This window comes from Streptomyces sp. CB01580 (assembly GCF_001905795.1).
Taxonomy (GTDB): domain Bacteria; phylum Actinomycetota; class Actinomycetes; order Streptomycetales; family Streptomycetaceae; genus Streptomyces.
The window spans coordinates 57672-115342 of sequence record NZ_LIXJ01000033.1 but is presented as its reverse complement, the minus strand read 5'-3'; the positions used below and the strand labels follow the sequence as shown (position 1 = coordinate 115342).

Here is a 57671-nt window from a genome sequence, read left to right as displayed (position 1 = left end):
TCCACTACGAACCGGCCTACCCGCCGCTCCACCTGGACCCGGGCGCCACCGTCGCCGTCGCCGAGAAGCTGCTTCGCGAGGAGGCACCGGGCGCCGGTGCCCCCGTGCTGAAGCTCCTCGCCCATCACGCGGAACTGGCCCCGGACGAGTTTCTCGCTCTCGCCCGCGCCGCGGCCGGGGACCGGGCCGTCTTCACCCGGTCCAGCCCCACGGCCCTGCTGGAGGCCAGCGGGCCGGGGGTGTCGAAGGCGAGCACCCTGGCCCTGTGCTGTACCGAGCGCGGCATCTCGCCGGCCGAGGTCGTCGCCTTCGGCGACATGCCCAACGACGTGGAGATGCTCCGCTGGGCGGGCAGGTCGTACGCGATGGGCAACGCCCACCCCGCCGCGCTCGCCGCCGCCACCGGCCGCACCGCCACCAACGGCGAAGACGGCGTCGCGATCGTCATCGAGCGGATCCTCGCCGGGCTGTGACCCTCCGGCACGGCGCACTGACCGCACGCGACAGTGCGCTGCCGGAACCCGGCCCCGGCCGTTCCGTTCCCACGCCCGCGACCACCCATGGCCCCGGCGATCCGGCCCGGGTCCCGTGATCGCCACGGGCCCCGGTGGTCCGGCCCGTGCCACCGTTCTCCACGACCACGGCGGTCCGGCCCCAGGGTCGGTGACCACCCACGGTCTCGCTCAGATCGGAGCCTCCCACACCACCGTCGTCCCGCCCCCGTCCTCCCCGATGCCGGGGCCGAACCAGCTCGCGCCGCCGAGCGACTCCGCCCGGCGGGCCAGGTTCCGCAGCCCGCTGCGCCGTCCGCCCTCGGGGATGCCCACCCCGTCGTCGGCGACCGACAGGCGCACCGCGTCCCTCCCGTCGGGCAGCGTGGCGGTCGCGTCGACGACCACGTCAATCGCCGAGGCCCCGGCGTGCCGGAAGGCATTGGACAGCGCCTCGCGCAACGCGGCGATCAGGTTCTTCCCGGTCAGTTCGCCGACCAGCGAGTCGACCGGACCGACGAAGCGGTGCGCGGGCTTGAAGCCCAGCGGCACCGCCGCCATGTTGATCTCGCGCAGGACGCGGGTGCGCAGCCCGGACGGCGCCTCCGCCGGTTCCTGCTGCAACGCGAAGATCGCGGTGCGGATCTCCTGGATGGTCACGTCCAGTTCGTCGACTGCCCGGCCGACGCCGGTCCGCACCTCGGGCACGGCCGACGAGCGCTGGGCGTTCTCCAGGGTCATCCCAGTGGCGAACAGCCGCTGGATGACCAGGTCGTGCAGATCACGGGCGATCCGGTCACGGTCCTCGTACACCGCGAGCCGTTCCCGGTCCCGCTGGGCCTCCGCCATCATCAGCGCGAGCGCGGCCTGCGAGGCGAACTGCGTGGCGAGGGTCCGTTCGGTCCGTGTGAACGGTCGTGCGCCGCGGGCGCGGGGGGTGGCGAGCGCCCCCAGCACCCGGCCGCCGCTGTGCAGGGGCAGCAGCATGCTGGGGCCGAAGAGGCCGGCGAGCCCGGTGGTCGCTCGGGGATCGGTGGCCGAGTCGTCCACGAACACCGCCTCGCCGGCCAGCAGCTTCGCCGCCACCGGGCTCTCCGGCCCGATGATCACCCCCAGGGGCACGGCGGGATCGTCCGCGGAGACGGCGACGATCTCCAGCCCGCCCTCCGCGGCCGGCAGCAGCACGATCCCGGCCGCGGACGCGGCGAGGTGCCTGGCCTGTTCGGCGACGACGGAGAGCGCCTCGTCGGCGTCACCGCCGGAGAGCAGGGCGGTGGTCACGGCCACCGAACCGTCGATCCACCGCTCGCGCTGGCGGGCGGCCTCGTACAGCCGGGCGTTGCCGATGGCGATTCCGGCCTCCGCGGCGAGCACCCGCACCAGGTGCAGGTCGTCGTCGCCGAACTCGCCCTCGTTCTCCTTCTCGGCCAGGTAGAGGTTCCCGAAGACCTCCCCCCGCACTCGGATCGGGACTCCGAGAAAGGTCCGTATCGGAGGGTGGCAGGGCGGGAACCCGGCGAACCTCGAATCGGCCGTCAGATCGGCGAGCCGCAGCGGAGCCGGGTCGTGGATCAGCGCTCCCAGCAGCCCCCGGTGCCCGTCGGGACGGCGTCCGATCGCACGGGCCACCTCGTCGGGGACACCGTGGGTGACGAAATCGGCGAGCCCCGTGCCCTCCTCGTCGACGACGCCGATGGCCGCGTAGCGGCAGCGGGCGAGTTCGGCCGCCGTCTCGCAGATCCGGTCGAGGGTGGAATGCAGCTCCAGGCCCGTGCCGACGAAGCGCATGGCTTCCAGCAGTTCCGGTACGCGGGCGGCGAGTTCGGCGGACAGGCCCCGCAGGCCGCGGGGCGCCTCGGTCGCGGCTTCGAGTGGGTCCTTCGGGTCCTGCTCTGACATACCCCGAGACTAGTTAGTACCGGTTGGGGAGGAAACTCGGCGATTTTCCCGCCTGGTCGGCACCCGCCCGCGCCCGTCCCCCCGTACCGCACCCGCTTCCGCGCACCACGCGGCCCGTGCCGACGCACCGCACTCGCCCGCCTCCACACACCACGCGGCCCGTCTCCCCGTACCGCACATGCCCACCCGACTCCCCGCCCCGCGGTCCCCGCCCCGCCCGCATCCGGCCGCTCCCCCACTCGCGCACGGACCCGCGCGGTCGTGCTCACCCGGAAACGCCATTGCCGTACCCGGCGAGCTGCGTCCGGGCGGGCGGCGCCTGCGCGCTCACCCGGGAACGCCCGCGACGGCCCGCACCGGCCCCGTGCCCTCGTCCTCGTTCTCGCGCTCCAGCATCCGCCGCAACGGCCCCTCCTCGGCGGCGAGATCGGCGTACGGACCGGCCTGCACGATCCGGCCCGCGTCCAGCACCAGCACCTCGTCGACGGCATCCAGTCCCCGCAGCCGGTGGGTGATCAGCACCGTCGTACGTCCCCGGGTCGCGTCCAGCAGGTCCTCGGTCAGGGCGTCCGCGGTCGCCAGGTCGAGGTGTTCGGCGGGCTCGTCCAGGACGAGTACGGGGAAGTCGGCGAGAACGGCACGGGCGAGCGCGAGCCGCTGCCGCTGACCGCCCGAGAGGCGTGCGCCGAGCTCGCCCACGAGGGTGTCGAGTCCTTCCGGCAGCGCCTCGGCCCAGTCGAGCAGCCGTGCCTGTTCGAGCGCGGCCCGCAGCTCCCCGTCCGTTGCCCCGGGACGGGCCAGCCGCAGATTCTCCCGGATGGAACTGTCGAAGACATGTGCGTCCTGGGCGCACAGGCCGACGAACGTCCGGACCGTGTCCCCCTCCAGCGCGGAGGCGTCGACACCACCGATCCGGTACGTGCCCGCGCGGGCGTCCAGGAAGCGGAGCAGGACCTGCGCCAGGGTCGTCTTCCCCGAGCCGGACGGTCCGACGACGGCGATGCGCCGGCCCGCCGTCAGCGTCAGGTCCACGATGTCCAGGGCGTCCCGTTCCGCCCCCGGGTAACGGGCCGACAGCCCCCGTACCTCCAGCGGGAAGGGCGAGTCGGGGGCCTGTGCCGGACTGTCCGGTTCGTGTACGGGCAACGGGGCGTCCAGCACCTCGTACACCCGCTCCGCGCTCCGCTCGACCCGCTGCCGGAACTGCACGGCCAGCGGCAGTCCGGTCACCGCCTCGAAGGCGGCCAGCGGCGTGAGCACGACGACCGCGAGTTCCACGCCCGCGAGCCGCCCGTCCCGCACGGCGGGCAGAGCGACCAGCGCGGTGGCGACGACGGTCAGACCGCCGATCAGGGCGGTGAGGCCGCCGCCGAGTGCCGTGGCGGCCGCCGCACGGGCCGAGATCCGGGTCAGCACCCCGTCGGCCTCCCGGGCCCGCTCCGCCCGGGCGGGCAGTGCGCCCGCGACGGTCAGCTCGGCGGTCCCGCCAAGGAGATCGGTGACCCGGGTCGCCAGGTCGGCGCGGGCGGGGGCCAGTCGGCGTTCCGCCTGACGGGAGCAGGCGCCGCTGATCCACGGCACCCCCGCCCCCGCCAGCAGCAGCCCGACGGCCAGCACGGCACCCGCCGCGGGGAGCAGCAGGCCGACGAATCCCACAGTGGCCGCTCCCACGAGCACCGCCGTCCCCGCGGGCAGCAGCCAGCGCAGCCAGTAGTCCTGGAGGGCGTCGACATCGGCGACCAGTCGGGAGAGCAGGTCTCCACGGCGGGTCCGGCGCAGCCCCGCCGGTGCGATCCGCTCCAGGCACCGGTAGACCGCCACACGCAGTTCGGCCAGCATCCTGAGCACCGCGTCGTGCGACACCAGGCGCTCGGCGTAGCGGAAGACCGCCCTGCCGAGACCGAAGGCACGGGTCGCGGTCACGGCGACCATCAGATAGAGCACCGGGGGCTGTTCGGAGGCACGGGAGATCAGCCAGCCGGAGACGGCCAAGAGCCCGACGGACGAGCCCAGGGCGAGGCTGCCCAGCAGCAGCGCGAGTGCCAGTTGTCCGCGTCGCGCCCCCGCCGCCTTCCGGACCCGGGCGAGGACGTGTCCGGTGCGGCCTTCGGGGTGCCGCGACTCCTCGGGCTCCGGCGCCTCGTCGGGTCCCTCGTCGCGCGCCGCCGACTGCCGGGGCGCCGGGGCCGCCTCTCCGGACCCCGTCTTCCGGGCCTCCGTCAGGCCAAGGTCCGCGGCCGGTTCGAGGGCCACCACCCGGTCGGCCACCGCGAGCAGCGCGGGCCGGTGCACGACCAGCAGCACGGTCCGCCCCACCGCGAGCCTGCGTACCGCCTCGACGATGCCCGCCTCGGTCTCGCCGTCCAGGCTCGCGGTCGGCTCGTCGAGCAGCAGCAGCGGGCGGTCGGCGAGGAAGGCACGGGCGAGCGCGAGCCGCTGGCGCTGACCGGCGGACAGCCCCGCGCCGTCCTCGCCGAGAACCGTCAGCTCTCCGTCCGGGAGTCGGGCGACGAAGTCGTACGCCCCCGCGTCCCGCAGTGCCGCCATGACCGCCGTGTCGTCCGCGTCCGGCCGGGCCAGCCGCACATTCTCCGCGATCGTGCCCGCGAACAGATACGGGCGCTGTGGAACCCAGGCGATCTGTTCGCGCCAGCGCTCCAGGTCCAGCGTCGCCAGGTCGATGTCGCCGACCCGTACCCGCCCCTCGTCGGGCGCGGTGAAGCCCAGCACCACATCGAGGAGAGTGGACTTCCCGACGCCGCTCGGGCCGGTCAGGGCGACGGTCTCCCCCTCCTCCACCGCCAGGGAGGCCCGGTCCAGGGACGGCGCGGCGCGGCCCTCATGCCGTACGGTCACGCCCTCCAGCTCCAGCCTCAGCGGCTCCGGGACGTCCGCCGTGCCGCCCTTGCGGGGTTCGGTCTCCAGGACCGCGAAGATCTCCTCCGCGGCCGAGAGCCCCTCGGCGGCGGCGTGGTACTGCGCTCCGACCTGGCGAATCGGCAGATACGCCTCCGGGGCCAGGATCAGCACCACCAAGCCGGTGTAGAGGTCGAGTTCGCCGTGCACGAGCCGCATGCCGATGGTGACGGCGACCAGGGCCACCGACAGGGTCGCCAGCAGTTCCAGGGCGAAGGACGACAGGAACGCGATCCGCAGGGTCCGCAGCGTGGCCTGCCGGTACTGCGAGGTGATGGCCCGGATGGACTCGGCCTGCGCCTTGGCCCGGCCGAAGACCTTCAGCGTCGGCAGCCCGGCGACCACGTCGAGGAAGTGCCCGGAGAGCCGGGACAGCAGCCGCCACTGACGGTCCATCCGCGCCTGGGTGGCCCAGCCGATCAGGATCATGAAGAGCGGGATGAGCGGAAGCGTCACCACGATGATCGCCGCCGACACCCAGTCCTCGGTGACGATCCTCGCCAGGACGGCCACCGGAACGACCACCGCGAGTCCGAGCTGAGGCAGATAGCGCGCGAAGTAGTCGTCGAGCGCGTCGACACCACGGGTGGCGAGCGTCACCAGGGAGCCGGAGCGCTGACCGCTCAGCCAGCCGGGCCCGAGCTCCGTGGCACGCGCCAGGAGCCGGCCGCGCAGTTCGGACTTGACCGCGGCGCTGGCACGGTACGCGGCCAGTTCGGTCAGCCAGGAGACCAGGGCCCGGCCGAGCGCGACCGCTGCGAGCAGGATCAGCGGGGTCCGCAGCCCGGAGGCGGTCAGCCCGTCCTCGAACCCGCCCACCACGACGTCGGCGATGAGCATGGCCTGGGCGACGACCAGCACCGCCCCGACCGTTCCGAGTGCCACCACGGCCGCCAGGAAGAAGCGGGTAGCTCGGGCGTGGCGGAGGAGACGCGGGTCGATCGGTTTCACGTGAAACAGCCCCCATAAAGCTCGGTCGGTGGACCAGGACGGGGCCTGCCCGGCGGTTCAGGGCCGGTTGCCGGACAGGCCCCCGTGCACTCAGTGCACTTCGGCGATGTGCTGCGTACCGATGCGCTTGCGGAACACCCAGTAGGTCCAGCCCTGGTAGAGCAGGACGAGCGGGGTGGCGATCCCCGCGCACCAGGTCATGATCTTCAGCGTGTACGGGCTGGACGAGGCGTTGGAGACCGTGAGGTTCCAGGCGTCGTTCAGCGAGGACGGCATGACGTTCGGGAAGAGCGTCAGGAAGAGCATCGCGACGGCGGCCGCGATCGTCACACCGGAGAACGCGAACGACCATCCCTCGCGCCCCGCCGCGACCGCGCCGATCGCGGCGACCAGCGACACCGCCGCGACGATCATCGCCAGCAGGCTCCAGCCGTCACCGTTGTCGATCTGGGTCCAGATCAGGAAGCCGAGCGCGAGCACCGCGGTGACCGCACCGAGCTTCAGCGCCAGTGTGCGCGCCCGGTGCCGTATGTCACCGACCGTCTTGAGTCCGGCGAACACGGTGCCATGGAAGGTGAAGAGGGTGAGCGTGACCAGTCCGCCGAGGATGGCGTACGGGTTGAGCAGGTCCCAGAAGTTGCCCACGTACTCCTTGCCGGCGTCGATCTTCACGCCGCGCACGATGTTCCCGAAGGCCACGCCCCAGAGCAGGGCCGGGATCAGCGAGGTCCAGAAGATCGCGTGTTCCCAGTTGGTCTGCCACCGGTCCTCGGGGCGCTTCGACCGGTACTCGAAGGCGACGCCCCGCACGATCAGGCAGACCAGGATGATCAGCAGCGGCAGGTAGAAGCCGGAGAACAGGGTGGCGTACCACTCGGGGAACGCGGCGAAGGTCGCGCCGCCCGCGGTGAGCAGCCACACCTCGTTGCCGTCCCAGACCGGCCCGATCGTGTTGATCAGGACCCGCCGTTCCTTGCGGTCACGGGCGAGCAGTTTGGTGAGGATCCCGATCCCGAAGTCGAAGCCCTCCAGGAAGAAGTAGCCGGTCCAGAGGACGGCGATGAGCACGAACCAGACGTCGTGGAGTTCCATCTCTCAGCTCCTCGGCCTCAGTAGGAGAAGGCCATCGGCCGGTCGGCGTGCTCGTCGCCGCCGATCTTGGTGGGCGGGTTGAGGTCGGCCTCCGTGAGCTCCGGCGGTCCGGCCTTGATGTACTTCACGAGCAGCTTGACCTCGATCACCGCGAGGATGGCGTAGAGCAGGGTGAAGCCGATCATCGACGTGAGCACCTCGCCCTGCGAGACGCCGGGGGAGACCGCGTGCCGGGTCTGGAGCACTCCGTAGACCACCCAGGGCTGGCGGCCCATCTCGGTGAAGATCCAGCCCCAGGAGTTGGCGATCAGCGGGAAGGCCATGGTCCAGAGCGACAGGATCCAGTAGCACCTGGCGAACTTGGGGCTGAGTGCCTTGTTCTTGAAGAGGACCAGATGCGGTACCTCGTCCTCTCCGGTGCGCAGCGCGAGAGGCAGCATGAACTTCCTGCGCGTCATCCACAGCCCGAGGAGGCCGAGGGCGAAGGACGCCATCCCGAAGCCGATCATCCAGCGGAAGCTCCAGAAGGCGACCGGGATGTTGGGCCGGTAGTCGCCGGGGCCGAACTTCTCCTGCTCGGCCTTGTTGATGTCGTTGATGCCGGGGACGTGCGAGGTGAAGCTGTTGTCCGCGAGGAAGGACAGCATGCCGGGGATGGAGATCTCCACGGTGTTGTGGCCCTTGGCCACGTCACCGACCGCGAAGACCGAGAAGGGTGCGCCGTCCTCCCCCTCCCAGAGGGCCTCGGCGGCGGCCATCTTCATGGGCTGCTGCTTGAACATGACCTTGCCGAGCTGGTCACCGCTGACGGCGGTGAGGAGTCCGGCGATCACGACCGTGACCAGTCCGAGCCGCAGCGAGGTCCGCATCACCGGGATGTGCTTCCTGCGCGCCAGGTGGAACGCGGCGATGCCGACCATGAAGGCGCCTCCGACCAGGAAGGCGGCGGTGATGGTGTGGAAGAACTGGGCGAGTGCGGTGTTCTGGGTGAGCACGTGCCAGAAGTCGGTCAGCTCGGCCCGGCCACGCTCCTCGTTGATCCGGTAGCCCACCGGGTGCTGCATCCAGGAGTTGGCCGCCAGGATGAAGTAGGCGGACAGGATGGTCCCGATGGACACCATCCAGATGCAGGCGAGGTGGATCTTCTTCGGAAGCTTGTCCCAGCCGAAGATCCACAGCCCGATGAACGTGGACTCGAAGAAGAAGGCGATCAGTGCCTCGAACGCGAGCGGGGCACCGAAGATGTCGCCGACGAACCGCGAGTAGTCGGACCAGTTCATGCCGAACTGGAACTCCTGGACGATGCCGGTGACCACGCCCATGGCGATGTTGATCAGAAAGAGTTTGCCCCAGAACTTCGTCGCTCTGAGGTACTTCTCCTTGTTCGTACGCACCCAGGCGGTCTGCAGGCCCGCGGTGAGCGCGGCGAGAGAGATCGTCAGCGGAACGAACAGGAAGTGGTAGACGGTGGTGATCCCGAACTGCCAACGCGCCAGTGTTTCCGGCGCCAGCGCTAGCTCCACGTCGCCTTCTCCTTACATCGCCGTGATCACACGAGCATTCTGCCCGCTAAGTCTGATTAATCACGGGAAGAACAGGACATGCTTGTGAACGCGTTCACATTCACAATCAAAATTATGACGCACAGCCTTTCGGGACGTTCGGGCGGGGTACCCCTCTCTCGGGACGATCCGATCAATCCGCCTGAAGCAGACACATGGGCACACCGATGCCCCGGCACGTCCGAACCCGGACACCCACGCACGAAGAGGCCCCGTACCCGATCACCGGATCGAGGTACGGGGCCCGTACGCCCGGCGCGCGAGCCGCGGTCCGCGCGCCCTTCGACGGCTCCCCGCAGGATCACGCCGTTCCACGGCCTCCTGCGGTTCCGCGCCGCTCTACGGCTCTACAGCTCCCTGCGGTACGACTCCGCCACCTTCAGGAACAGGTCGTTCGCCTCGTCCTCACCGATCGTGACCCGTACGCCCTCACCCACGAACGGCCTGACCACCACGCCTGCCCGCTCGCACACCGCGGCGAAGTCGGCCGTGCGCTCCCCCAGCCGCAGCCACACGAAGTTCGCCTGCGACTCCGGCACCGTCCATCCCTGCTCCGCCAGTGCCCGCTGCACCCGGCCGCGCTCGACGACCAGGGAGCCCACACGCCCCAGGAGCTCGTCCTCCGCACGCAGCGAGGCCACCGCCGCGTCCTGCGCGAGCTGGCTGACCCCGAAGGGCACCGCCGTCTTGCGCAGCGCGGCCGCCACCGGCTCGTGCGCCACGGCGAAGCCGACCCGCAGTCCGGCCAGACCGTACGCCTTGGAGAACGTGCGCAGCACCGCCACATTGGGCCGGTCCCGGTAGACCTCGATGCCGTCCGGCACCTCGGCATCGCGGATGAACTCCCGGTACGCCTCGTCCAGCACCACCAGGACATCGCCGGGCACCCGGTCCAGGAAACGTTCCAGCTCGGCCCGGCGCACCACGGTGCCGGTCGGGTTGTTCGGATTGCAGACGAAGATCAGACGGGTGCGGTCGGTGATCGCCTCCGCCATCGCGTCGAGGTCGTGCACCTCACCGTCGGTCAGCGACACCTTCACCGAGGTCGCCCCGCTGACCTGGGTGATGATCGGGTACGCCTCGAAGGAGCGCCAGGCGTAGATCACCTCGTCGCCCGGACCCGAGGTCGCCTGGAGCAGCTGCTGCGCCACCCCGACCGACCCGGTCCCGGTGGCGAGATGCGAGACGGGCACACCGAAACGGTCGGCCAGCTCGTTCATCAGGCCGGTGCAGGCCATGTCCGGGTAGCGATTGAAGTTCGCGGCGGCCGCCAGGGCGGACTCCATCACTCCGGGCAGCGGGGGGTACGGATTCTCGTTGGAGGACAGTTTGAAGGCGACCGGTCCGCCGGCCGCCGCGGGCTTGCCCGGCACATAGGCGGGAACGCCGTCCAGCTCGGCGCGCAACTTGGGGCTCGTCTCGCTCACCGCAGATCCTCCTCGACCGTCTGTACACATCAATACTGCTCACCTTATGAGGATTGGGCGCCGCTGCGAATGGCCCGTGCGCCTTCGGACGCCCGGTGCGGCCGGGCTCACGGGAACGGCCTGTGCACCCAATCGCCCGGTGCGACCAGGAATGGGGGGAGCGCGTTCGACCTTGACGCGCGCCGGTGGCTCACGCCGTGGCGCGCGTCCCTCGAAGAGGTGAGATGAGACCTCTTCGAAACATCGACCATTTAGTAGGCCCACCGGGTTCAGCGCATCACACACCACGGCGCATCCGCCCAACGACCTGGACTTACAAGGCATTTAGCGCTGTCTGATCATGCAGAAACGTGCCTGTCAACGCGTGAATATGCGACCGGGCCAACCTCCCGCACGCCCCCTACTATCGGCTCGCCATGACAGCAGCAGGGAAGCACCAGGTGAGCCGGGCGGAGACACCCCGGCGCGGCAGCCGGCAAGGACGAGCGGGAATCCGGGACGTGGCCGCCGCCGCCGGGGTCTCCATCACGACCGTCTCCGACGCGCTCAACGGCAAGGGAAGGCTCCCGGACGCCACCCGCCGCCATGTCCGCGAGGTCGCAGAGCGCCTGGGCTACCGCCCGTCCGCCGCGGCCCGAACCCTCCGTACCGGCAAGTCCGGCCTCATCGGCCTGACCGTGACGACGTACGGCGACGAACCCTTCACCTTCACCGAATTCGCGTACTTCGCCGAGATGGCCAGAGCGGCCACCTCCGCGGCGCTCGCCCGCGGCTACGCCCTCGTCATCCTGCCCGCCACCTCGCGCCACGACGTCTGGTCGAACGTCGCCCTCGACGGCACCGTCGTCATCGACCCCTCCGACCAGGACCCGGTCGTCACGGAGCTCGTACGGCAAGGACTGCCCGTCGTGTCGGACGGACGCCCGGCCGGCGCCCTCCCGGTCACCGCCTGGGTCGACAACGACCACGGCGCCGCCGTGCTCGACCTCCTCGACCACCTCGCCTCCGCCGGGGCCCGACGCATCGGCCTGCTCACCGGCACCACGACCGACACGTACACCCGCCTCTCCACCTCCGCGTACCTGCGCTGGTGCGAGCGCGTGGGCCAGGACCCGGTGTACGAGTCCTATCCCGCCCACGACCCGTGCGCGGGGGCGGTCGCCGCGGACCGGCTGCTCGCCCGCCCGGACCGTCCCGACGCCGTCTACGGCCTCTTCGACCCCAACGGCACCGACCTCCTGGCGGCCGCCCGCAGGTACGGGCTGCGCGTCCCCGAGGACCTGCTGCTGGTCTGCTGCAGCGAGTCCACCGTGTACGCGACGACCGAGCCGCCCATCACCACCCTCTCGCTCAAACCGCGCAGAATCGGCACGGCGGTCGTCCAGCTCCTCATCGACGCCATCGAGGGCGTGGATCACGGCGGCCCGGTGGAGCAGGTCATACCGACGGAGCTCATCGTCCGGACGTCCTCGCAACGCCGTCCGCCCCGCACCACGGTCAGCGCGCCGCGCTCCCCCGCCAGGGATTGAACAGACGAATTCGGACCAAACGGCCGGTGAGTCTGACATGCTCCGGGATTCACCACCCCTGGTGCGTCACACAGCACGATTCGCATTCCTATGATGGGCGCACGACACCGCGGACCGCCCCGACCAGCAGGCCCGTCAGGTGTACGGCGGCGCGACGGTGGTGGAGGGGTCGATGACACAGGGGGCCGGTCAGGAACCCGTGGTGCGGACTGCGACGTTGCGCGACTTCCGCGTGCCGCCCTACGCGCAGACCCCGGTACCGCCCGCGTCCCCGCATCCGGGCAACGCCCTGCCCGGGGGCGCGCTGCCGGACGGGTACACGCCCACCGAACGCGACCTCCCGGTGATCAACCGCGGTGACACCGTCCAGGTACAGGCGGTACCGGAGCCCTGGCCGGCCCGCGAGCCGGGACTCGGACCCCTCTACGTCGTCGGCGACGTCCACGGCTACCTGGACGAGCTGGTCGCCGCTCTCGCCGAGCAGGGCCTCATCGACTCCGACGGCAGGTGGGCCGCGGGCAACACCCGGCTCTGGTTCCTCGGTGACTTCACCGACCGCGGTCCGGACGGCATCGGCGTCATCGACCTCGTGATGCGCCTCTCCGCCGAGGCCGCCGCCGCGGGCGGGTACTGCAAGGCGTTGATGGGAAATCACGAGTTGTTGCTCATCGGCGCCAAACGGTTCGGCGACACGCCGGTGAACTCGGGCGCGGGCACCGCCACCTTCCAGGCCGCCTGGCTGCTCAACGGCGGCCAGAAGAACGACATGGAGCGGCTCCAGGACGTCCACCTCCAGTGGATGTCCCGCCTCGACGCGATCGTCGAGGAGGACGGGCATCTGCTGATGCACTCCGACACCACGGCGTACCTCGACTACGGCAGCACCATCGAGGACGTCAACGACACGGTGCACGCCATTCTCACGCGCAACGACGCCGACGAGTGCTGGGACCTCTTCCGCAAGTTCACCAAGCGTTTCGCCTTCCGTGACGACTCGGGACCGCAGGCCGTACGGGAACTGATGGCCGCCTACGGCGGACAGCGCATCGTCCATGGCCACAGCCCCATTCCCTACCTCCTCGGCGAGGTCGGGTCGGAGGACGGAGAGGACAGCTCGGGTCCCGTGGTCGTAGGCCCGCACGTGTACGCCGACGGGCTCGCCATCGCCATGGACGGCGGAGTGACCATGGCCGGAAAGCTGCTGGTCGTCCAACTCCCCCTGCATGACTGACGGTTTTACGGGAAGACGCTTCCACGACCTGACCACGCCGAGCACCGGGCCGAGCGCCGGGCCCATTTCCGGAAACCCCCTGTCACCGCGTGCCGTGGGCGCTCTACCATCGGCGTATCCGTAGCAGGCTCTCCTCCGTTTCCGCCCAACCGCCCGGCAATGACGGGCTGTCGGGCCCGACGGAGCATCGGGGGATGCACATGAGAAGCGCTCCGCACCTGCTGGCCGAGGACCGCCCCGAGTACGAGCGGATCCTCGACGACGCACTGCGCCACGCCCATCGACGGCCGGATCTGGCCGCGGTCGGCGAACGGCTCAACGCCGTACAGCTGCGCACCATGGCGCTGGCCGCCACGGACATGATCACGGCGACGGCGGCCACCGAGTACGACCACTACGTGCGGGCCCGTGAGGAACTGCGCGGCACGGCCGACGGGGAGGACCCGCCCGCCGGATCGGACACGGACCGTCCGGGCCGGTCGGGCGCCGGCGCGGGAGCGGTCGTCACGGTCCTCGCGCCCGTGCTCGCCGGCACCGCAGCGTTCATATTCCTGCTGGTCGGCTATCTGCTGAAGCTGCTCAGTCCGCCGCCCGCCTTCGCCTCGACCCTGGTCACCGCGGGCTGGTTCTTCGCCGTGGTCATGGCCGCCGCCATCCTGGTCGCCGCCGTCGGACTGCTGATCACCGCGCTGCGCAACGGCTCCGCTTCGGAGAACGCCGTACGCGACGAGATCGAGCTGCCGGAGGACGTGGCGCGGGCCCGGGAAGCCTGGCGGCACGCGCTGCTGGAACGCGGCATCCTGCCATTCCTGCGCGACGCCCTCGACGACCCCGAGGCCGCATCCACCTCACGCACACCGCAGCGCTCGCCGAACCGCATCCCGAAAGTCGGCTACAGCCGCCCCGACTTCTCCGGTCCGGACGAGGGCCCGGCCGCGGGCCCCCGGCCGACCTTCACCAGCCCGGACTTCACCAGCCCCGACTTCGGCGGCCCCGAGCACGACGTGGAATGACGGCGCCGCCGCACACACCCCCCTCCACCCCGCCCGGGGCCCCTGGACCGGGCCGACCAAGGACGCGGACGAGCCGCGCCCGATCACAGGTCCCAGGACCTCGGGCGCGCCTGCGCCTCCCACTCGGGACGGGGCAGCGAGAACACCGCGACGTCGTACCGCCGCCCCCGGTGCAGGCACGCCGGCCGGCTCGCCCTCTCCCGGGTGAACCCCGGCCTGTCGAGGAGGCGAGCGCGGCCGTGTTGTCCGTGTGGGTGATGGCCCGGAGCCGGTACAGGGGAAGCTCCCCGAACGCCAGGTCCGTCAGCGCATCCAGAGCCCGCGCGCCGTATCCGCGACCGCGGTGCCACGGGGACAGCAGCAGCTCGACTCCGCCCTCTGTCCCGTCATGCCGCTCATGCGCGGATGCTACGGAGACCCGGCCGTCGCGTTCATCCGATTTCCGCCCCGGGAGGCTCGGCCCCGTGTGACCGGTGAGGAGCCCGGGAGGGCGGGCCGGGCACGGGCCCGGGGCGAGCGAGGCGACAGGGGGCGGAATCCTGCGGTCCGCCCTCTTGTCGCCCCGGTCGGCTCTCGCCTCAGTCCGCGACCGGCAGGTAGACACGATGGCCCGCCGCCGCGAACTCCTTCGACTTCTCCGACATCCCCGCCTCGCCCTCCGCCTGCGACACCCCGTGTTCACGCCGGATGTCCTGGTAGATCTTCATCGAGCAGCATCGTGGAAAGCACTGGCCCTCACTACGCGCGAGGCCGCAGCTCAGCAGGCGGGGGCCTCTCCGGTCCCGGGCGCCTTCGCCGGTGGAGCCGTACGAGCGCGGTGGCGTTGAGCGCGCAACATGACCGGCCTCTCGTGGTCCTGCGGCGCGGCCGGACTCTCGCTGAGGGCCAGGAACGAAAGCAACCGCACCGGGCCCCACCCGCCGTCTCCGCCTCCGCTGTGACGTCCTACGATGCGTCGGTCCTCCGGTGGATCCGGATCACCGTGCGGCAAAGGGAATCCATGCGCCTGCCCAGCTACGTCAGAAAGGCCGCCATGGGCGCGGCGTCGATCCCCCTCCTCGCCGGGTGCGCGGGGGAACAGGGCGCGGGCGAGGTCGTGGAGCGAGCCGCGGAGAGGCCTGCCTCCTGGACGGACCTGCCGGTGCGGACCGGCGCACGGGACATCGTCCACACGGACACCGACCACCGGTCGTACGAGGTCAGGATCACGGTCAAGAGCCTGGCCCGGGGTTCGGAGGAGGACATGCGGGGGGCGCGCGTGGACGGGGAGCTGAAGGGCATGGTCCCCCACTACCTCACCTTCGAGGTCACCAACACCGGCCGGAAGAAGATCCCCGCCGCCTACATGGTGAACAGCAACCTCGCCCTGAACGGCACCGACTGGACGCGCGGGGAGAAGGTCTACGTCAGCGGCGGCAGGCCGGGCGGGGTCGACCTGCCCTGCGCGGACACCGCGCCGAAGACGCTGGCGCCCGGCGACTCGTACGACACCTGCGTGACCTACGTGCTGCCCGAGGGCGTCGGCGTGCTGTCGCTGACGCACAACGCCGACGGCTACCTCGACGAGGGCGGCGCGGTCGCCACCTGGCCCGTCGAGGGCGGCCTCAAGGCGGCGTCCGCCGGGCTGGCGGAGCCGGGCGACAGCGTCCGCGTCCGGTGGGACGCCCGCGAGGACGGCGTCCTCGAACTGCCCGCCACGCTGGTTTCCGTGCGCCGGGGCAGCACGGCCGACCTGGCGGGCCTGGACCTCGACCTCAATGAGAACGAGCGGCGCGGCGACCCGTACTACGTGTCAGTCACCTACACCAACACCGGGCCGAAAGACCTCTACGCCGACCAGGCCGACCGCGTCCGCCTACTCACCGAGGGCGGTCGGCAGATACGGGGCAAGACCCCCTTCGTCCTCGACACGAAGATCCCCGGCTGCCCGTCCGACTGGGTCGCCCGGATGATCCCGCCCGGCGACAGCGTGACGGAGTGCAGCATCCACCTGGTGACGGACGACGGCGACAAGCCGTTCGCGGTGGGTTTCGCGGAGGCGGGCCGGCCGGGACTGGTGGCCTGGCGGGCCCCCCTCCACTGAGGCGGCCGGGTCAGCCGGCCGACCTGCCGCCCGTCTCCGCGAGCGGCAGGTAGACCCGGTTGCCCGAGGCCGCGAACTCCTTCGACTTCTCCAGCATTCCGGCCTCGATCTCCTCCGGGGTGGCGGCCGCGTCGCCGCCGAACTGCTCCGTGATGCTTCTGCTGATCTTCATCGAGCAGAACTTCGGTCCGCACATCGAACAGAAGTGTGCCGTCTTCGCCGGCTCCGCCGGCAGCGTCTCGTCGTGGAACTCCCGTGCCGTGACCGGGTCGAGCGCCAGATTGAACTGGTCCTCCCAACGGAACTCGAACCGGGCATCGGAGAGCGCGTCGTCCCAGTCCTGCGCCCCCGGATGCCCCTTGGCGAGATCCGCGGCGTGGGCCGCGATCTTGTACGTGATCACGCCGGTCTTCACGTCGTCCCGGTTCGGCAGCCCGAGGTGCTCCTTGGGCGTCACGTAGCAGAGCATCGCCGTGCCCCACCAGGCGATCATCGCCGCGCCGATGCCCGAGGTGATGTGGTCGTACGCCGGAGCGACATCGGTGGTCAGCGGGCCGAGCGTGTAGAAGGGCGCCTCCTGGCAGATCTCCTGCTGGAGGTCGATGTTCTCCTTGATCTTGTGCATCGGGACATGTCCCGGCCCCTCGATCATGGTCTGGACGCCGTACCGCTTGGCGATCGTGTTCAGCTCCCCGAGCGTGCGCAGTTCGGCGAACTGCGCCTCGTCGTTGGCGTCCGCGATCGAGCCGGGGCGCAGCCCGTCGCCGAGCGAGTACGTCACGTCGTAGGAGGCGAGGAGTTCGCAGAGCTCCTCGAAGTTCTCGTAGAGGAACGACTCCTTGTGGTGGGCGAGACACCACGCCGCCATGATCGAGCCGCCTCGCGAGACGATGCCGGTCTTGCGACGGGCGGTCAGCGGAACGTACGGCAGGCGTACGCCGGCGTGCACCGTCATGTAGTCGACGCCCTGCTCGGCCTGTTCGACGACGGTGTCGCGGTAGATCTCCCAGGTCAGCTCCTCGGCCTTGCCGTCGACCTTTTCGAGGGCCTGGTAGAGGGGCACGGTGCCGATCGGCACGGGCGAGTTGCGCAGAACCCACTCACGGGTGGTGTGAATGTTGCGGCCGGTGGAAAGGTCCATGACCGTGTCGGCGCCCCACCGCGTCGCCCACGTCATCTTCTCCACCTCCTCCTCGATGGAGGACGTCACCGCGGAGTTGCCGATGTTGGCATTGACCTTTACCAGGAACCGCTTCCCGATGATCATCGGCTCGGTCTCGGGGTGGTTGACGTTGGCCGGCAGCACGGCGCGGCCCGCGGCGATCTCCTCGCGCACCACCTCCGGCTCGACGTTCTCCCGGATAGCCACGTACTCCATCTCCGGGGTGATCTCGCCCCGCCGGGCGTACGCGAGCTGGGTCACGGGCCGACCGTCCCGGCTGCGGCGCGGCAGCCGGGGCCGACCGGGGAAGACGGCGTCGAGATTGCGCAGCCCTTCCCCGAACTCTCGGCTTCGCTCGAGCAGGGGAGACCCCATTCGCGGCGAGGTGTGCTTGAGTCCGTCGTCCTCGGGTCGGACGGGTCGGCCCGGGTACTCCTCGGTGTCGCCGCGCGCGGTGATCCAGTTCTCCCGCACCGGCGCGAGCCCGCGACGGACGTCGGTCTCGACGGTGGGGTCGGTGTACGGCCCCGACGTGTCGTACAGCGTCACGTCCTTGCCGTTGGTGAGGTGCACCTGACGGACCGGCACACGGATGTCGGGGTGTGAGCCCTGGACGTATCCCTTGTGCCAGCCGATGGACTTCCCGGCCTCGTCGCTCTGGTTGGAGGCAGGCGTGCGTGCGTCCGATGTGGTCATGAGACCTACTCCCTACGCCGGCATTACCCGGTAACAGGTTCGGCGGTCGGCGCAGCTCATCCCGTACGGACGTACGGATATCAGCGCCCTCTCAGCCCGGTGCTCCGAGCTCCCGCGTGTGCAAAGGTTCCTCCACGCTAGCGCCCCGTCCGGCGGAATGAACAGAGGGTCCCTTGCCTCCTTGCGATGATCGCCCGGTGATGTCCCTCCCCAGCGTTCCCGAATCGCCGAGTCCCCACCATGGCCACACACACGGCCATACGCACGCCCACGGCCCCGCCGCGCCCGTCTCCAGGCATCTGCGGAAGGTCATCGCGGCCGTACTGATCCCGTTCGCAGCCGCGGTCCTCACCGGACTGGTGGCGCTCTGGCCGGGCGGTGCGCCACCACACGAACGAACCGGTGTCGGCTTCGACCGGCAGACCCAGCAGGGCAAGGTGGTGAACGTCGACACAGTGGACTGCAAGGAGGTGAACGCCTCCCAGATGCCGGTCGGCGGCGAGACCGCTCCACAGTCGTCGGGCCGCACCGGGCTGTGCGCGAAGGCCACGGTCGAGGTGACGACCGGTCACGACAAGGGCCGACGGTTCGTGGAGGTTGTCCAGCCCGATGCACCCCGTCAGCTGCGCGAGGGGCAGGGCGTGGTGGTGGCGTACGCTCCGGACGCGCCCCACGACCTGCAGTACTCGGTGACCGATGTGAACCGGAAGTTCCCCATGGCGCTGCTGGCCGGGATCTTCGCCCTGGTCGTGGTCGCGGTGGGCAGGATGCGCGGGGTGATGGCGCTGGTCGCGCTCGCCGTGTCGTTCGCCGTGCTGACCCTGTTCATCCTCCCGGCCATCCTCCAGGGCTCGAATCCGCTGATCGTGGCGGTGGTCGGGGCCAGTGCCATCATGCTGATCGCGCTCTACATGTGCCACGGGCTCACCGCCCGCACCTCGGTCGCGGTGGTGGGCACACTGATCTCGCTCCTGCTGATCGGGCTGCTCGGCTCGCTGTTCATCGGCTGGGCGAGCCTGACGGGCAACACCGACGACAGCACCGGCCTCATCCACGGCCTGTATCCGCGCATCGACATGAGCGGCCTGCTGCTGGCCGGCGTCATCATCGGTTCGCTCGGGGTGCTCGACGACGTGACGGTCACCCAGACGTCGGCCGTCTGGGAACTGCACCAGGCGAACCCGACGATGGGCGTGCGTGGGCTCTACCGGGCGGGGATCAGGATCGGGCGCGATCACATCGCCTCGGTCGTCAATACGCTGGTGCTCGCCTACGCGGGCGCCGCGCTGCCGTTGCTGCTGCTGTTCTCGATCGCCAGGAGCAGCGTGGGCACGGTGGCCAACAGCGAGCTGGTGGCGGAGGAGATCGTACGGACGCTGGTCGGTTCGATCGGGCTGGTCGCATCGGTGCCGGTGACGACGGTGCTCGCCGCGCTGGTGGTCTCCGCGGACCGCACAGGGCTCGGCGCGGAAGCCGGAGCTCCAGCACCCGTACGGACCGGGAAGGGCCGCCGTCGCAGGACGAGGCAGTGAGCGCCCCTGAACGGACATCTGCCGACAGACGAGGAGCGGTCCTGAATACGGAGAGCGATTCACCCATTCGGCGGATGCCGTGTTCGACCGGCGGGCACCGGTCGACGACACCGTGTCCTTCAGCCGGCGTTCTGCTCCTCAGCGAGGATCCGGCCCAGGGCTTCCTCCAGGTTTCCCTCGAAGTCACCCAGCGTGCGCTCCTGTCCGAGCGGCACGAGCTTGTCGGTCCGGTCGAGAAAAGCCACGAGCGGCGCCGAACCAGCCCGGAAGAGGGCGCGGTCGGCGCCCACCTGAAGGCGGATGTGTACATCGGAAAGCCCCTCGGGATCCGTGGGCCCGATGTGCACATCGCCGTCGCCACTGGGGCTGTTTAGGCCGTCGAGCAGCAACTCGCGGCCGAATGCCCAGGTGACGGGGGCGTCACCGGGCAGATGGAAGGTCATCCGAATCGCATACGGATCACACACTTCGTACCGGAGCTCCACCGGGATCCGGAAAGAGAGCTCCTCGGAGACGAGAAAGCTCATCATGACCTCAGCTTGAACCGACTCGCGCATCGTTCAACCCCGCAGTAGATGAATCTGGCCAGGAATGATCCCCCATGGCCCTATTGACGCCATCGTGGTGCACGCGATAGCAGATCACAAGGAGTGATTTTTCAGATACTGATAGAGAACACGAACGAACGCAAGAGGTTGGCCACTTCAGCACGTAGTTGTTCGACTGCGGGGAGCAATCGGTGTTCCTGTTCCAGGGGTACTGAAATCGCCATAGCGGCGGCAGTGAAGCCGACGGTGATCGGGATGGCCGCGCAGACCGTTCCCAGGGCGTACTCCTGCCGTTCGACGACGGGTTCCATGCGCTCCAGCGACCGCAGCCGCTCCAGGAATGTCGCGCGATCCCTCACCGAATACGGGGTCAGCGGCCGTACCGGATGCCGGTTCAAGTGGTCCTCGCGCGCCTTCTCGTCCAGTCGGCTCAGCAGGCACTGGCCGATCGCGTGAGCGTGCCCGGTCTCCCGGAAAGACGCCCACTCGCGCACGGCGGGCATGGCGGGATCATCGGCGACCGCGACGAGTTCGATCTCGCCCTCGCGGTAGACGGCGCAGTACACGGGGACACCGATGGCCTCGCGCCAGCGGCTCAGCGACTCGGACATCCTGCTGCGACGATTCTGCGGCGCACCCTCGGCAGTCAGACGCTCGGCGGCGGCGCCGAAGCGGAACACTCCGTTGTCACGACGCAGATAGCCCTCGTGCGTCAGGGTGCGCAGCAGGTGATAGGCCGTGGGAAGGGGGAGCCCCGCCTCCCTGGCCAGCTGCTTCGCGGGCGCCCCGTCGCGATGCGCGCCCACTGCTTCCAGCAGCCTCAGCGCTCGCTGCACCGAGCCGATCAGGGTCGGGGAAGCGGTGCTCGATGCCGTGGTCAACGGTCACCCCCAGGCGTGGTGACGGGCAGTCAGCCCGCCTGTGGGGGCCTCCCCCACAGACCGCCGCATGGCTGGGTCCGAGGGCCGAACACCGTGCAAACCCCTGGTCATGGTGGTGACGGTCAGTTAATTCCCAGGTGGCGGCAGTGGAATGCCACCATATCGGCCGTATCCCCAAGGTGCGTTGTTTCGTCCCTGGCTTAGCTCAGCTGGGCTAACACCATGGCTGGTTTCCGATCCTTCTGATAACTACCAGCCACCACCCGAGGAGGACATGACCTTGCGCACGACGAAGACGAGACCGCCGACCAGGATCACGAAGAGCAGGATCTTGAAGAGCAGGCCGATCACGAAACCGAGCACGCTGGCGATCAGTCCGCCGAACACGACAATCGCGATCACCGGCACCGCGATCCACTTCACCCACCAGGGCATCCCGGCGAATATCTCCCGTACGGCCATCGTCCTCGCCTCGTCTCTGTGCGTCCCTGCTCCGACACTCCCGATGCTAGAGGCGCGAAGGCACCGGAGGGGCATTCCGCACCCCTTGCCGTCCCCTGATCGACCCCCTAGGGATCCCTGACACCGGAACCCGTTCCTCCGGATGAGCGCCGCCGGACGGGGCGCTCAGCTCTCCGGCGGGGAGAAGACGACCATGACCCGCAGGTCCTCGGTGATGTGGTGGAACTTGTGAGGGACTCCGGCCGGCACGTACACCACACTTCCCCGGCCGACCTGTGTGGTCTCCGTGCCGACCGTGATCGAGCCGCGCCCGCTGACGACGAAGTAGACCTCGTCCTCCCGGTGCGGCTGCTGCGGGTCGATCTCACCCGCGTTCAGCGCGTACAGGCCGACGGACATGTTCCGTTCCTTCAGGAACTGCAGATAGGCGCCATTGTTGGCGGCCCGTTCCGCTTCCAGTTCGTCCAGTCTGAAAGCCTTCATTACCGTCCGCCCTTTGCTTCCCGATCCTGCCGGTGTCCACCACCGACCGTGTCTGCCACGATCAGACACATGAAGAATTTCGTAGTCAAGACGATCGCCAACGCGGGTGCGCTGGCCGTGGCCATCTGGCTGCTGGACAACATCACGCTGGAGGGCGGCAGCACCGGGCGCAAGGCGCTCACGCTGGTCCTGGTCGCCCTGATCTTCGGCCTGGTGAACTCCGTGGTGAAGCCGGTCGTACAACTGGTGACCCTGCCGCTCTTCTTCCTCACGCTGGGTCTGTTCACCCTGGTGGTCAATGCGCTCATGCTGCTGCTGACCTCCTGGCTGGCCGGTGTGTTCGACCTGAGCTTCCACGTCAGCGGCTTCTGGACCGCCGTGCTCGGCGGCCTGATCATCTCGATCGTGTCGTGGGCGCTGAACGTGGTACTGCCGGACGAAGACTGATCCGGCAACCGCCGGAAACGGTCTGCAACGGTGGGGGTGGACCGGCGACCGGCCCAGGAAGAGCGACGAGGAGCGGCATGGACACCATGGGTGACGGAACCAGGGCGGTGCGGGCCGGGCTGCCCGAACCCGAACAGTACGAGCCCACCCTGCCCGGGCCGGTCCTCGCCGCGCACTTCCATCTCTCCGGGGACCCCACCGGCCCGTACACCTACGGACGGGACACCAATCCGACCTGGACCCACCTGGAGCGCGCCATCGGCGAGCTGGAGGCTCCGGGGGAACCGGTCGAGACCGTCGTCTTCGCTTCCGGCATGGCGGCGATCTCGGCCGTGCTGCTGTCCCGGGCCCGTACCGGCGACGTGGTCGTGCTGCCCGACGACGGATACCAGTTGCTGCCGCTGGTGCGTGAGCAGCTGGAGGCGTACGGCGTCGAGGTGCGGACCGCGCCGACCGGCGGCGACGCCCAGCTCGCGGCCCTTCGCGGCGCCGCGCTGCTGTGGATCGAGACACCGTCCAACCCGGGGCTCGATGTCTGCGACGTGCGCCGACTCGTCGAGGCCGCGCACGCGGCGGGCACGCTGGTGGCCGTCGACAACACCCTCGCCACACCGCTCGGCCAGCGCCCGCTGGAGCTGGGGGCGGACTTCTCAGTGGCCAGCGACACCAAGGGCATGACCGGCCACGGGGACGTCCTGCTCGGTCATGTGACCTGCCGCGACCCCGGGCTGGCGGCGGGGCTGCGGCGCTGGCGCAAAGTAGTCGGCGCGATCCCGGGCCCGATGGAGGCATGGCTCGCGCACCGTTCCCTCGCCACGCTGGAGCTGCGCATCGACCGCCAGTGCGCCAATGCCCTGGCCCTGGCCGAGGCGTTGGCCGGGCGCCGGGGGGTGACCGGGCTGCGCCATCCCGGCCTTCCGGGAGACCCCTCGTACCCGGTCGCCGTTCGGCAGATGCGGCGCTTCGGTTCCGTGGTGTCGTTCGTGCTGCCCGACCGGGAACGGGCCGAGCGCTTCCTGGCCGAGCTGCGCCTGGCCGACGACGCCACGAGTTTCGGCGGTGTGCGCTCCACCGCCGAGCGGCGGGCGCGCTGGGGCGGCGACGCCGTACCGGAAGGCTTCATCCGTTTCTCTGTCGGCGCCGAGAACGCGAAGGACCTGGTGGGCGACGTGGAGCGGGCGCTGGACGTGGCGCTGGGCGTGGACTGATCGTCACGGACGGCCCGAGCCTCCCCCCTCGTGGCTCGGACCGCCCCGGTTCCTCATGTGAAGAACCGCCTGCACAAGGCTAATTGACCCTCCGTCAGTGTCCAATCACCGAAGCGACACCGACCTATCGACATATTTATAGTTGTACGGGTCCGAAGTGTCGCGACGGTGAGAGGGGACAGGACATGGACCTGTCCCTGCTGCGTACGTTCATCACGGTGCACCGGGCCGGTTCCTTCACCAGGGCTGCCGCGCTGCTCGGCCTCTCCCAGCCTGCGGTGACCTCCCAGATACGCACCTTGGAACGCCAGCTGGGCCGACCGCTCTTCCTCCGGGGGGCCCGGGGTGTGACGCCGACCACCGTCGGCGACGAACTCGCGCACCGGGCGGCGCCCCATCTGGACGCGCTGGTCGAGATAGCCGAGACCGAGCTGGACGAGGAGTCGGCCGTACGGACCCTGCATCTGGCCGGCCCGCCCGAGTTCACGTCGGCGCGCGCCCTGCCCGCGCTCGCACCGCTCGTCGCCCAGGGACTGACCCTGCGCAGTTCGTTCTTCACCACCGCCGAGGAGACCCTGGAGGGACTGGCCGCCGGGCACCACGATCTCGTCGTCACGACGTCCCGCCCCCGCGGTGGGCTGCTCACGGCGACTCCGCTCTGCGACGAGGAACACGTGCTGGTCGCAGCACCACGTTGGGCCGCGCGCCTGGGGCCGGGGGCCTTGCGGCACGACGGCCCCGTGGTGCTGGAGCGGCTGCCGGTCGTGGAGGTGCACGAAAGCCTGCCGTTCGTCTCCCGCTACTGGTCCGCCGTGTTCGACGCCCTGCCCGCCACTGCGGGAACCGTCATCGCCCCGGATCTGCGGGCCGTCCTGGAGTGCGCGGCGGCGGGTGCCGGTCTCGCCGTGCTGCCGCGCTATCTGTGCGAAGGGGCGCTGGCACGCGGGGAGGTCGTCGCGCTCCTCGATCCTCCGGTGCCCCCACTGCGCACCTACTTCCTGGCCGTGCGGACCGGCACGCTCGCGCTGCCGCACATCGCGCGGGCGCACGAGTGGCTGCTGGGTGCCGCGGCCGACTGGTGAGCGCGGGACGGCCTGGCGCCGTCCAGGTGTTTCAGAACCGGTTCAGTGGGCCACGCTCTTGCCATGACCGAACGTCCCGTGGTCAAGCGCACCGCACGCGCCATTCTGCTCGACGGTAACGACCTCGTCCTCATCAAGCGGACCAAGCCCGGGATGGACCCGTACTGGCTCACACCCGGTGGCGGGGTCGAACCCGAGGACGCGACCGTCGTCGACGCCCTGCACCGTGAACTGGACGAGGAACTGGGCGCCAAGATCACCGATGTGGTCCCCTGCTTCGTCGACACCGTCGAGCACATCGAGGGCGGCGGGGTGAAGGGCGTCAAGGTCCAGCACTTCTTCGTCTGCCGACTGGAGTCGATGGACCCGTCCCGGCGCCACGGTCCCGAGATCGACGCTCCCTGCGGGGAGTACGAGATCGTCCGGGTGCCCTTCAGCCGGATGGGCATCGCGGCCGTTCATCTCGTACCGCTGTCACTGCGGCACTACCTGGACGGCAACATCGAGGGGGTGCGGGCGATGCACGCGCCCGACCTGGGCTGATACGCCGACCGGGAGCAGGCGGGGCCGGGGTGGCGGGCCGCGGCGCCGACCGGGCATCTCGCCCCGCGGCCCCGTGCCGCACCTCATGGATGCGCGCCATGGACCGGCGCCGTACACCGGCAGGGCATGCCGAGTCCGTCGGGGCACGCTGTGTACGCCGGGGGCGCGCCTTGCCCGTCGTCGGTCGTTCATCAGCTGGGGACGACGGCGGCCAGTTCCTCGACGGAGTCGTGCCGGATGCGTTCGGCCGGGATGCCGATGCCTCTGAGCGCGTCCACGCTGCTGCGGATCATGCCCGGCGGCCCCGAGAGATAGGCGTCGTACTCGTGCCACGGGCCGCATTCACGCACGGCCTCCGACAGCAGCCCGCGCAGACCGCCCTCCCGCTCCGGTCGGCCCATGGAGATCACCGGCCGCACCACGAGCCAGGGAAAGGTCTTCTGGAGGCGCGTCATCGTCTCGATGTCGTACAGGTCGCGATCGCTGCGGGCCCCGTAGAAGACCTCCACGGGGCGCCGGTCGCCGTGTTGCGCGACGTCCTCGACGAGTGCCTTGATCGGCGCGATGCCCGTGCCGCCGCCCAGGCAGAGCAGGCCGTTGTGGGTGGAGTGGTCGATCGTCATCGAGCCGCTGGGCGGGCCGAGCCGCACGATGTCGCCGGGGCGGGCCCGGTGCACCAGGGCGTTGGAGACCCACCCGGCCGGGACCGCCTTGATGTGGAAGGTGAGCAGACCGTCGCGGCGGGGCGCCGACGCGAAGGAGTAGTGCCGCCAGACCCGGGGCCACCAGGGCGTCTCCATGGCCGCGTACTGACCGGCGACGAAAGGGTAGACCTGATCGGGGCGGATGGTGAGAACCGCTATGTCGCGCGTTCTCGGCTCGTGCGAGACGACCTCCGCGTGCCACCAGGCCGGAGCCCACTGCTCGTCCTCGGCGGCGGCATCGATCATGATCTGCGATATCGCGGTGTAGGCACGGACCCAGGCCGCCTCGACCTCCGCGTCCCACACGGTGGTCGCATAGCGGCTCAGTGCTCCGAGAAGGGCCTCGCCCACTGCGGGATAGTGGCCGGCCAGTGTGCCGTACTTGCGGTGCCCCCGGCCCAGTTCGCCGAGGTACTCGGTCAGCGCTCGGGGGGAGTCGAACCGGTCGGCCGCGCCGAGGATCGCGCGGAACAGGCGATCGCGCTGCATGTCCATCGCGACCGGGAACATGGCGCGCAGGTCGGGGCGCCGGGTGAAGAGCAGGGCGTAAAAGTACGAGGTCGCCTGGTCGGCGACGGGCGAAATCTCGGTCAGCGTGCGGTGGATCAGAATCGCGTCGGGAGATCTGTCCGTCCCGCCTTCGGTCCATCTGGTGGCCGGAGCATCCATACTGTGCCTCGCCTTGAACGTCTTCTGGTCGCCTCGTACCCGGACGTCCGCGGTCGCTGCCCGTGGACGTGGTCGGGCCCCTGTTTGTGGTCGACGGCCGGTTCACTGCCGACGGTTTTCCGCCGGTTCGCCATGCCATGAACGCGGACCGCCGTGAGCGCGGACCGGACACGTGGTGGAGGGTCTACGTGTCCGGATCAGCTTTCCCGTTACGCTCCTTTGCCCCCTGTGCGGGCCGTGAACCCATCACGGCCGTTCGTATCCTCGGCCACGCCGGGCAGCGCTCCGTCCGGCCACGTCGAGATTCAGCACCAGCCTCACCCGTAGGCGACCGAGAGCGCGCACTGCCGCACCGAACCGGACCGGGAAGTGGCACGTGTCATACGCCGAGGCTAGTACGTGCGGTTACTCCCGCCGTCGGACGCCCGGCCTGCCTGTTCCCGGCACCGTGTTTCACGTGAAACCACTCAAGCGCACCGCCCGCCGCAGGCTCCTCGTCGCCCATGTCGCCGTGTCCGTGAGCTGGCTGGGGCTGACCGTCGGACTGCTGGCACTCGGAATCGCGGCCTTCCGCACCGACGACCCGGAAACCGCCCGGGCGGCAGCACGGGCCATGAAGATCTTCGGGGACTGGCTGATCATCCCGTTCGCGATGTTCTCCCTGCTCAGCGGCCTCGCCCTGTCGCTCGGTACGCCCTGGGGGCTGGCCCGGCACCGATGGGTCTGGACGAAGTTCTGGCTCACCCTGGTCGCCGCGGCACTGTCGGTCTTCGCATTGCGTCCCGCCATCGACGAAGCGGCAGCCCGCGGCTCCGTCGGCTTCGACCTGGTCGTCGCCCCTTCGTTGGCGACGGCCACCTATCTGTTCGTCACGGCGATATCGGTACTGAAGCCCTGGGGGACGACTCGGCGCGGCCAGCGGCTGCACCGCGCGGCCCGCACAGGTAAAGGAACGGTGGGTACAGGCAAAGGAGTGGCCGGTGCAGGTAAAGGAGTGGACGCGATGTCCTCCCGTCGGACAGCCTGACCCTCATGCCCAACCCGCTGCCCCGCCCGCTTGCCGAACTGCGCATCCGGCGTCTCACCCCGGGCGACCTGGTCGCCTGCGCCGATCTCTGCGAGGACCGCGGTTGGCCGCGCGACGAGCATCGATGGGGCCTGCTCCTGGCCGCGGGGACGGGCTACGGCATCGACGACCCCGAGGGGGGCGGAGGGCTGATCGCCACGTGCGTGGTGACCTCCTACGGCCCGCGACTGGCTGCCATCGGCATGCTCCTCGTCGCTGGAAGCCATGCGCGTCAGGGGCTCGGACAGCGCCTGATGCGCCATGTGATCGACGGGACGGACGGCGCCTCCCTCATCCTGTACGCGACATCCGAGGGACGGCCGCTCTACGAGCAACTCGGCTTCAAGGCAGTGGGCCGCACCGAACGGGTCACCGGCCCGTTCCGGCGGACGGACGACGGCGGGTGTGCCGTGGACATCCGTCCGGCCACGGCCGACGACCTGCGCGCCCTCGTCCGGCTCGACACGGACGTCTTCGGCAGCGACCGGACTCACGTCCTCGCCCGGCTGCCCGCTTACGCCGATCACCTGCGGGTCGCGGAGGACGATGGTGAACTCGTCGGCTACGCGGCGTCCTGGCCGAGCGCCGGCACCCAGGTCATCGGTCCACTGATCGCCCCCGACAGCCTCACGGCCCGGGCGCTGGTCGCCTCCCTCGCGGAGGTGACGGACCTGCCGTTGCGCGCGGACCTCGACGCGCGCCACACAGAACTGCTCTCCGGGCTCAAGGAGTGCGGTCTGCGAGCGGTCTCCGAGACCACGGTGATGACCTGCGGCATCCCGGACCTGCCGGGCGACTGGACCCGCCGCTATGCCCCGTTGACCGTGGCGATGGGCTGACTCCTCCGGTCCACCCGAGCCCCCTGTCCGGCCCCTGCCGCCTCCCCCGCGATCTCCTGCTGCCGCCTCGGGCCGGAGCGTCGGCTTCTCCGGCTTCCCACTGTGCCTCCGGGACGGAAAGGGTCGGGGCGCGCCATGCGAGCAGGCGTGATGCGGAGTGGGCCGGGGAACCGGACGGTCGGGCTCAACGCCGGACGACGGAGGCCATGACGGACTCGGGGCTGTGGCGGGCGACCAGTCGCCCCCGGCCGGCCCGACGGCGCTCCAGTGCGCCGGAGATCAGTGCCAGGACCGGAGCGGAGGCGGCCGGCGCGGCACCGACCCAGTCGGGAGCGGTGTAGCCGAGGCCGGCCGCGATGACGAGACCTCCGAGCCAGGCCGACAGCGCGTTGCCGAGGTTGAAGGCGCCGATGTTGACGGCGGAGGTGAGGGTCGGCGCGGCGGACGCCTGGTCGAGCACCCGTGTCTGCAGCGGAGGAACGGTGGCGAAACCCACGCCCCCCCGATCAGCACGATGGTGACGGCCGCCGCGAACTTGTCGTGCACGGCCACACCGAGAAGGCCGATGACACCGAGCGCAGCCGCGACGAAGAACGTGACCCGCCAACCGACGTTCTGTCTGATGAAAGTACCCATCGGCGCGCCCACCACATTGGCCGCGGTGAGGCCGGTGAACATCATGGAGATCGCCCCGGCCCTCTTCTGTGGGCGACCAGATCGGCCGCGACGACCGATCCGATGCCGAAGAAGGCACCGTGGGCGAGTGAGGCGATCACCCGGTCGGCGAGCATCACGCCGAAGGCCGGGGCGGTGGCGGATACGACGTTGCCCACGACGAAGAGCCCCATTAGCAGCATGAGCATGCGTTTGCGTGTGACCCGGGCACCGAGGACGGTCATCGGCGGAGCGCCCAGGACACCTGAAGATTGCACACGCCCTTATCGAGTGCATGCAATAATTGCCGCTATTAATTGCAAGCACGGGCTATTGTCGCTGCCGCCTATCCTGGACAGAGCGGCTCGAGACGGAGGAGAGACCCATGCCAGCGACCGACCCCGCACTGACCTCCCTTTCCCAGGGCTGGTGTGCGCTCTCCTTGCTCCACGGGAAGATCGAGGCCCGCATCGAACGGACGCTGCAGACCGAACACGGACTCAGCGTGCGGGAGTACTCCCTGCTCGACGTGCTGAGCCGACAGCACGACGGCCCCGGCGGCCATCTCCAGATGAAACAGGTCGCGGACGCCGTCGTGCTCAGCCAGAGCGCCACCACCCGCCTGGTCACCCGCCTTGAGGACCGCGGACTGCTGACGCGCTATCTCTGCGACACCGACCGGCGCGGCATCTACACCGATGTCACCGAGGCCGGTCTCGCTCTGCTGGCCGCGGCCCGGCCGACCAACGACTCCGCACTGCGCACTGCCTTGGACCAGGCCGCGAAGAACCCCGAACTGGCGCCGTTCGTCAACGTGGTCGAGCGGCTGAAGGCTCCGGCGCGAGTCTCCTGACTCACCGCACCGCCCGGACGGCCCCGACCGAGCCGGGCGGTGCGGTGTGGCCGTACGCGCATCGGCCGGGCGTACACGCACGGCCCAGGCGATTCTCCGCAGCAGCCAGGTGGTTCCTCTCACCGTCCGGGCACGTTCACGTCTCGGCCGAGTGATCTGCGTAGCCTGTCGGCCATGAGCGATCTGGACATACGCCCCGCCACCCCTGCCGACCTTCCCGCCATCGTGGCCATGCTCGCCGACGACCCGTTGGGCGCCCGACGCGAGTCGCCTGACGACATCGCCCCCTACCACGCGGCGTACCGGCGGCTGGCGGACGACCCGAACCAGCATCTGATGGTCGCCGTTCGCGAAAACCGCGTCGTCGGGACTCTGCAACTGACGGTGATCCCGGGACTCTCTCGGCGCGGCGCGACCCGCTCGGTCATCGAGGGCGTTCGCATCCACGTCGACGAGCGCGGAAGCGGACTGGGAAGCCGGATGATCGAGTGGGCCGTGGACGAATCCAGGCGCCTGGACTGCCAATTGGTCCAGTTGACGTCCGACGTGTCCCGGACCGACGCCCACCGCTTCTACGAGCGTCTCGGCTTCACCGCCAGCCATGTGGGCTTCAAGCTCGCACTCTGATCCACTGCCCGGTTCCCGGCCAAGAGCCTCTGCCCCGAAGCCCGGGCCGGGAACCTCTGCCCGGAACCGGCTCCCGAAGCGTCTGTCACGAACCAGCCCGAGAACTTCTCTGCACCGCGTCCGTGGCGAACGATGCCGGGGCGGGGCCTGCGGTCCGCGCATTTCGCCGTGCAGGGAACCCTCGCCCCTGGGCAGACCCCGATCCGTTTCACGTGAAACATGGTGACCGGACCGCACGAGTCGCACGGCAGTCGCACGAAGCCCGGCGATCGGATCGCTCGAAGCCTTGTTGTCAGGCGTCGAGGCCCCGCCAACCGCTCTCGTCCACACCGCCGGGAACCGCCGTCCCGGGATCGTACGGCTCCCGCGTGAAGACGAACGAACCCAGGTCGAGGTGGTTCACGCCGCCGTCGCCGTTCCGGACGACGCGCAGGATCTCTCCCGCGTAGTAGCTGTCACGGCCGATCCAAGTGCCGTCCGGTAGAGCGGTGAACCGGGCCCCGCGGCCGGCGCCTCGCAGCGGCTGGAGATCCAGCCCGCCGTCCGGCTCCAGGCGCAGGATGTGCGCCCGTACGCCCCAGTACCAGGGGCCGGTCAGCGCGAGAAGCTCCGGGTCCGCCTCCGGCAGGGGGCGCCAGGGCTCCGGGATGCGGGGTTCGGCCTCGGCGACGATCTCGACGAGGTCGGCGGCGACACCGCCGACCACCGGCCCCGACGTGACATTGGTCAGCACGACGGCGGTCACGTCGTCGTCCACGCTGAACCACAGGGCGGCGAGGAAGCCCGGCAGGGAGCCCGTGTGCCCGAAAAGCGTACGGCCGTTCCTTCGCTCGATCTGGAGACCCAGGCCGTATGCACCGTCCCAGTCGCCGGGCTGGGACGGTGCGGAGGGCTCACGCATCTGCTCCACGGAGGCGGCGCAGAGCACCCGGTCATCACCCTCGGCCAGGAAGGCCGCGAACCGGAGAAGATCCTCGGTCGTGGACCAGAGCTGGCCCGCCGGGGCCATCAGCCCGAGGTCCTCGGCCGGTTCGGGCAGCATGACGTCCGCCCAGGGGTGCACGGCCCATCCGCCCGCATGCGGCGCCCGGGGGTGGGCGCTGGTGCGGTGCATGCCCAGCGGCTCCAGGATCTCGCGCCGGAGCACCTCCTCCCAGCTCGCCCCGCGCATCTGCTCGACCAGCGAACCCAGCAGCGTGTAGCCGGGGTTCGAGTAGTGGTAGCGGTGGCCCGGGGGGTGCAGTTCCGTGCGCTCGCCGAGCACGTCGGCCAGTTCGGGACGCAGTGTGCCGGGAGTCCTCTCCCACCACGGCGCGGGTGACTCGGCGCCCAGCCCCGCGCTGTGGCCCAGGAGCTGGTGGATGGTGACCGTGCCGACGCCCGTACCGGGCAGATGCTTCTCCAGCGGATCGTCCAGGTCCAGCAGCCCCTCGTCCCGGAGCCGCAGAACCAGTACGGCGGTGAAGGTCTTGGTGATCGAACCGACCCTGAACTGCGTGTCCGTGTCGGGCGCGTGGCTGTCCAAGCAACTGCGGGATCCGTTCCAGACGGTTCGTCCCCGCCGCTGCACTGCGGCCACGAGCGAAGGGGTCCGTCCTTCCGACTGCGCGGTGGCGATGCGGTGCAGCAACGCGCGCTGTGTGCCGGGAAGCAGGTGTTCGAGTGAAGAGGTCATGCTCAACAACTACTCGCAGGAGCGCAGGACTGGCGAACTCATTTCGGCGCGACGGGAACTCCACCACAGCGGCCCTCCCCCGGCGGCCCGGCCGACGCTTCGATCCGCAGGACGTCAGCGCTTTCTGCTGTAGGTCCTGACCAGTGCGCCGTTGTCGAAGATGCGGACCGAATCCAAGGCGAACTCGGTGGCCGCGAAGGCCGAACGGAACATCGGTATGCCCGAGCCGTAGACGAGCGGATACGTCTTGATCACCAGCTCGTCGATCTCGTCGATCAGCTCTCCGGCAAGCTGCGAACCGCCGCAGAGCCAGATCCCGAGCCCGCTCTCCTCCGCCTTGAGTTCCCGGACCCTCGCGGCCACGTCGCTGGAGACGAGTTCGACGTTCGGGTCCGGGGACTGTTCCAGGGACCGCGAGGCGACGAGCTCGCGCAGGTGGGCATAGGGGCTGGTGATGTTGACGTCCAGCGCCATCTGATAGCTGGCCCGTCCCTGGACCACCGTGTCGAACCGCTGGTTCTCGGCGTCGTGGAAGCCGAGCAGTCGACGACCTTCGGCCGAGATCGTCTCCGGGTACCGCGTCTTCAGAAACTCCAGGAACTCCTCGTCCACGAACCGGAGCATGGACGACGCGTCGCCGCTCGGGTCCCCGATGAAACCGTCGATCGAACAAGCGACGAAGTAGGTCAGCTTCCGCACAGGTTCTCCGTTCCGTCGCGGCATACCGAAGCCGCAACCACTCCATCCAGAGTGCTTCATATGTAGTGGTTGTGCAACCTCTTTCCGTGAAAGGGTCTGAGTGAAAGACAAGGAAGGTGACACACGTGGCGAGGAATCCCGCACGTAGAACGGCACTGGTGGACGCGGCCATCGAAGTACTGGCGAGCGAGGGCGCGCGCGGCCTCACGTTCCGCGCCGTCGATGCGCGCGCCGGCGTTCCGGTGGGCACGGCATCGAACTACTTCACCAACCGTGACGACCTCTTCATGCAGGCGGCGGCCCGTATCACCGTCCGCGTGACACCGGATCCGGCCAGGGTCGAGGAGGCGATGCGCCCGGCGCCGTCGCGCGAACTGGTCACCGAGCTGATGCGATGGCTCGTACGGCGCATGGAGGACGACCGGACCGGCTACCTCGCCATGCTGGAACTCCGCCTCGAGGCCACCCGCCGCCCGGCGCTCCGTGACCGGCTGACACGGAGCGTCCGCACCGACGTCGACGAGAGCGCGCGGTTCCACCAGGAGGCCGGTCTGCCGGGCGGGCCGGACGACTTCATGGTGCTGTACCTGGCCATGACGGGCCTGTTGCTGGAGTACTTCACACTGCCCGACCTGCTCGTCGCGCCCGAAGCCGAAGCCGGCCTCGGGGCCGAACCCCGGCCCGGAAGCCGGGTCGAGGCCGTGGTGGACCGGTTGGTGGAGACGGTCGTCTCACGCGTCATCCCCGAGTCCTGAGGACGCCTGGACGAATCGGACGGGACACGGGCGCGGGACGCCCGCTCGACCAGTGACGGGCCGGACCAGTCGTGCCCGCATCGGGATCCACGACGGCGGGGCATCGACCATCGAGCGATCCCGGACAAAACCGGCATCGCGCGGACTGTGCCATGCCGTCAGATGCCGGGGCTCGGTCGGCGCGGGTTCGAAACTGCCGATGCCCAGGCAGACGACGGGCAGGCCGAACTCGTCGGTGTACATCCGCCCGAGCACCTCTACGGTCCGCCGGCCAGCAGCGGCACAGGGGTCTTCGGCGCCACCGACGACCTTCGTTCGTGAGGTTCGGGCACGGAATCCGAGAAGCCGCATCCGGACGGATCAGGTCTGAGCCATGTCCACGAACCGCGAGTAATGCCCCTGGAAGGCCACGGTGATCGTCGCCGTGGGCCCGTTGCGGTGCTTGGCCACGATCAGGTCGGCCTCGCCCGCGCGGGGGGACTCCTTCTCGTACGCGTCCTCGCGGTGGAGGAGGATCACCATGTCGGCGTCCTGCTCGATGGATCCCGATTCACGCAGGTCGGACACCATCGGCTTCTTGTCGGTGCGCTGTTCGGGACCTCGGTTGAGCTGCGAGAGCGCGATGACGGGGACCTGCAGCTCCTTCGCCAGCAGCTTGAGGTTACGAGACATGTCCGAGACCTCCTGCTGTCGGCTCTCGGCGCGTTTCGAACCACCGGACTGCATGAGCTGCAGGTAGTCGATGACCACGAGCTTGAGATCGTTGCGCTGTTTCAGACGACGGCACTTCGCGCGGATCTCCATCATCGAGAGGTTCGGGGAGTCGTCGATGTAGAGAGGGGCGGCCGACACGTCCGGCATCCGCCGCGCCAGCCGCGTCCAGTCGTCGTCGGTCATGGTGCCCGAACGCATGTGGTGCAGTGCCACCCTCGCTTCGGCCGAAAGCAGTCGCATCGCGATCTCATTGCGCCCCATTTCGAGCGAGAAGATCACACTCGGCATGTTGCTCTTGATCGAACAGGCCCGCGCGAAGTCCAGGGCCAGGGTCGACTTACCCATCGCGGGACGGGCGGCGATGACGATCATCTGCCCCGGGTGCAGGCCGTTCGTCAGGGCGTCGAGGTCGGTGAAGCCGGTCGGCACGCCGGTCATCTCGCCGCTGCGCGAACCGATCGCCTCGATCTCGTCGAGAGCGCCCTCCATGATATCGCCGAGCGGCAGGTAGTCCTCGCTGGTGCGCTGCTCCGTGACGGCGTAGATCTCGGCCTGGGCCGAATTCACGATGTCGTCGACGTCGCCGTCGGCCGCGTATCCCATCTGCGTGATCTTCGTACCGGCCTCCACGAGCCGCCGCAGAACGGCCCGCTCGTGGACGATCTCCGCGTAGTACGAGGCGTTGGCCGCGGTCGGCACGGACTGGACGAGCGTGTGCAGATACGGCGCTCCGCCCACCTTGGTGATCTCGCCGCGCTTGACCAGCTCGGCCGCCACGGTGATCGGGTCGGCCGGCTCGCCCTTGGCGTAGAGGTCCAGGATCGCCTGGTAGACGGTCTCGTGGGCGGGACGGTAGAAGTCGTGCCCCTTGATGATCTCCACGACGTCGGCGATGGCGTCCTTCGACAGCAGCATGCCGCCCAGCACCGACTGCTCGGCGTCGAGGTCCTGGGGCGGCACCCGCTCGAAGCCGGGAGAGCCCCCCTCCCAGCCGTCGTCGCCCATGCCGTCCTCACGCCGGTCGGCGCGGTCACGGCCCCCGCCGCGGCGCTGGCGGGATACGGGCAGACGGTCGCCGGGACCGGTGTCGGCCCAGTCCAAAGGCTCGGGAATGCTCACCGGGCCACCTCCTCCCGTCCGCTCCGCGGACCTCGCCGTGCCACTCTTTCTTACGGCACGGCACCGACAAACAAGACGCCCGACTCCGGTTCCGGCGCGTCGAGTTCTACAGGGCTTCAGGGCCGGAACAGGGTGCGGGCGCCGGACCACGGTAGGCCGCGCGGCACCGTCAGCCAATCTGGTTATCCACAGGGCATGTGGACGACAGACCAGATGCTGTGGAGAAGTCCGCTGAACCTGTGCACGGAGCAGGGGACAGCACTGTGGACAAATTCATAGCGACCCTCGCATCGACGCTCTGACCTGGACTTTTTCCATCCACCGGCTGTGGGAGAGAAAAACTTTTCCGCTCCGCACAAGATCACGTCCAACCTCACACGGAAGAACGCCGAGCCACGGCAAAGGTAAGGACCCTTTTCGGATTGCATCCATTACCTGTGGAAGATTAGATTGACCCCCATGACCCAGGCCCCGGCACCACCCACGACCAGCCGTCGACGACACGACCGCGAGATCATCTCTCTCGCTGTACCGGCCTTCGGCGCACTCGTCGCCGAACCGCTCTTCGTGATGGTCGACAGTGCCATCGTCGGGCATCTCGGCACGGCACAGCTGGCTGGTCTGGCCGTCGCGGCAGCCTTGCTGACCACCGCCGTCAGCATCTTCGTCTTCCTCGCGTACGCCACCACGGCCGCCGTGGCGCGCAGGGTCGGAGCGGGCGACCGGGCCTCCGCGATCCGACAGGGCATGGACGGCATCTGGCTGGCCCTCCTGCTCGGCATATGCGTCATCGGCGTCGCACTCCCCGCAGCGCCCTCGATCGTGGACGTCCTCGGAGCCTCCGATACCGCGGCCCCCTATGCCATCACCTATCTGCGGATCTCCAGCCTCGGCATCCCGGCCATGCTCGTGGTGATGGCCGCGACCGGCGTTCTGCGTGGCCTGCAGGACACCCGGACTCCGCTCTACGTCGCCATCGGCGGTTTCACGGCCAACGCGATCCTCAATGTGGGGCTCGTCTACGGGGCCGGGCTCGGCATCGCCGGGTCGGCCTGGGGAACGGTCATCGCGCAGGTGTCCATGGCCGCCGCCTATCTGGTCGTGGTGGTACGTGGGGCACGACGGTACGGCGCTTCGCTGCGCCCCGACGCTGCGGGAATCAGAGCCAGCGCCCAGGCGGGCGTGCCGCTCCTGGTCCGCACGCTGTCGCTCCGGGCCGTATTGATGATCGCCACAGCCGTCGCCGCACGCCTCGGCGACACCGAGATCGCCGCACACCAGGTCGTCCTTTCGCTCTGGAGCCTGACGGCTTTCGCGCTCGACGCCATCGCCATAGCGGGGCAGGCCATCATCGGTCGGTACCTGGGAGCCGGCGACTCCGAGGGCGCACGCCAAGCCTGCCGAAGGATGGTGCAGTGGGGCATCGCTTCCGGAATTGCGCTCGGAGTGCTGATCGTCCTCGCGCGACCGCTGTTCGTGCCCCTGTTCACCGGCGACCAGGCCGTCCAGGACACCTTGTTCCCGGCGCTGCTGGTGGTAGCTCTGTCTCAGCCGATTGCGGGTGTGGTCTTCGTTCTGGACGGCGTGCTGATGGGGGCTGGGGACGGCCCCTATCTCGCCTGGGCCATGATCGTCACGCTGGCCGTCTTCGCTCCGGCGGCCCTGCTGGTACCAGCGCTCGGCGGCGGCCTGACCGCGCTGTGGTGGGCGATGACGCTGATGATGGCCGTCCGCATGGCAACGCTCTGGCTGCGCACCCGGTCCGGCAAGTGGGTGGTGACGGGCGCCACGCGTTGAGCCACCATCGCCGCCATGTTTCACGTGAAACGTCGTGTTTCACGTGAAACGGTGCTGCACTGCGCACACCGGACTCCCTACACCGGCTTCAATCACCGGCTCACCGCACTGGACCCAGACGCGTCATGCGGGACTCGCCACGCACGACGTGAACCCGAGAACAGTGAAGGGCCGCACCCCAACGGGTACGGCCCTTCACTCTGCTCTGATGAGCGGTGCCCTTAGGCAGCGACAACCTCGATACCGAGCTGCGCGGCAACCTCGGGGTGCAGACGCACGGACACCTGGTGCCCGCCCAGCGTCTTGATCGGCGAACCGAGCTCGACGCGACGCTTGTCGACGTCGGGACCACCGGCAGCCTTGATCGCCGAGGCGATGTCGGCCGGGGTCACGGAGCCGAAGAGGCGGCCGGCATCGCCGGAGCGAACGGCCAGACGGACCTTCACGGCCTCCAGCTTCGCCTTGACCTCGTTGGCCTGCTCGATCGTGGCGATCTCGTGGATCTTGCGGGCGCGGCGGATCTGCGCCACGTCCTTCTCGCCACCCTTGGTCCAGCGGATGGCGAAGCCACGCGGGACCAGGTAGTTGCGGGCGTACCCGTCCTTGACGTCAACGACGTCACCGGCGGCGCCGAGGCCGGAGACCTCGTGGGTCAGGATGATCTTCATGAGTCGGTCACCCTTTCCTTATCGCGCGGTGGACGTGTAGGGCAGCAGTGCCATCTCACGGCTGTTCTTCACGGCCGTGGCGACGTCACGCTGGTGCTGCGTGCAGTTGCCGGTCACGCGGCGGGCACGGATCTTGCCACGGTCGGAAATGAACTTCCGCAGCATGTTCGTGTCCTTGTAGTCCACGTACTGGGTCTTGTCCTTGCAGAACGCGCAGACCTTCTTCTTAGGCTTGCGCACAGGCGGCTTCGCCATGATGTTTCTCCTGTGTGATCAAGAAGTGGGGGTCGAGCCGCCCTAGAAGGGAGGCTCGTCCGAGTAGCCGCCGCCGGAGCCGCCGGAGCCGCCGGAGCTTCCGCCCCAGCCGCCTCCGCCGCCCTGCTGGCCGCCGGACGGGCCGCTCGTGGCCCACGGGTCGTCGGCGGGAGCGCCGCCGCCACCCTGCTGGCCACCGCCACCGGGACCGCCGCCCCAGTTGCCGCCGCCCTGCTGGCCGCCGCCGTACCCACCCTGGCCACCGCGGCCGGTGGTCTTGGTGACCTTGGCCGTGGCGTTCTTGAGGCTGGGGCCGACTTCCTCGACGTCCAGCTCGTAGACCGTGCGCTTGATGCCCTCGCGGTCCTCGTACGACCGCTGCTTCAGCCGGCCCTGCACGACGACGCGCATGCCTCGCTGGAGCGACTCGGCGACGTTCTCCGCCGCCTGCCGCCAGACCGAGCAGGTGAGGAACAGGCCTTCGCCGTCCTTCCACTCGTTGGTCTGCCGGTCGAAGATGCGGGGAGTGGACGCGACACGGAACTTCGCGACCGCCGCACCGGACGGGGTGAAGCGCAGCTCGGGGTCGTCGACGAGATTGCCGACGACCGTGATGACGGTCTCGCCTGCCATGGGTGAACCTCTCGGCGGGATTGCTTCTGGCTGCTTGCTGCTACTCGAACCCGATGACCGCTGAGCGGAATGCTCAGTGGATCTCGGGACGGAGGACCTTGGTCCGGAGGACCGACTCGTTCAGGTTCATCTGGCGGTCGAGCTCCTTGACGACCGCAGGCTCGGCCTGCAGGTCGATGACCGAGTAGATGCCCTCGGGCTTCTTCTTGATCTCGTAAGCGAGACGACGACGGCCCCAGGTGTCGACCTTCTCGACCTTTCCGTTGCCCTCACGGACGACGGAGAGGAAGTTCTCGATCAGCGGGGAGACAGCGCGCTCCTCGAGATCGGGGTCGAGGATGACCATCACCTCGTAGTGACGCATGTGGAACCCACCTCCTTTGGACTCGGCGGCCACGGTCGTTCCGTGGCAGGAGGGTCGTGATGCGTGGCATCGGTGCCTCCGCGCGGGACGGCCGCCACGTCCTCCGTCGAACGGGGACTGACGTGCCTACCTGGGCAGACACCGGTGCAGACCGTACAGAGTACCCGCACACCGGCTTCCGGTTGAAATCCGTGGCTCAGGAGACGCAATCTGTACACATCGGGTGTGAGCGGTGCCACAACGCACCGCCTTTCGGCCAGGAGGTTCTCCATGGCACAGGCAATACGACCCCGTCCTCCCGTCTCCCTTCTCGCCACGGACGGCAGGCCCCATCCGCTCCAGGAGACCCTGGTGGCGGTGACCCTGGTCCTCGGTGCGCTCGCCTTCGTGACGGCGATGTTCCACAACCTGCATCTGATCAGCTCGTGGGCGGGACTCTTCGGGATCCTCACCGCCGCGTACGGGCAGTACATCTCGGTGACCACACGCGAGAGGTTCCCGCTGATCATCGGCCTGGGCGCATCCGCCATCGGATTCTTCCTGGGCATGGCACACGGCGGCCTCTTCGGCGGCGTGGTGGGCTGACCGCACCGAGGGCGCCACGGGACAGCGTCCACGACAGCACCGGAGCCGTCGTGGACGGCATGACGGAAACACACGCCGGGCGCACCACAGGTCCGGCACGAAGACACGGAACGCGGTATCAGGACCTGGCCGGTCCGTACCGGGCAAGGGGCTCGGACGAGCCCCACCCATCGGGTACGGACCGGCCAGGTCGCATGCGGCCAAACGGGGCGCTCCCCAGTCGCAGTAGGCTTTCGGCGCGAGAGCCGGAGCCCCTGACCGATGGGGACACACCTGCCGAGGAGCGCCCCGCATGAGCCTGACCCTGAGGACCATCAGCCGAGAGCAGCATCTGGCATACATCCAGAATCTGCCTGCTGCGAGTCACATGCAGGTCCCGGCGTGGGCAGAAGTGAAGTCCGAGTGGCGTTCGGAGAGCCTGGGCTGGTTCGACCGGGACGGACAGCTCGTCGGCGTCGGCCTGGTGCTCTACCGTCAGCTCCCCAAGATCAAGCGCTACCTCGCCTATCTGCCCGAGGGCCCGGTCATCAACTGGTACGCCCCGAACCTGGACGACTGGCTCCAGCCGATGCTGACGCACCTCAAGCAACAGGGCGCCTTCTCCGTGAAGATGGGCCCGCCGGTCGTCATCCGCCGCTGGGACGCGGCCGCCATCAAGGCGGGCATCCAGGACCCGGACGTGAAGCGGCTGCGCGACATCGAGGCCACCCACATCGAGCCGCGCGCCTTCGAAGTCGCCGACCGGCTGCGGAAGATGGGCTGGCAGCAGGGCGAGGACGGCGGCGCCGGGTTCGGCGACGTGCAGCCCCGCTACATCTTCCAGGTTCCCCTGGCGAACCGGTCCCTCGAAGACGTCCACAAGGGCTTCAACCAGCTGTGGCGACGCAACATCAAGAAGGCCGATAAGGCCGGCGTCGAGGTCGTCCAGGGCGGTTACGCGGAACTCGACGAGTGGCAGCGGCTGTACGAGATCACGGCGGAGCGCGACCGTTTCCGTCCTCGTCCGCTGAGCTATTTCCAGCGCATGTGGACGGTCCTCAACACCGAGGACCCCAACCGCATGCGGCTCTACTTCGCCCGGCACGAGGGCGAGAACGTCGCCGCCGCGACCATGCTGATCGTCGGCGGGCACGTCTGGTACTCCTACGGCGCGTCCGCCAACCACAAGCGGGAGGTCCGTCCCTCGAACGCGATGCAGTGGCGGATGCTGCGCGACGCGTACGCCATGGGGGCAACGGTCTACGACCTGCGCGGCATCTCCGACTCGCTGGACGAGACCGACCACCTCTTCGGTCTGATCCAGTTCAAGGTGGGCACCGGCGGTCAGGCCGCCGAGTACCTCGGTGAGTGGGACTTCCCGCTGAACAAGCTGCTCCACAAGGCTCTCGACATCTACATGTCGCGCCGCTGATCCGCGTCGTCCCGCTGACGGAACCGGCTTCATTCGTTTCAATGGGGACATCGCACCGGCACGAACCGCGTCGGCCCCTCCGACGGATCCAGAGAGTTCCGCGGCCGGCACGGCGACAACCCCCCGTACACCTCCGACACCCCCGCAGCCACCAGAAAGGTTCCGGACCGGCCATGGCGCTCTCCCTGTACGTCGACACCGCGCGCTGGCGGGCGCACCAGAAATCCGTCCTCGACCAGTTCCCCGGCATCGTCCCGGTCTGCAAGGGCAACGGGTACGGCTTCGGTCACGAGCGGCTCGCCGAGGAGGCCATCCGCTTCGGTTCCGACATGCTCGCCGTCGGCACCACCTACGAGGCTGCGCGCATCAAGGACTGGTTCAGCGGCGACCTGCTCGTCCTGACCCCGTTCCGCCGTGGCGAGGAGCCGGTGCCGCTGCCCGACCGGGTCGTCCGCTCCGTCTCCTCCGTGGACGGTGTGCACGCCCTGGTGGGCGCGCGGGTGGTCATCGAGTGCATGAGCTCGATGAAGCGCCACGGCGTCAAGGAGGAGGAACTCGGGCATCTGCACGCCGCGATCGAGGACGTACGCCTCGAAGGCTTCGCCCTGCATCTGCCGCTCGACCGCGCGGACGGCTCGGACGCGGTCGAGGAGGTCATCGCCTGGATGGACCGGCTGCGCGCGGCGCGGCTGCCGCTGCACACCATGTTCGTCAGTCATCTGCGCGCCGAGGAGCTGGGCCGGCTCCAGCAGCAGTTCCCGCAGACCCGCTTCCGCGCCCGCATCGGTACCCGGCTGTGGCTCGGCGACCACGAGGCGACGCAGTACCGGGGCGCCGTCCTGGACGTCACCCGCGTCGTCAAGGGCGACCGCTTCGGCTACCGCCAGCAGAAGGTCGCGTCGGACGGCTGGCTGGTGGTCGTCGCGGGCGGTACGTCGCACGGCGTGGGTCTGGAGGCCCCGAAGGCCCTGCACGGCGTGATGCCGCGGGCCAAGGGGGTCGCCCGCGCGGGCCTGGCCACGGTCAACCGCAACCTGTCCCCGTTCGTCTGGGCGGGCAAGCAGCGCTGGTTCGCCGAACCGCCGCACATGCAGGTGTCGATCCTGTTCGTACCCGCCGACGCCCAGGAGCCGAAGGTCGGCGACGAGCTGGTGGCCCACCTGCGCCACACGACCACCCAGTTCGACCGGCTCGTCGACCACTGACGTCCGGCCGAGGGCGACCGCCGACGTCCGACGGGGCCCTGCCCTCCGGCCGGTAGGACGTCGGCCGCGAAGACGACGCGGCCGGGGCGCGGAGAGGGCGGAGAGGACACCGAGGGTCTTCCGGTACGCCGGAAGACCCTCGTTCCGTCTCAGTCCGCGGCCGGTCCCCGCGGAGCGTCCCGCTCCGTCCAGGGCCCCGCGACGGCGGCGACGCTCTGGCGCGGCGGACGTGCGATGCGTCTCAGCACGAAAGCGTCCCCGGCCCCGTCGAGCACCCCGCCGGACGGATCGTCCGATCCGTCGCGCCGTACGACGTCCCGCTCCGGCCTGAGAACGTCCCGTACGACAACGGCGCAGAGGTAGAGCGTGCCCAGCAGGTGCAGGAGGATCGCCAGCTGGTACCCCTCCGTGGGGAGCCCCTGGTGCTTGTCGCCGCTCGTCGTGTACGCGAGGTACATCCAGATGCCCAGGAAGTACATGACCTCGCACGCCTGCCAGATGAGGAAGTCGCGCCAGCGGGGCCTGGCCAGGGCGGCCAGCGGGATCAGCCACAGCACGTACTGCGGCGAGTACACCTTGTTGACCAGGATGAAAACGGCGACGACGAGGAAGGCGAGCTGCGCGAAGCGCGGTCTGCGCGGAGCCGTCAAGGTCAGTGCGCCGATCGCCGCGCACAGCACGAGCGTCAGCAGGGTCGACACGGTGTTCACGGTCGTGACCTCGATCGGCCTGCCGGTGCGCTGGGTGATGATCAGCCAGAACGAGCCGAAGTCGATGCCCCGTTCCTCGCTGAACACGTAGAACTTCTTCCATCCCTCGGGAGCGAGGAGCATCACCGGCAGATTGACCACCAGCCAGGAGCCCGCCGCCCCGAGCGTCGCCATGGCGAACTCGCGCCACTTGCCCGCTCGCCAGCACAGCACGAAGACCGGCCCCAGCAACAGCACGGGGTAGAGCTTGGCGGCCGTGGCGAGCCCGATGAGGACCCCGAACGCCAGTGCCCGGCGCCGGGACCACATGAGCATCGCCGCGGCCGTCAGCGCCACGGCCAGCAGGTCCCAGTTGATCGTCGCGGTGAGCGCGAAGGCCGGCGCGAGGGCGACCAGCAGCCCGTCCCAGGGGCGGTGCCGGTGCGTACGGGCCACACAGACGGCAATGATCGCGGTGCAGACCATCAGCATGCCTGCGTTGACCATCCAGTACGCCTGCTCGCGGTACTGGAGGGCTCCGCCCGGCGTCAGCCAGGACGCGACCTGCATGAACACGCCCGTCAGTACGGGGTACTCCAGGTACTGCATGTCGCCGGACAGCCGGTCGAAGTACGGCACGAGCCCGTCGGAGAAGCCCCGTGCGACGAAGAGATGCGGAATGTCCGAGTAGCAGGCATGCGTGTACTGCGATCCGGTGCCCCTGAACCATGCCCAGTTGTAGCAGGGCAGCTTCTGCACCATGCCCAGCGCGAACATGCCCAGAGCCACCAGCGCCACGATGCCCACGGGCGTGGGCGCCGTGCTGCCGAGCCGTGCCCAGCGCCCCGACCGTCCGCCGATCAGCTCGCTGCCTGACGCTGCGATCTCGTCCTGGTGCGTGGGCCGTACGACGGGCCGTTCCTGGTCCACGCTCGTGTCTTCTGCGCTTGGCATGCCGCACATCCTGCCGTACGGGTGTGTGGAGACGACGAGGGCCGCTCGCACCGCGTGGTGCGAGCGGCCCTCGTGGGACGGTCCGGTGGATCAGGCGGACGTCATCCGGCCGGACCGCCGAGCCAGCCGCCGGGCCCTCCGTGCCCGTTGCCGTTGCCGTTCCCATTGCCGCCGTTGTCGCCGCCCGGCGGTTCGGTCATCGGCGGGCTGGTGTTGGGACCGCCGCCGTTTCCGCCGTTTCCGCCGTTCGGGCCACCGTTGTTGGCGCCGCCGTTGTTGTTCTGGCAGTTCCAGTCCCATGCGCTGCAGGTCTCGGTGGGACCGGGCAGCGGCGGGGGCGTGGTCGGCGTGGTCTCCTCGGAGGGCTCCTCCTCCCGCGTGGGCGTCGTATCGACCGTGGGCGTCGGGGTCGGGCTCTGCGCACCACCGCCGAAGACCTTCTCGCCGATCGGCGTCGGCTCCGGGAAGGACTTGGCCGGCTTGCCGCGCATCGCCTCCGCCATGTAGTCGTGCCAGATCTGGGCCGGGAACGAGGCACCGTGGATCGACTTCTCGCCGCCCGTGCCGTACATCTCCTCGAACTTGCGGTTCTTGTTGTTCTCGTCGTCGTCCAGCCGGTACATGCTGATGGCCGTCGACAGCTGCGGGGTGTAGCCGACGAACCAGGCCGACTTGTTGCCGTCCGTCGTACCCGTCTTGCCCGCCACGTCACGGCCGGGAAGCTTCGCGGGGGTACCGGTCCCGTGCTCGACGACGTTCTTCAGGACATCGGTGACGTTGTCGGCGATCGCGTTGTCGAAGGCGCGCTTGGGCTTGTCCTCGTGCCGGTAGATGGTCTCGCCCCGGTACTTCGCCTCGGTCACGGAGAAGGGCTCGCGCTGCTGGCCGCTGGCCGCGAAGGTCGCGTACGCGCCGGCCATACGGATCGCGCTGGGCGAGGACGTGCCGATGGAGAACGACGGCACGTGCCAGTCGGCCATGTTGTTGTCGTCCTTGAGCCCGGCGGCGATGGCGATGTCCTTCACCTTGTCGGTGCCGACGTCCATGCCGAGCTGCACGTACGGGGAGTTGGCGGACCACTGCATCGCCTCACGGAGAGTGATGTTGCCCCGCGACTCCTCGCCGTCGTTGGCCTGCAGCCACTGCTTGCCGTCCTCGTCGGTCCAGATCTGACCGTTGTACTTCTTGATCTTCAGGTTGTGGTCGGCGTTGTAGATGCTCAGCGGGGAGACCTTCTGGCGATTCGACAGACCTTGGTCCTCGCCGAGCGAGGGGTCACGCTTGCCGTACTCCATCGCCGCCGCCAGCACGAACGGCTTGAAGGTCGAACCGACCTGCGCACCCGTGGGGTCGGCGTTGTTGGTGTAGTGCTTGGTCGCGTCCTGACCGCCGTAGATCGCCTTGATGGCGCCGGTCCCGGGCTCCACCGACCCGCCGCCGAACTGGACGTGGGTGTCCGTCTTGGGGCGCTGGTCCGGTTTGATCTTGCTGTCGTGGACCTTCTTGACGGCGGCTTCGAGCTGCTTGACCTGCTTCTCGTTGAAGGTGGTGTGGATCTCGTAGCCACCCTGGGCGAGCATCTCCGCCGTGACGCCGTCCTTGTTGTTGTTGAGGAAGTACTTCTTGGCCAGGTCGACCAGGTAACCGACCTGACCGCCCAGCTGCGCGTCCTTCCGCGGAGGCTCGGGCATCGGGAACTCGGTGTACTTCGCGCGTTCCGCCGCCGAGAGGCGCCCGTCCTTCACCTCCTCGTCCAGGATCCACTTCCAGCGCTTCTTGGCCCGATCGGTGTTGTCCTTCTTGGTCGCCCGCTCGTCGATCTCGGGGGCACCGGCCGGGTCGTAGTAGGTCGCGCCCTTGAGCAGTGTGGCGAGGAACGCGCACTCGCTCGGGTTGAGCTTCGTGGCGTCCTTGCCGTAGTACGTACGGGCCGCCGCCTGGATCCCCGACGCGCCCCGCCCGTAGTAGGAGACATTGAGGTAGCCGGTCATGACGTCCCTCTTGTCCATCTCGTTGGCGACCTTGAGCGTGATGAAGAGCTCCTCGAACTTCCGGCTCAGGGTCTGTTCCTGGGACAGGCGCGAGTTCTTCACGTACTGCTGGGTGATCGTCGAACCGCCCTGCACCTGGCCGCCGGTGGCCATCTTGAACAGGGCGCGGGCGATACCCATGGGGTCGATGCCCCAGTCGTCGTCGAACGACTTGTTCTCGGCCGAGATGACCGCGTTCCTCATGGCCTCGGGGATCTGCTCGTAGCTGATCTCCTGACGGTTGACCTCGCCACCTGTGGCAACCATCTGGGTGTTGTCGTCCCAGAAGTAGACGTTGTTCTGCGCCTTCGCGGCATCCTTCACGTTGGGCAGGCCGACCATCGCGTAGGCGACGCCACCGAGCCCCAGGGCCAGGCCGAAGAAGCCGAGACACAGTCCGGATGCCAGCTTCCACGAGGGCAGCCAGCGGACCACCCCGGACTTCCCGGCGCGCGGATAGTCGATGAACCGCTTCTTCACCGGACGCTGACCGGCCCGGCCGCGCCCCCGGCCCGGCCCCTCGTGCCCGCCGTCCCCGCCGGTCCCGCGACGACGGCCCCCACCACCGCCCCCACGGCCTCCGCCGCGCTGGGCGGCTCGTCTGGCCGCGGCACGGCCGCCGTACGGGCTGTCCCCGCCGGGCGCATCGGAAGATGACTCCGATGTTACTCCGCGTGACGGAGCGGCTCGGCGTCCGGAGGACTGCTGGGCGGCTCGTCTGGCCGCTGCACGCCCTCCGCCCTGCGGTTGCGGCGGTTTGCGACGGTGCTCGCTCATGGAACGACTACTCCTCGGGCAGGCGAGAACGCCTGGAAGCGGCAGTTGAGATCCGGTCCCCCGACTTACGGACCAGCCCGGCGACGAGCTCGTCCACCATGCGTCCGGCTGGGCCGTCATGACGGACGCGCGCGGGCGTCTCGCGGTCACCGGTGGTCTGCATGCCGCACAGACTACGCACGGTCAAAACCCTCCTAGGACCGAACTTCACCTCAAACAACGCAAGTCGGTGCCTACGAATTCGCGATGTGACGCCGTTCACCATGCCCACCCTTGTCGCGACGCAAAGGCCGATCTATCGTCGTGATGTATCGAGTCGATACATCAGCTCGGTACATCGACCCGGCACAGGGCTCCGCGGAAGCACCGGGGAAGCAGAAGGAGGCGAAGATGAGCAGGCGCTCGGGCATCCTCGAATTCGCCGTTCTCGGTCTGCTCCGCGAATCCCCCATGCACGGGTACGAGCTGCGCAAACGTCTCAACACCTCGTTGGGGATCTTCCGCGCCTTCAGCTACGGCACGCTCTATCCCTGCCTCAAGACGCTGGTCGCCAACGGCTGGTTGATCGAGGAGCCGGGAGGCGCCCCGGCCGATCTCCCGCCCTCGGTCGGGCGTCCGGTCACCCCCGCCTCTTCGTTGGCCGGGCGCCGGGCCAAGATCGTCTACCGGCTCACGGCGGAAGGTAAGGAGCACTTCGAGGAACTGCTCTCGCACACCGGCCCCGACTCCTGGGAGGACGAGCACTTCGCGGCCCGCTTCGCCTTCTTCGGGCAGACGGAGCGCGAGGTGCGGATGCGGGTGCTGGAAGGACGGCGCAGCCGGCTGGAGGAGCGCCTGGAGAAGATGCGCGCCTCTCTGGCCCGCACGCGCGAGCGCCTCGACGACTACACGCTTGAGCTGCAGCGACACGGCATGGAGTCCGTGGAGCGCGAAGTGCGCTGGCTGAACGAGCTCATCGAGAGCGAGCGGTCGGGACGGGATCAGCGACGATCCTCGCCCGGGGGCGACGCTCAGCAGGACATCGCAGGAGAGCCGGACGGCCTGCCCCGGCACCGGGGTGACACCCGGCCGGATCCGTCCGACGACACCTCACAGTGAGGTCCCCGCAGATCCGCGGGCCTCATCGGGAACAACCATTACACACAGGGAGCAACCGGAATGGGTTCGGTTCGCGTAGCCATCGTCGGCGTGGGCAACTGCGCCGCCTCGCTGGTCCAGGGCGTCGAGTACTACAAGGACGCCGACCCGGCCGGCAAGGTGCCCGGCCTGATGCACGTCCAGTTCGGCGACTACCACGTGCGGGACGTCGAGTTCGTCGCCGCCTTCGACGTCGACGCGAAGAAGGTCGGGCTCGACCTCGCGGACGCCATCGGTGCCAGCGAGAACAACACCATCAAGCTGTGCGACGTGCCGAGCACCGGTGTCACCGTCCAGCGCGGCCACACCCTCGATGGTCTGGGCAAGTACTACCGCCAGACCATCGAGGAGTCGTCCGAGGACGCGGTCGACGTGGTCCAGGTCCTCAAGGACCGCGAGGTCGACGTTCTCGTCTGCTACCTGCCGGTCGGCTCCGAGGCCGCGGCGAAGTTCTACGCCCAGTGCGCCATCGACGCCAAGGTCGCGTTCGTCAACGCCCTCCCGGTCTTCATCGCCGGCACCAAGGAATGGGCGGACAAGTTCACCGAGGCCGGTGTCCCGATCGTCGGCGACGACATCAAGTCCCAGGTCGGCGCCACCATCACGCACCGCGTCATGGCGAAGCTCTTCGAGGACCGGGGCGTCATCCTGGACCGCACGATGCAGCTGAACGTCGGCGGCAACATGGACTTCAAGAACATGCTCGAGCGTGAGCGCCTGGAGTCCAAGAAGATCTCCAAGACGCAGGCGGTCACCTCTCAGATCCGTGACCGCGAGCTGGGCGAGAACAACGTCCACATCGGCCCGTCGGACTACGTCGCCTGGCTGGACGACCGCAAGTGGGCGTACGTGCGCCTTGAGGGCCGCGCCTTCGGCGACGTTCCGCTGAACCTCGAGTACAAGCTCGAGGTCTGGGACTCGCCGAACTCCGCGGGTGTCATCATCGACGCGCTCCGCGCCGCGAAGATCGCCAAGGACCGCGGTATCGGCGGCCCGATCCTCTCGGCATCCTCCTACTTCATGAAGTCCCCGCCGGTCCAGTACTTCGACGACGAGGCCCGCGAGAACGTCGAGAAGTTCATCAGGGGCGACTCCAACTGACGCGACCGGACACGGCGCGTCGGCGCGGTCCGATGAGGAGCGGCAACGTGCCTCTCGTTCCGCACCGTTGTGGGTCCCCGGGCATTCCGCCCGGGGACCCTCAACGTATGTGACCCTTGATCGCATGCCAGTCGTAGGTGATCTGCGCGTACTTCTGCACCTTCGGAACTTCCGTCGTCTGCTCGCCGTACGGCTCCTCTCCCAGTCGGCCGACGGCGTCTACCAGGTCGCGCTGGCGTCATACGTCGTCTTCTCCCCCGAGAACCAGGCATCGGCGACGGCCATCGCCTCCGCGATGGCCGTCCTGCTGCTGCCCTACTCGCTGGTCGGCCCCTTTGCCGGGGTCCTGCTGGACCGCTGGCCGCGCCGCCAGGTCTTTCTGTACGGCAACGTGCTGCGCGCCGCGCTCGCCTGCTGCACCGCATTCCTGATCCTCGGCTCGGCACCGGAATGGCTCTTCTACGCCTCCGCGCTCTGCGTCACCGCGGTCAACCGCTTCGTACTGGCCGGGCTCTCGGCCGCACTGCCGCGAGTCGTCGACAGCGAGCGGCTGGTCCTGGCCAACTCGCTCTCCCCGACCGCGGGCACGCTCGCGGCCACGGCGGGCGGTGGCCTCGCCTTCGTCGTACGACTGGCACTCGCCGACTCCGACGCGGCGGTGGTACTGCTGGCCGCCGCGCTCTATCTCGCCTCGGCCATGACGTCTCTGAGTCTGGCCACCCGGCTCCTCGGACCGGACCGGGACAAGCACCGGGTCCGACTGCGAACGGCGATGGCCGTCACGGCTCGTGGGCTCGTCGAGGGACTGCGTCATCTGTCGGAGCGGAGGCATGCCGCCCGGGCGCTGGCCGCCATGACCGTGATCCGCTTCTGCTACGGCGCGCTGACCGTGATGGTGCTGATGCTGTGCCGGTACGCCTGGTCCAGCAGCGATTCCGAAGGGCTCGCCCTGCTCGGACTGGCGGTGGCCGTGTCGGGCGCGGGGTTCTTCGCCGCGGCGGTGGTGACGCCCTGGGCGGTGGGGCGGCTCGGCCGGTTCCGCTGGATGGCAATGTGCGCGGCGGCCGCCGCGGTTCTCGAACCCGCGCTGGGATTGTGGTTCCTCCCCGTACCGATGCTCGTCGCCGCGTTCGTCCTCGGGCTCGTGACTCAGGGAGCGAAGATCGCGACGGACACGGTGGTACAGACCTCGGTGGACGATGCCTTCCGTGGGCGGGTCTTCTCCCTCTACGACGTGCTGTTCAACGTGGCCTTCGTCGGAGCCGCAGCGGTCTCCGCCGCACTGCTGCCACCCGACGGGCGGTCGGCCCCCGTGGTGATCGGAGCGGCTGCACTGTACGCCGTCACCGCCGCGCTCCTGCTCCGCTGGAGGCACACCGACAACGCACCCCGAACCGGCCGGTAAAGGCAAGGGGGTGCTGTTTCACGTGAAACAGCACCCCTCTGTCGGTCGCCGTCATGTTTCACGTGAAACATGACGGCGACCACACCTTTGTCTCTCACTGCCCGAAACGCCCCTCCCGGGCAGAAACCCGGCCGCTCAGCCCTGGGCGGCCCACCACTCCTTGAGCTTGCCGACCGCGGCGTCGTGTCCCAGCGGGCNCAGCGGTCTCCGCCGCACTGCTGCCACCCGACGGGCGGTCGGCCCCCGTGGTGATCGGAGCGGCTGCACTGTACGCCGTCACCGCCGCGCTCCTGCTCCGCTGGAGGCACACCGACAACGCACCCCGAACCGGCCGGTAAAGGCAAGGGGGTGCTGTTTCACGTGAAACAGCACCCCTCTGTCGGTCGCCGTCATGTTTCACGTGAAACATGACGGCGACCACACCTTTGTCTCTCACTGCCCGAAACGCCCCTCCCGGGCAGAAACCCGGCCGCTCAGCCCTGGGCGGCCCACCACTCCTTGAGCTTGCCGACCGCGGCGTCGTGTCCCAGCGGGCCGTGCTCCAGCCGCAACTCCAGCAGGAAGGCGTAGGCCCTGCCGACCATCGGCCCGGGGCCGATGCCCAGGGTGGTCATGATCTCGTTGCCGTCCAGATCGGGCCGGATGGCATCCAGCTCCTCCTGCTGCTGCAACTCCGCGATGCGCTCCTCAAGGCCGTCGTAGGTCCGGGACAGGGCAGCGGCCTTGCGCTTGTTCCGCGTGGTGCAGTCCGAACGGGTCAGCTTGTGCAGCCGCTCCAGCAGCGGCCCCGCATCGCGTACGTACCGACGCACCGCGGAGTCGGTCCACTCGCCGTCGCCGTAGCCGTGGAAGCGCAGATGGAGTTCCACGAGCTTCGAGACGTCCTTGACCATCTCGTTGGAGTACTTGAGCGCGGTCATCCGTTTCCGGGTCATCTTGGCGCCCACCACCTCGTGGTGGTGGAACGAGACGCGCCCGTCCTTCTCGAAGCGCCTCGTCCTCGGCTTGCCGATGTCGTGCAGGAGCGCGGCAAGCCGCAGAACCAGGTCGGGGCCGTCCTGTTCCAGGTCGATCGCCTGCTCCAGGACGGTCAGCGAGTGCTCGTAGACGTCCTTGTGGCGGTGATGCTCGTCACTTTCCAGGCGCAGGGCAGGCAGCTCCGGCAGGACGTGCCGGGCCAGACCCGTGTCGACGAGCAGCGCCAGGCCCTTGCGGGGGTTGGCGGACAGCAGCAGCTTGTTGAGCTCGTCCCTGACGCGTTCGGCGGAGACGATGTCGATGCGTCCGGCCATCTCCGTCATCGCCGTGATCACGTCGGGTGCCACGTCGAAATCCAGCTGCGCGGAGAAACGGGCGGCACGCAGCATCCGCAGCGGGTCGTCGGAGAAGGACTCCTCGGGCGTACCGGGTGTGCGCAGTACCCGCTGAGCCAGGTCCTCCAGCCCACCATGAGGGTCGATGAATTCCTTCTGTGGAAGCGCGACGGCCATCGCGTTGACCGCGAAGTCGCGACGGACGAGGTCGTCCTCGATGGAGTCGCCGTAGGACACCTCGGGCTTGCGCGAGGTCCTGTCGTACGCCTCCGATCGGTAAGTGGTGACCTCGATCTGGTAGCCGTCCTTCTGGGCGCCGACCGTGCCGAAGGCGATGCCTACCTCCCACACCGAGTCGGCCCACGGCCGCACGATCTTCAGTACGGCGTCGGGGCGGGCGTCGGTCGTGAAGTCGAGGTCGTTCCCGAGCCTGCCGAGAAGGGCGTCCCGGACCGAACCACCGACCAGAGCAAGACTGAATCCGGCATCCTGGAAGCGGCGGGCGAGGTCGTCGGCGACCGGTGACACCCGCAGCAGTTCACTGACTGCGCGATGCTGCACCTGGGTCAGGGCGCTGGAGCTGTCTTCGTTGGCGTTCGACACAACAGAAAAGGGTACGTGCCCGGACCGGCCTGGTCGTCCGGGTTCCGGCCCGTCCTGCGAGACTCTTGCGATCTTGTAGCGCACTCCGCAGCACTCGGCACCCGCGCACCTCGTTACCATGCGTGGACGCAGCAACCGAGAACCATCGACACCATCTGACTACGACGAGGGACGGGTAGGCGCGTGGCCGAGGCGGCAGACAATCAGGGGATCGGTCCCTCTCCTGCCCGCCGGTGGCTGCGGCGCACAGCCGCGTCCATCGCCGGGGCCCCTCTTCTCGTGGCTCTGCTGGCCGGACCGGCCGCGGCTGCCGCGCCCGCAGCGCCTGCCGACGTGCCTGCCAAGGCCCCCTCCGGGTCCGAGACCGTGAAGGTGTCCTTGAACACCGTGGCTCCCAGCGCCCCGACGAAGGGGGACACGCTGACCGTCGCAGGCACGGTGACGAACAGGGGCAAGGCCACGATCACCGACGCGAGGGTCGATCTGCGGGTGGGCCAGAAGCTCGCCGGCCGGACATCGATCGACGACGCCGCGAAGCGTTCCGGATACGTGCCGGGCAACGATCCCGCCCCGCTCGGCGGCAAGTACACGGTGAAGCTCCCGAAGCTCCCCTCCGGGATCAGCCAGGACTTCGAGCTGTCGGTTCCGGTCGGCAAATTGGGTCTCGGCGACGACGGCGTGTATCCGATCGGTGTCTCGCTGTCGGGGCAGACCTCCCGCGCCCAGTACGACCAGGTGCTGGGAATCCAGCGCACCTTCCTGCCGTGGCAGGAGGAGGAACGCGATTCCCGGACGAAGATCACCTACCTCTGGCCGCTCATCGCGTCCGCACACGTCACCGCCGAGACCGGCACCGACGACGAACAGACCCCGGTCTTCGCCGACGACACGCTGGCCGGCGAGCTCGCCCCCGGCGGGCGCCTCGAACAGATGGTCTCGCTGGGCAGTCGGCTGCCGGTGACCTGGGTCATCGATCCGGATCTGCTGGCCAGCGTCGACGCGATGGCGCGGGGCTACCGCGTCAAGTCCGGCGACACCACTGTTGCCGGGAAGAACGAGGCCGTCGCCAAGCAATGGCTCGCCGCCCTGGAGGCCGCGGTGACCGACGGCGAGGTCGTCGCGCTTCCGTTCGCCGACCCCGATCTGGCGGCCATCGCCCACCGCGGCAAGAACGTGTCCGGCACCCTCAGCCATCTGCAGACCGCCACGGACGTGGCGGCGTCGAGCGTGCAGACCATCCTCCACGTGAAACCGTCGACGGATTTCGCCTGGCCCGTCGACGGAGCGATCGACCCCGCGATCGTCGATGTCGCCACCTCGGCCGGCGCCCACAACGTGATCGCTCGCAGCGACAGCCTCAAGGAGACGGGCGGGCTGTTGTACACGCCGACCGCGGCCCGTCCGATCGGCGGCGGCACCACCGCGGTGGTCGCCGACGCCCGGCTCTCCACCGCGTTCGAGGGCGACATGTCCAAGGCCGGCAGCTCCACCCTCGCCGTACAGAAGTTCCTCGCCCAGACCCTCGCCCTGACCGACCAGGACACGGACGCGGAGCGCAGCATCGTCGTCGCGCCGCAGCGGATGCCGACGGTCGCCCAGGCCCAGTCGATGGCCAGTGCCCTGCACGCCCTCGACGACGACCGCTGGACCCAGCCCCTCGGGCTCGTGGACGCGGCCGAGGAGAGGCCCGACGCGGACGCCACGAGCACCGTCCCCAGTTCCTCCCGCTACCCGAAGAAGCTCCGCAACCAGGAACTGCCCACCCAGGCGTTCCAGGACATCAAGTCCACCCAGGTCTCGCTCAACAAGTTCCAGGTCATCCTCACCCAGCCCGAGCGGGTGGTCACACCCTTCGGCAACGCGGTGAACCGGTCCGTGTCGACGTCGTGGCGGGGCAGGCCCCTGGAGGCCCAGCAGTACCGGGACTCCGTTCGTTCCTATCTCCAGGGCCTCGCCGGCGAGGTTCAGCTCATCCCGAAGTCGGACATCACCCTGTCCGGCCGCAGCGCCACAATCCCCGTGACTGTGCAGAACCGGCTGGTGCAGGGCGTGGAGAACCTGGTTCTCCGCCTGAAGTCGGACAACGCGACCCGGCTCAAGCTGAACGACGACGGAGCCGTGGCGGAGCAGCCGATCCGGATCTCCGGCGGACACAGCCAGTCGGTGAAGTTCGACGCCGCGGCCAACGTCAACGGCCAGGTGCAGATGACGGCCCAGCTCTACACCGAGGACGGCACGCCGTACGGCGAGGAGATGGCCTTCACCGTGAAGGTCTCGGAGCTCACCCCGACCGTGCTGCTCGTGATCGCCGGCGGACTGCTGCTGCTCGTCCTCGCCGGCATCAGGATGTACACCCAGCGCAAGCGGGCCAACGCCGCCGACGCGGACGGGAACGGCGACGTACCGGACGGGAACGGCGACGACGGACCGGAGCACCCGGGTGACCCTGCGCCGGACACCGGTCCGGACAGTCGGGAGGCATCGGGCTCGGGTGAGAAAGTGGAACGTTGAGCGATGTCTGTCGTGGCCGGTCGGCCGGGGACGATGAGGTGGGGTTTCGATGAACGCGCCGTACGACGGTGACCGCGGTCGGGGTACGGGCGGAGCCGGGTCCTCCGGCGGCCCCCCGGTGCCGCCCGGCCCGGGCGGGGTTCCGCCGGTGCCCGACCCGTACCTGCAGGCCGCGTACGACCACGACCCCTACCGGGCCCAGGATCTGTCCACCCAGGACCCGGTGGACGAGGCGCTGTACGACCGTGCCGCGCACCCCCCGCCACCGCCCGGCGTCCATCCGCAGCCCCAGCCGCTCTACCAGCAGCCTCCCCCGGCACCGTACGCTCCCGATCCGCGTATCTGGGCCCAGACCCCTCCGCCCGAGCCCGACGGCCCGTCGCGCCACCTGCCGTACGGCGACGCCTCGGCGGCGACCCAGTACGTCGGAGTGGACGATCTCGTCGGCCAGGCGTCCCAGGACCGGGAGCAGCCGGATGCCTTCGCGCATCTGTACCGCGACCAGGAGGGGCCGGCGGGCGCTTCCGCCGTCGCGGCCGAACCCGAGCCGGCCCCGGCGCCCGCACCGCGCAAGTCCGGCGGCCGGGCCTCCGGGCTGCTGAAGTCGAGTGCCTTGATGGCCGCCGGGACGCTCGTGTCCCGGCTCACCGGTTTCGTCCGCACGCTCGTGATGACCGCCGCACTGGGCGCGGCCCTGCTCGGCGACAGCTACACCATCGCCTACACCCTGCCGACGATGATCTACATCCTCACCGTGGGCGGCGGTCTGAACTCGGTCTTCGTTCCGCAGCTCGTCCGCTCCATGAAGGATGACGAGGACGGCGGCGAGGCCTATGCCAACCGCCTGCTGACCCTGGTGATGGTCGCACTCGGGGTGATCGTCGCGCTCGTGGTCCTCGCCGCCCCGTGGCTGATCCACATGATGTCGCCGACGATCGCCCGGGACGCGGCGGCCAACAGCGTCGCCGTGACGTTCGCCCGGTACTGCCTGCCCACGATCTTCTTCATGGGCATCCACGTCGTGATGGGCCAGATCCTCAACGCCCGCGGCCGGTTCGGCGCGATGATGTGGACCCCGGTCCTCAACAACATCGTCATGATCTTCACGTTCGGCATGTTCATCTGGGTCTACGGCACCTCCGCCGAATCCCAGATGGGCGTCCAGACGATCCCGCCGGAGGGCATCCGGCTCCTGGGCATCGGCACGCTGCTCGGCCTGGTCGTCCAGGCCCTGGCCATGGTCCCGTATCTGCGCGAAGCCGGTTTCCGCTTCCGTCCGCGCTTCGACTGGCGGGGGCACGGCCTCGGCAAGACGGTCAGGCTGGCCAAGTGGACCGTCCTGTTCGTCCTGGCCAACCAGGCTGGCGTAATCGTCGTGACCCAGCTCGCGACCTCGGCGGGCAAGCTGTCCGGCAAGGATGGCACCGGCTTCCTCGGGTACTCCAACGCCCAGCTGATCTGGGGCATGCCGCAGGCGATCATCACCGTGTCGGTCATGGCCGCCCTGCTGCCCCGCATCTCCCGCGCCGCCCACGACGACGACCCGGGCGCCGTCCGTGACGACATCTCCCACGGGCTGCGGAACTCGGCGGTCGCCATCGTGCCGGTCGCGTTCCTGTTCCTCGCGCTCGGTCTGCCGATGTGCACCTTGCTGTACTCCTCCGCCGGCACCGAGGCCGCCCGTTCCATGGGCTTCATCCTCATGGCGTTCGGCCTCGGCCTGATCCCGTACTCCGTGCAGTACGTGGTGCTGCGCGGCTTCTACGCCTACGAGGACACCCGCACGCCCTTCTACAACACGGTCATCGTCGCCGCGGTCAACGCCGCGGCCTCGGCCCTGTGCTACGTGGTCCTGCCCGCCCAGTGGGCCGTGGTCGGCATGGCGGCCTCGTACGGGCTCGCCTACGCCGTCGGTGTGGGCGTCGCCTGGCGGCGGCTGCGCAACCGGCTGGGCGGCGATCTGGACGGTGCGCACGTCGTGCGCACCTACGCCCGCCTGTGCCTGGCCGCCGTGCCGGCGTCGGTGCTCGGCGGCGGGATCGGCTTCGCCGTTCTCATGGGCCTCGGTGAGGGCGTCCTCGGTTCGCTCGTCGCGCTGGTCCTGGGTGGGGCCGTGCTGCTGGGCGTCTTCGTCGCCGCGGGCAAGCGGATGCGGATCGAGGAGATCAACGGCCTGGTCGGCATGGTTCGTGGGCGGCTCGGGCGCTGAGAACCCTGGTGCACAACCATCGCCGCCTCTGGCGTGTCGTGCATAGCGCCGGAGTGTGGGCACAATTGGCGTGACTGTGCAGAGCTGGCTGGCATCGCGCAACGGATGGGGAGGCAGGAACGACGGTGGCGGAACGTAGCACGGCTGCCGTCGACGTGGCCGACAACAGCGGTGAGGAACTGCTGGCCGCCAAGGCGGACGAGGCCACGGCCGACGGAACGGCAGAAGCGCAGGACTCGACGGACGCGACGTCGCAGGACACGGACGGCAGGACCAGCCGTTCCGAGTCCTCCCTGCCAACCCCTGATCTGCACAGCGGACACAAACTCGCCAGACGCTACCGGCTCGAGGAGTGCGTCACCCGTCTGGACGGATTCAGCAGCTGGCGCGCTGTCGACGAGAAGCTGCGCCG

At 69.3% G+C, this 57671-nt stretch carries 49 protein-coding genes and 1 pseudogene (2 of these 50 cut by a window edge); 25 read left to right on the top strand and 25 right to left on the bottom strand.

From position 1 onward, the window contains the following. Positions 1-473, top strand: the 3' portion of a protein-coding gene (locus AMK22_RS32210; protein WP_443333333.1) for an HAD hydrolase family protein. 355 nt of this gene lie to the left of the window's left edge; the window shows 473 of its 828 coding nt (coding positions 356-828); its start codon lies beyond the left edge, outside the window; the stop codon is at positions 471-473. A 210-nt stretch (positions 474-683) separates the two neighbouring features. On the opposite strand, the gene AMK22_RS32205 is transcribed toward AMK22_RS32210, so the two are convergent. The 5 genes from AMK22_RS32205 to hisC all read right to left on the bottom strand — a co-directional run bounded on the left by AMK22_RS32205 (position 684) and on the right by hisC (position 10338). Continuing rightward, positions 684-2390, bottom strand: a complete 1707-nt coding sequence (locus AMK22_RS32205) for a GAF domain-containing sensor histidine kinase (protein WP_073790861.1) — start codon at positions 2388-2390, stop codon at positions 684-686. A 327-nt stretch (positions 2391-2717) separates the two neighbouring features. Next, positions 2718-6257 carry a thiol reductant ABC exporter subunit CydD gene (gene cydD / locus AMK22_RS32200; protein ID WP_073790860.1) on the bottom strand — a complete coding sequence of 1180 codons (3540 nt, stop codon included), beginning with the start codon at positions 6255-6257 and terminating at the stop codon, positions 2718-2720. Between the two features lie 90 nt (positions 6258-6347). Continuing rightward, positions 6348-7349 carry a cytochrome d ubiquinol oxidase subunit II gene (gene cydB / locus AMK22_RS32195; RefSeq protein WP_073790858.1) on the bottom strand — a complete coding sequence of 334 codons (1002 nt, stop codon included), beginning with the start codon at positions 7347-7349 and terminating at the stop codon, positions 6348-6350. Between the two features lie 17 nt (positions 7350-7366). Further along, entirely contained in the window at positions 7367-8872 is a 1506-nt protein-coding gene (locus AMK22_RS32190) for a cytochrome ubiquinol oxidase subunit I (protein ID WP_073790857.1), read from the bottom strand. 386 nt (positions 8873-9258) lie between these two features. Then, positions 9259-10338: a histidinol-phosphate transaminase gene (gene hisC, locus AMK22_RS32185; RefSeq protein ID WP_073790855.1), complete on the bottom strand. Its 1080-nt coding sequence runs from the start codon at positions 10336-10338 to the stop codon at positions 9259-9261. A 416-nt stretch (positions 10339-10754) separates the two neighbouring features. Here hisC and AMK22_RS32180 point away from each other — a divergent pair, with 416 nt between their 5' ends. The 3 genes from AMK22_RS32180 to AMK22_RS32170 all read left to right on the top strand — a co-directional run bounded on the left by AMK22_RS32180 (position 10755) and on the right by AMK22_RS32170 (position 14111). Then, complete coding sequence (locus AMK22_RS32180; RefSeq protein ID WP_073790853.1) at positions 10755-11867, top strand: LacI family DNA-binding transcriptional regulator; 1113 nt, start codon at positions 10755-10757, stop codon at positions 11865-11867. Between the two features lie 172 nt (positions 11868-12039). Continuing rightward, positions 12040-13098 carry a metallophosphoesterase gene (locus tag AMK22_RS32175; RefSeq protein WP_073790888.1) on the top strand — a complete coding sequence of 353 codons (1059 nt, stop codon included), beginning with the start codon at positions 12040-12042 and terminating at the stop codon, positions 13096-13098. Between the two features lie 194 nt (positions 13099-13292). Beyond that, the gene (locus tag AMK22_RS32170) at positions 13293-14111 is read left to right on the top strand and encodes a hypothetical protein (protein ID WP_073790851.1); all 819 of its coding nucleotides are present in this window, start codon (positions 13293-13295) and stop codon (positions 14109-14111) included. Here AMK22_RS32170 and AMK22_RS32165 read toward each other — a convergent pair. Together AMK22_RS32165 and AMK22_RS41905 are read right to left on the bottom strand one after the other, a co-directional pair. After that, positions 14068-14715, bottom strand: coding sequence for a GNAT family N-acetyltransferase (locus AMK22_RS32165; RefSeq protein ID WP_073790849.1), 648 nt, complete (start codon positions 14713-14715; stop codon positions 14068-14070). The two genes, AMK22_RS32170 and AMK22_RS32165, sit on opposite strands and share 44 nt — an antisense overlap. Beyond that, on the bottom strand, positions 14690-14818 hold the full coding sequence (locus AMK22_RS41905) for a hypothetical protein (RefSeq protein ID WP_274535458.1): 129 nt from the start codon (positions 14816-14818) through the stop codon (positions 14690-14692). Before AMK22_RS41905 ends, AMK22_RS32165 begins: the two co-directional genes overlap by 26 nt. A 293-nt stretch (positions 14819-15111) precedes the next feature. Between AMK22_RS41905 and AMK22_RS32155 the strand changes: the two genes are divergently transcribed. Then, positions 15112-16194, top strand: coding sequence for a hypothetical protein (locus AMK22_RS32155; protein ID WP_073790845.1), 1083 nt, complete (start codon positions 15112-15114; stop codon positions 16192-16194). Positions 16195-16204: 10 nt separating this feature from the next. Here AMK22_RS32155 and thiC read toward each other — a convergent pair whose 3' ends face one another. Then, positions 16205-18052, bottom strand: coding sequence for a phosphomethylpyrimidine synthase ThiC (gene thiC, locus AMK22_RS32150; RefSeq protein WP_073790843.1), 1848 nt, complete (start codon positions 18050-18052; stop codon positions 16205-16207). 200 nt (positions 18053-18252) lie between these two features. On the opposite strand from thiC, the gene AMK22_RS32145 reads away from it, so the two are divergent. Next, positions 18253-19584 (top strand): YibE/F family protein, encoded by a 1332-nt coding sequence (locus tag AMK22_RS32145; protein WP_073790841.1) that lies wholly within the window; start codon positions 18253-18255, stop codon positions 19582-19584. A 119-nt stretch (positions 19585-19703) separates the two neighbouring features. On the opposite strand, the gene AMK22_RS32140 is transcribed toward AMK22_RS32145, so the two are convergent. From AMK22_RS32140 to AMK22_RS32125, 4 genes are all read right to left on the bottom strand, one after another. Further along, positions 19704-20141, bottom strand: a complete 438-nt coding sequence (locus AMK22_RS32140) for an SsgA family sporulation/cell division regulator (RefSeq protein ID WP_073790839.1) — start codon at positions 20139-20141, stop codon at positions 19704-19706. A 101-nt stretch (positions 20142-20242) separates the two neighbouring features. Continuing rightward, complete coding sequence (locus AMK22_RS32135) at positions 20243-21013, bottom strand: helix-turn-helix domain-containing protein (RefSeq protein WP_079186513.1); 771 nt, start codon at positions 21011-21013, stop codon at positions 20243-20245. Between the two features lie 249 nt (positions 21014-21262). Then, entirely contained in the window at positions 21263-21475 is a 213-nt protein-coding gene (locus tag AMK22_RS32130) for a DUF5326 family protein (protein ID WP_073790837.1), read from the bottom strand. 165 nt (positions 21476-21640) lie between these two features. Next, a complete protein-coding gene (locus tag AMK22_RS32125; protein WP_073790835.1) occupies positions 21641-21958 on the bottom strand; it encodes a cupin domain-containing protein in 318 nt (105 codons plus the stop codon). Between the two features lie 69 nt (positions 21959-22027). On the opposite strand from AMK22_RS32125, the gene AMK22_RS32120 reads away from it, so the two are divergent. The 4 genes from AMK22_RS32120 to AMK22_RS32105 all read left to right on the top strand — a co-directional run bounded on the left by AMK22_RS32120 (position 22028) and on the right by AMK22_RS32105 (position 25238). Continuing rightward, a complete protein-coding gene (locus AMK22_RS32120) occupies positions 22028-22405 on the top strand; it encodes a phage holin family protein (RefSeq protein WP_073790833.1) in 378 nt (125 codons plus the stop codon). Between the two features lie 77 nt (positions 22406-22482). Then, positions 22483-23613: a cystathionine gamma-lyase gene (locus tag AMK22_RS32115; RefSeq protein WP_073790831.1), complete on the top strand. Its 1131-nt coding sequence runs from the start codon at positions 22483-22485 to the stop codon at positions 23611-23613. A 185-nt stretch (positions 23614-23798) separates the two neighbouring features. Continuing rightward, entirely contained in the window at positions 23799-24695 is an 897-nt protein-coding gene (locus tag AMK22_RS32110) for a LysR family transcriptional regulator (RefSeq protein WP_073790829.1), read from the top strand. Positions 24696-24758: 63 nt separating this feature from the next. After that, positions 24759-25238 carry an NUDIX domain-containing protein gene (locus AMK22_RS32105; protein ID WP_073790827.1) on the top strand — a complete coding sequence of 160 codons (480 nt, stop codon included), beginning with the start codon at positions 24759-24761 and terminating at the stop codon, positions 25236-25238. Positions 25239-25429: 191 nt separating this feature from the next. On the opposite strand, the gene AMK22_RS32100 is transcribed toward AMK22_RS32105, so the two are convergent. After that, positions 25430-26611 carry an FAD-binding oxidoreductase gene (locus AMK22_RS32100; RefSeq protein WP_073790825.1) on the bottom strand — a complete coding sequence of 394 codons (1182 nt, stop codon included), beginning with the start codon at positions 26609-26611 and terminating at the stop codon, positions 25430-25432. A gap of 457 nt (positions 26612-27068) precedes the next feature. Here AMK22_RS32100 and AMK22_RS32095 point away from each other — a divergent pair, with 457 nt between their 5' ends. Both AMK22_RS32095 and AMK22_RS32090 read left to right on the top strand, forming a co-directional pair. Next, positions 27069-27638: a DUF2269 domain-containing protein gene (locus tag AMK22_RS32095; RefSeq protein ID WP_073790823.1), complete on the top strand. Its 570-nt coding sequence runs from the start codon at positions 27069-27071 to the stop codon at positions 27636-27638. Between the two features lie 5 nt (positions 27639-27643). After that, on the top strand, positions 27644-28516 hold the full coding sequence (locus AMK22_RS32090; protein ID WP_073790821.1) for a GNAT family N-acetyltransferase: 873 nt from the start codon (positions 27644-27646) through the stop codon (positions 28514-28516). 184 nt (positions 28517-28700) lie between these two features. Here AMK22_RS32090 and AMK22_RS37805 read toward each other — a convergent pair. Further along, a pseudogene (locus tag AMK22_RS37805) lies at positions 28701-29433 on the bottom strand (MFS transporter); the annotation flags it as partial. Positions 29434-29555: 122 nt separating this feature from the next. On the opposite strand from AMK22_RS37805, the gene AMK22_RS32075 reads away from it, so the two are divergent. Both AMK22_RS32075 and AMK22_RS32070 read left to right on the top strand, forming a co-directional pair. Continuing rightward, positions 29556-30023 carry a MarR family winged helix-turn-helix transcriptional regulator gene (locus AMK22_RS32075; protein ID WP_073790815.1) on the top strand — a complete coding sequence of 156 codons (468 nt, stop codon included), beginning with the start codon at positions 29556-29558 and terminating at the stop codon, positions 30021-30023. Between the two features lie 174 nt (positions 30024-30197). Next, the gene (locus AMK22_RS32070) at positions 30198-30650 is read left to right on the top strand and encodes a GNAT family N-acetyltransferase (RefSeq protein ID WP_073790814.1); all 453 of its coding nucleotides are present in this window, start codon (positions 30198-30200) and stop codon (positions 30648-30650) included. 292 nt (positions 30651-30942) lie between these two features. On the opposite strand, the gene AMK22_RS32065 is transcribed toward AMK22_RS32070, so the two are convergent. Next, a complete protein-coding gene (locus AMK22_RS32065; protein WP_073790884.1) occupies positions 30943-32325 on the bottom strand; it encodes a serine hydrolase domain-containing protein in 1383 nt (460 codons plus the stop codon). Between the two features lie 114 nt (positions 32326-32439). Then, on the bottom strand, positions 32440-33024 hold the full coding sequence (locus tag AMK22_RS32060) for a dihydrofolate reductase family protein (RefSeq protein ID WP_073790812.1): 585 nt from the start codon (positions 33022-33024) through the stop codon (positions 32440-32442). 125 nt (positions 33025-33149) lie between these two features. On the opposite strand from AMK22_RS32060, the gene AMK22_RS32055 reads away from it, so the two are divergent. Then, on the top strand, positions 33150-33779 hold the full coding sequence (locus AMK22_RS32055; protein WP_073790810.1) for a TetR/AcrR family transcriptional regulator: 630 nt from the start codon (positions 33150-33152) through the stop codon (positions 33777-33779). Positions 33780-34139: 360 nt separating this feature from the next. Here the strand turns inward: AMK22_RS32055 and dnaB are convergent, their stop codons facing one another. Beyond that, the gene (dnaB, locus tag AMK22_RS32050) at positions 34140-35612 is read right to left on the bottom strand and encodes a replicative DNA helicase (RefSeq protein ID WP_073790808.1); all 1473 of its coding nucleotides are present in this window, start codon (positions 35610-35612) and stop codon (positions 34140-34142) included. A 459-nt stretch (positions 35613-36071) separates the two neighbouring features. Here dnaB and AMK22_RS32045 point away from each other — a divergent pair, with 459 nt between their 5' ends. Next, complete coding sequence (locus AMK22_RS32045; protein ID WP_073790806.1) at positions 36072-37409, top strand: MATE family efflux transporter; 1338 nt, start codon at positions 36072-36074, stop codon at positions 37407-37409. 221 nt (positions 37410-37630) lie between these two features. Here the strand turns inward: AMK22_RS32045 and rplI are convergent, their stop codons facing one another. The 4 genes from rplI to rpsF all read right to left on the bottom strand — a co-directional run bounded on the left by rplI (position 37631) and on the right by rpsF (position 39329). Further along, a complete protein-coding gene (rplI, locus tag AMK22_RS32040; RefSeq protein WP_073790804.1) occupies positions 37631-38077 on the bottom strand; it encodes a 50S ribosomal protein L9 in 447 nt (148 codons plus the stop codon). A gap of 18 nt (positions 38078-38095) precedes the next feature. Continuing rightward, a complete protein-coding gene (rpsR, locus tag AMK22_RS32035) occupies positions 38096-38332 on the bottom strand; it encodes a 30S ribosomal protein S18 (protein ID WP_003967857.1) in 237 nt (78 codons plus the stop codon). A gap of 42 nt (positions 38333-38374) precedes the next feature. Further along, positions 38375-38965: a single-stranded DNA-binding protein gene (locus tag AMK22_RS32030; RefSeq protein WP_073790802.1), complete on the bottom strand. Its 591-nt coding sequence runs from the start codon at positions 38963-38965 to the stop codon at positions 38375-38377. A gap of 73 nt (positions 38966-39038) precedes the next feature. After that, positions 39039-39329, bottom strand: a complete 291-nt coding sequence (gene rpsF / locus AMK22_RS32025; protein ID WP_015609864.1) for a 30S ribosomal protein S6 — start codon at positions 39327-39329, stop codon at positions 39039-39041. A gap of 270 nt (positions 39330-39599) precedes the next feature. On the opposite strand from rpsF, the gene AMK22_RS32020 reads away from it, so the two are divergent. The 3 genes from AMK22_RS32020 to AMK22_RS32010 all read left to right on the top strand — a co-directional run bounded on the left by AMK22_RS32020 (position 39600) and on the right by AMK22_RS32010 (position 42530). Further along, positions 39600-39914 carry a hypothetical protein gene (locus AMK22_RS32020; RefSeq protein ID WP_073790800.1) on the top strand — a complete coding sequence of 105 codons (315 nt, stop codon included), beginning with the start codon at positions 39600-39602 and terminating at the stop codon, positions 39912-39914. A gap of 292 nt (positions 39915-40206) precedes the next feature. Beyond that, entirely contained in the window at positions 40207-41325 is a 1119-nt protein-coding gene (locus AMK22_RS32015) for a lipid II:glycine glycyltransferase FemX (RefSeq protein WP_073790798.1), read from the top strand. Between the two features lie 173 nt (positions 41326-41498). Further along, positions 41499-42530: an alanine racemase gene (locus AMK22_RS32010; RefSeq protein ID WP_073790796.1), complete on the top strand. Its 1032-nt coding sequence runs from the start codon at positions 41499-41501 to the stop codon at positions 42528-42530. A gap of 149 nt (positions 42531-42679) precedes the next feature. Here AMK22_RS32010 and AMK22_RS32005 read toward each other — a convergent pair whose 3' ends face one another. From AMK22_RS32005 to AMK22_RS39720, 3 genes are all read right to left on the bottom strand, one after another. Further along, positions 42680-44173 (bottom strand): glycosyltransferase family 87 protein, encoded by a 1494-nt coding sequence (locus AMK22_RS32005; RefSeq protein ID WP_073790794.1) that lies wholly within the window; start codon positions 44171-44173, stop codon positions 42680-42682. A gap of 101 nt (positions 44174-44274) precedes the next feature. Further along, positions 44275-46980, bottom strand: coding sequence for a transglycosylase domain-containing protein (locus AMK22_RS32000; RefSeq protein WP_073790792.1), 2706 nt, complete (start codon positions 46978-46980; stop codon positions 44275-44277). 7 nt (positions 46981-46987) lie between these two features. Beyond that, positions 46988-47143, bottom strand: a complete 156-nt coding sequence (locus tag AMK22_RS39720; protein WP_158072100.1) for a hypothetical protein — start codon at positions 47141-47143, stop codon at positions 46988-46990. 227 nt (positions 47144-47370) lie between these two features. Between AMK22_RS39720 and AMK22_RS31995 the strand changes: the two genes are divergently transcribed. The 3 genes from AMK22_RS31995 (at position 47371) to AMK22_RS31985 (ending at position 50623) form a co-directional block, all read left to right on the top strand. Continuing rightward, a complete protein-coding gene (locus AMK22_RS31995; RefSeq protein ID WP_073790790.1) occupies positions 47371-48078 on the top strand; it encodes a PadR family transcriptional regulator in 708 nt (235 codons plus the stop codon). A 60-nt stretch (positions 48079-48138) separates the two neighbouring features. Beyond that, the gene (locus tag AMK22_RS31990) at positions 48139-49218 is read left to right on the top strand and encodes an inositol-3-phosphate synthase (RefSeq protein WP_073790788.1); all 1080 of its coding nucleotides are present in this window, start codon (positions 48139-48141) and stop codon (positions 49216-49218) included. Between the two features lie 124 nt (positions 49219-49342). Next, the gene (locus AMK22_RS31985; RefSeq protein WP_073790787.1) at positions 49343-50623 is read left to right on the top strand and encodes an MFS transporter; all 1281 of its coding nucleotides are present in this window, start codon (positions 49343-49345) and stop codon (positions 50621-50623) included. Positions 50624-51096: 473 nt separating this feature from the next. Here the strand turns inward: AMK22_RS31985 and AMK22_RS31980 are convergent, their stop codons facing one another. Further along, a complete protein-coding gene (locus tag AMK22_RS31980; RefSeq protein WP_073790785.1) occupies positions 51097-52539 on the bottom strand; it encodes a CCA tRNA nucleotidyltransferase in 1443 nt (480 codons plus the stop codon). 183 nt (positions 52540-52722) lie between these two features. Here AMK22_RS31980 and AMK22_RS31975 point away from each other — a divergent pair, with 183 nt between their 5' ends. From AMK22_RS31975 to AMK22_RS31965, 3 genes are all read left to right on the top strand, one after another. Then, the gene (locus AMK22_RS31975) at positions 52723-55050 is read left to right on the top strand and encodes a DUF6049 family protein (protein ID WP_073790783.1); all 2328 of its coding nucleotides are present in this window, start codon (positions 52723-52725) and stop codon (positions 55048-55050) included. Positions 55051-55099: 49 nt separating this feature from the next. Further along, on the top strand, positions 55100-57259 hold the full coding sequence (gene murJ / locus AMK22_RS31970; protein WP_073790781.1) for a murein biosynthesis integral membrane protein MurJ: 2160 nt from the start codon (positions 55100-55102) through the stop codon (positions 57257-57259). Between the two features lie 125 nt (positions 57260-57384). Further along, positions 57385-57671, top strand: partial view of a protein kinase family protein gene (locus AMK22_RS31965; RefSeq protein ID WP_073790779.1) — the 5' end (the start) only. 1435 nt of this gene lie beyond the right edge of the window; 287 of the gene's 1722 nt are visible here — the first part of the coding sequence; the start codon lies at positions 57385-57387; the stop codon falls past the right edge of the window.

Excerpts from the sequence above, each read along its gene's own strand:
- AMK22_RS32205 (WP_073790861.1), bottom strand. The coding sequence starts at position 2,390 with ATGTCAGAGCAGGACCCGAAGGACCCACTCGAAGCCGCGACCGAGGCG.
- cydB (WP_073790858.1), bottom strand. The coding sequence starts at position 7,349 with ATGGAACTCCACGACGTCTGGTTCGTGCTCATCGCCGTCCTCTGGACC.
- AMK22_RS32180 (WP_073790853.1), top strand. The coding sequence starts at position 10,755 with ATGACAGCAGCAGGGAAGCACCAGGTGAGCCGGGCGGAGACACCCCGG.
- AMK22_RS32175 (WP_073790888.1), top strand. The coding sequence starts at position 12,040 with ATGACACAGGGGGCCGGTCAGGAACCCGTGGTGCGGACTGCGACGTTG.
- AMK22_RS32170 (WP_073790851.1), top strand. The coding sequence starts at position 13,293 with ATGCACATGAGAAGCGCTCCGCACCTGCTGGCCGAGGACCGCCCCGAG.
- AMK22_RS41905 (WP_274535458.1), bottom strand. The coding sequence starts at position 14,818 with ATGAAGATCTACCAGGACATCCGGCGTGAACACGGGGTGTCGCAGGCG.
- AMK22_RS32155 (WP_073790845.1), top strand. The coding sequence starts at position 15,112 with ATGCGCCTGCCCAGCTACGTCAGAAAGGCCGCCATGGGCGCGGCGTCG.
- thiC (WP_073790843.1), bottom strand. The coding sequence starts at position 18,052 with ATGACCACATCGGACGCACGCACGCCTGCCTCCAACCAGAGCGACGAG.
- AMK22_RS32145 (WP_073790841.1), top strand. The coding sequence starts at position 18,253 with ATGTCCCTCCCCAGCGTTCCCGAATCGCCGAGTCCCCACCATGGCCAC.
- AMK22_RS32140 (WP_073790839.1), bottom strand. The coding sequence starts at position 20,141 with ATGCGCGAGTCGGTTCAAGCTGAGGTCATGATGAGCTTTCTCGTCTCC.
- AMK22_RS32130 (WP_073790837.1), bottom strand. The coding sequence starts at position 21,475 with ATGGCCGTACGGGAGATATTCGCCGGGATGCCCTGGTGGGTGAAGTGG.
- AMK22_RS32125 (WP_073790835.1), bottom strand. The coding sequence starts at position 21,958 with ATGAAGGCTTTCAGACTGGACGAACTGGAAGCGGAACGGGCCGCCAAC.
- AMK22_RS32120 (WP_073790833.1), top strand. The coding sequence starts at position 22,028 with ATGAAGAATTTCGTAGTCAAGACGATCGCCAACGCGGGTGCGCTGGCC.
- AMK22_RS32115 (WP_073790831.1), top strand. The coding sequence starts at position 22,483 with ATGGACACCATGGGTGACGGAACCAGGGCGGTGCGGGCCGGGCTGCCC.
- AMK22_RS32110 (WP_073790829.1), top strand. The coding sequence starts at position 23,799 with ATGGACCTGTCCCTGCTGCGTACGTTCATCACGGTGCACCGGGCCGGT.
- AMK22_RS32105 (WP_073790827.1), top strand. The coding sequence starts at position 24,759 with ATGACCGAACGTCCCGTGGTCAAGCGCACCGCACGCGCCATTCTGCTC.
- AMK22_RS32100 (WP_073790825.1), bottom strand. The coding sequence starts at position 26,611 with ATGGATGCTCCGGCCACCAGATGGACCGAAGGCGGGACGGACAGATCT.
- AMK22_RS32090 (WP_073790821.1), top strand. The coding sequence starts at position 27,644 with ATGCCCAACCCGCTGCCCCGCCCGCTTGCCGAACTGCGCATCCGGCGT.
- AMK22_RS32075 (WP_073790815.1), top strand. The coding sequence starts at position 29,556 with ATGCCAGCGACCGACCCCGCACTGACCTCCCTTTCCCAGGGCTGGTGT.
- AMK22_RS32070 (WP_073790814.1), top strand. The coding sequence starts at position 30,198 with ATGAGCGATCTGGACATACGCCCCGCCACCCCTGCCGACCTTCCCGCC.
- AMK22_RS32065 (WP_073790884.1), bottom strand. The coding sequence starts at position 32,325 with ATGACCTCTTCACTCGAACACCTGCTTCCCGGCACACAGCGCGCGTTG.
- AMK22_RS32045 (WP_073790806.1), top strand. The coding sequence starts at position 36,072 with ATGACCCAGGCCCCGGCACCACCCACGACCAGCCGTCGACGACACGAC.
- rplI (WP_073790804.1), bottom strand. The coding sequence starts at position 38,077 with ATGAAGATCATCCTGACCCACGAGGTCTCCGGCCTCGGCGCCGCCGGT.
- rpsR (WP_003967857.1), bottom strand. The coding sequence starts at position 38,332 with ATGGCGAAGCCGCCTGTGCGCAAGCCTAAGAAGAAGGTCTGCGCGTTC.
- AMK22_RS32030 (WP_073790802.1), bottom strand. The coding sequence starts at position 38,965 with ATGGCAGGCGAGACCGTCATCACGGTCGTCGGCAATCTCGTCGACGAC.
- rpsF (WP_015609864.1), bottom strand. The coding sequence starts at position 39,329 with ATGCGTCACTACGAGGTGATGGTCATCCTCGACCCCGATCTCGAGGAG.
- AMK22_RS32020 (WP_073790800.1), top strand. The coding sequence starts at position 39,600 with ATGGCACAGGCAATACGACCCCGTCCTCCCGTCTCCCTTCTCGCCACG.
- AMK22_RS32015 (WP_073790798.1), top strand. The coding sequence starts at position 40,207 with ATGAGCCTGACCCTGAGGACCATCAGCCGAGAGCAGCATCTGGCATAC.
- AMK22_RS32010 (WP_073790796.1), top strand. The coding sequence starts at position 41,499 with ATGGCGCTCTCCCTGTACGTCGACACCGCGCGCTGGCGGGCGCACCAG.
- AMK22_RS32005 (WP_073790794.1), bottom strand. The coding sequence starts at position 44,173 with ATGCCAAGCGCAGAAGACACGAGCGTGGACCAGGAACGGCCCGTCGTA.
- AMK22_RS32000 (WP_073790792.1), bottom strand. The coding sequence starts at position 46,980 with ATGAGCGAGCACCGTCGCAAACCGCCGCAACCGCAGGGCGGAGGGCGT.
- AMK22_RS39720 (WP_158072100.1), bottom strand. The coding sequence starts at position 47,143 with ATGCAGACCACCGGTGACCGCGAGACGCCCGCGCGCGTCCGTCATGAC.
- AMK22_RS31995 (WP_073790790.1), top strand. The coding sequence starts at position 47,371 with ATGAGCAGGCGCTCGGGCATCCTCGAATTCGCCGTTCTCGGTCTGCTC.
- AMK22_RS31990 (WP_073790788.1), top strand. The coding sequence starts at position 48,139 with ATGGGTTCGGTTCGCGTAGCCATCGTCGGCGTGGGCAACTGCGCCGCC.
- AMK22_RS31985 (WP_073790787.1), top strand. The coding sequence starts at position 49,343 with ATGCCAGTCGTAGGTGATCTGCGCGTACTTCTGCACCTTCGGAACTTC.
- murJ (WP_073790781.1), top strand. The coding sequence starts at position 55,100 with ATGAACGCGCCGTACGACGGTGACCGCGGTCGGGGTACGGGCGGAGCC.